The organism is Ruegeria atlantica, from assembly GCF_001458195.1.
GTDB classification, from domain to species: Bacteria; Pseudomonadota; Alphaproteobacteria; order Rhodobacterales; family Rhodobacteraceae; genus Ruegeria; species Ruegeria atlantica.
In genome coordinates, this window is record NZ_CYPU01000071.1 from 282,498 (window position 1) to 339,089 (window position 56,592).

The 56,592-nt window shown below is 57.5% G+C and carries 54 protein-coding genes and 1 tRNA gene (1 of these 55 cut by a window edge); 30 read left to right on the plus strand and 25 right to left on the minus strand.

Annotation, left to right across the window (positions count from 1 at the left end; genetic code table 11):
- Positions 1-404, plus strand: the 3' end of a protein-coding gene (locus RUA4292_RS20595; RefSeq protein ID WP_058279279.1) for an MFS transporter. It extends 838 nt beyond the left edge of the window; the window shows 404 of its 1,242 coding nt (coding positions 839-1,242); the start codon falls outside the window, past its left edge; the stop codon is at positions 402-404.
- On the opposite strand, the gene hslV is transcribed toward RUA4292_RS20595, so the two are convergent.
- Positions 401-952 (minus strand): ATP-dependent protease subunit HslV, encoded by a 552-nt coding sequence (hslV, locus tag RUA4292_RS20600; RefSeq protein WP_058279280.1) that lies wholly within the window; start codon positions 950-952, stop codon positions 401-403. The two genes, RUA4292_RS20595 and hslV, sit on opposite strands and share 4 nt — an antisense overlap.
- A 197-nt stretch (positions 953-1,149) precedes the next feature.
- Between hslV and RUA4292_RS20605 the strand changes: the two genes are divergently transcribed.
- Entirely contained in the window at positions 1,150-1,344 is a 195-nt protein-coding gene (locus RUA4292_RS20605) for a DUF1127 domain-containing protein (RefSeq protein WP_058279281.1), read from the plus strand.
- A gap of 61 nt (positions 1,345-1,405) precedes the next feature.
- Here the strand turns inward: RUA4292_RS20605 and RUA4292_RS20610 are convergent, their stop codons facing one another.
- Complete coding sequence (locus RUA4292_RS20610; protein ID WP_058279282.1) at positions 1,406-1,768, minus strand: Lin0512 family protein; 363 nt, start codon at positions 1,766-1,768, stop codon at positions 1,406-1,408.
- Positions 1,765-2,115 carry a Lin0512 family protein gene (locus RUA4292_RS20615; RefSeq protein WP_058275158.1) on the minus strand — a complete coding sequence of 117 codons (351 nt, stop codon included), beginning with the start codon at positions 2,113-2,115 and terminating at the stop codon, positions 1,765-1,767. Before RUA4292_RS20615 ends, RUA4292_RS20610 begins: the two co-directional genes overlap by 4 nt.
- A gap of 225 nt (positions 2,116-2,340) precedes the next feature.
- On the opposite strand from RUA4292_RS20615, the gene RUA4292_RS20620 reads away from it, so the two are divergent.
- The gene (locus RUA4292_RS20620) at positions 2,341-3,105 is read left to right on the plus strand and encodes an FkbM family methyltransferase (protein ID WP_058279283.1); all 765 of its coding nucleotides are present in this window, start codon (positions 2,341-2,343) and stop codon (positions 3,103-3,105) included.
- 56 nt (positions 3,106-3,161) lie between these two features.
- Here the strand turns inward: RUA4292_RS20620 and trxA are convergent, their stop codons facing one another.
- The 8 genes from trxA to regB form a co-directional block, all read right to left on the minus strand.
- Positions 3,162-3,482: a thioredoxin gene (gene trxA / locus RUA4292_RS20625; protein ID WP_058275159.1), complete on the minus strand. Its 321-nt coding sequence runs from the start codon at positions 3,480-3,482 to the stop codon at positions 3,162-3,164.
- A gap of 59 nt (positions 3,483-3,541) precedes the next feature.
- Complete coding sequence (gene addA, locus RUA4292_RS20630) at positions 3,542-6,901, minus strand: double-strand break repair helicase AddA (protein ID WP_058279284.1); 3,360 nt, start codon at positions 6,899-6,901, stop codon at positions 3,542-3,544.
- Complete coding sequence (gene addB / locus RUA4292_RS20635; RefSeq protein WP_058279285.1) at positions 6,898-9,825, minus strand: double-strand break repair protein AddB; 2,928 nt, start codon at positions 9,823-9,825, stop codon at positions 6,898-6,900. The genes addA and addB overlap by 4 nt, the downstream gene beginning before the upstream one ends.
- Positions 9,818-10,504 (minus strand): nucleotidyltransferase family protein, encoded by a 687-nt coding sequence (locus RUA4292_RS20640; protein WP_058279286.1) that lies wholly within the window; start codon positions 10,502-10,504, stop codon positions 9,818-9,820. Before RUA4292_RS20640 ends, addB begins: the two co-directional genes overlap by 8 nt.
- Before the next feature lie 2 nt (positions 10,505-10,506).
- Positions 10,507-11,505, minus strand: a complete 999-nt coding sequence (locus RUA4292_RS20645) for an aminoglycoside phosphotransferase family protein (protein ID WP_058279287.1) — start codon at positions 11,503-11,505, stop codon at positions 10,507-10,509.
- The gene (gene tsaE / locus RUA4292_RS20650; RefSeq protein ID WP_058279288.1) at positions 11,502-11,975 is read right to left on the minus strand and encodes a tRNA (adenosine(37)-N6)-threonylcarbamoyltransferase complex ATPase subunit type 1 TsaE; all 474 of its coding nucleotides are present in this window, start codon (positions 11,973-11,975) and stop codon (positions 11,502-11,504) included. Before tsaE ends, RUA4292_RS20645 begins: the two co-directional genes overlap by 4 nt.
- Before the next feature lie 41 nt (positions 11,976-12,016).
- A complete protein-coding gene (locus tag RUA4292_RS20655; protein ID WP_058279289.1) occupies positions 12,017-13,525 on the minus strand; it encodes a PAS-domain containing protein in 1,509 nt (502 codons plus the stop codon).
- An 85-nt stretch (positions 13,526-13,610) separates the two neighbouring features.
- The gene (regB, locus tag RUA4292_RS20660) at positions 13,611-15,008 is read right to left on the minus strand and encodes a sensor histidine kinase RegB (protein WP_058279290.1); all 1,398 of its coding nucleotides are present in this window, start codon (positions 15,006-15,008) and stop codon (positions 13,611-13,613) included.
- A 92-nt stretch (positions 15,009-15,100) separates the two neighbouring features.
- Between regB and RUA4292_RS20665 the strand changes: the two genes are divergently transcribed.
- The 5 genes from RUA4292_RS20665 (at position 15,101) to RUA4292_RS20685 (ending at position 18,131) form a co-directional block, all read left to right on the plus strand.
- Positions 15,101-15,721 (plus strand): SCO family protein, encoded by a 621-nt coding sequence (locus tag RUA4292_RS20665; protein ID WP_058279373.1) that lies wholly within the window; start codon positions 15,101-15,103, stop codon positions 15,719-15,721.
- 86 nt (positions 15,722-15,807) lie between these two features.
- Positions 15,808-16,362 carry an ActR/PrrA/RegA family redox response regulator transcription factor gene (locus RUA4292_RS20670; RefSeq protein ID WP_058275167.1) on the plus strand — a complete coding sequence of 185 codons (555 nt, stop codon included), beginning with the start codon at positions 15,808-15,810 and terminating at the stop codon, positions 16,360-16,362.
- 139 nt (positions 16,363-16,501) lie between these two features.
- A complete protein-coding gene (locus RUA4292_RS20675) occupies positions 16,502-16,996 on the plus strand; it encodes a lactoylglutathione lyase family protein (RefSeq protein WP_058279291.1) in 495 nt (164 codons plus the stop codon).
- 92 nt (positions 16,997-17,088) lie between these two features.
- A complete protein-coding gene (locus RUA4292_RS20680; protein ID WP_058279292.1) occupies positions 17,089-17,484 on the plus strand; it encodes a DUF805 domain-containing protein in 396 nt (131 codons plus the stop codon).
- 275 nt (positions 17,485-17,759) lie between these two features.
- Positions 17,760-18,131: a VOC family protein gene (locus RUA4292_RS20685; protein ID WP_058279293.1), complete on the plus strand. Its 372-nt coding sequence runs from the start codon at positions 17,760-17,762 to the stop codon at positions 18,129-18,131.
- Here the strand turns inward: RUA4292_RS20685 and RUA4292_RS20690 are convergent.
- Positions 18,128-18,721 (minus strand): HD domain-containing protein, encoded by a 594-nt coding sequence (locus tag RUA4292_RS20690; RefSeq protein WP_058279294.1) that lies wholly within the window; start codon positions 18,719-18,721, stop codon positions 18,128-18,130. The two genes, RUA4292_RS20685 and RUA4292_RS20690, sit on opposite strands and share 4 nt — an antisense overlap.
- A gap of 204 nt (positions 18,722-18,925) precedes the next feature.
- Between RUA4292_RS20690 and RUA4292_RS20695 the strand changes: the two genes are divergently transcribed.
- The 3 genes from RUA4292_RS20695 (at position 18,926) to RUA4292_RS20705 (ending at position 21,498) form a co-directional block, all read left to right on the plus strand.
- A complete protein-coding gene (locus RUA4292_RS20695; protein WP_058279295.1) occupies positions 18,926-19,240 on the plus strand; it encodes a hypothetical protein in 315 nt (104 codons plus the stop codon).
- Between the two features lie 105 nt (positions 19,241-19,345).
- The gene (gene ahcY / locus RUA4292_RS20700) at positions 19,346-20,734 is read left to right on the plus strand and encodes an adenosylhomocysteinase (RefSeq protein WP_058279374.1); all 1,389 of its coding nucleotides are present in this window, start codon (positions 19,346-19,348) and stop codon (positions 20,732-20,734) included.
- Positions 20,735-20,748: 14 nt separating this feature from the next.
- The gene (locus RUA4292_RS20705) at positions 20,749-21,498 is read left to right on the plus strand and encodes an extensin-like domain-containing protein (RefSeq protein WP_058279296.1); all 750 of its coding nucleotides are present in this window, start codon (positions 20,749-20,751) and stop codon (positions 21,496-21,498) included.
- A 17-nt stretch (positions 21,499-21,515) separates the two neighbouring features.
- Here RUA4292_RS20705 and RUA4292_RS20710 read toward each other — a convergent pair whose 3' ends face one another.
- The gene (locus tag RUA4292_RS20710) at positions 21,516-22,163 is read right to left on the minus strand and encodes a DUF899 family protein (protein WP_058275174.1); all 648 of its coding nucleotides are present in this window, start codon (positions 22,161-22,163) and stop codon (positions 21,516-21,518) included.
- Between the two features lie 198 nt (positions 22,164-22,361).
- Here RUA4292_RS20710 and RUA4292_RS20715 point away from each other — a divergent pair, with 198 nt between their 5' ends.
- Positions 22,362-22,703, plus strand: a complete 342-nt coding sequence (locus tag RUA4292_RS20715) for a DUF2853 family protein (RefSeq protein ID WP_058279375.1) — start codon at positions 22,362-22,364, stop codon at positions 22,701-22,703.
- Between the two features lie 210 nt (positions 22,704-22,913).
- Here RUA4292_RS20715 and RUA4292_RS20720 read toward each other — a convergent pair whose 3' ends face one another.
- Genes RUA4292_RS20720 through tsaD form a run of 4 tightly spaced genes read right to left on the minus strand, consistent with a single transcriptional unit; the run spans position 22,914 to position 25,666 of the window.
- Complete coding sequence (locus tag RUA4292_RS20720; RefSeq protein WP_058279297.1) at positions 22,914-23,339, minus strand: EVE domain-containing protein; 426 nt, start codon at positions 23,337-23,339, stop codon at positions 22,914-22,916.
- Positions 23,339-23,608 carry a YciI family protein gene (locus tag RUA4292_RS20725; protein ID WP_058279298.1) on the minus strand — a complete coding sequence of 90 codons (270 nt, stop codon included), beginning with the start codon at positions 23,606-23,608 and terminating at the stop codon, positions 23,339-23,341. The genes RUA4292_RS20720 and RUA4292_RS20725 overlap by 1 nt, the downstream gene beginning before the upstream one ends.
- A gap of 1 nt (position 23,609) precedes the next feature.
- A complete protein-coding gene (locus RUA4292_RS20730; RefSeq protein ID WP_058279299.1) occupies positions 23,610-24,572 on the minus strand; it encodes an NAD(P)H-dependent glycerol-3-phosphate dehydrogenase in 963 nt (320 codons plus the stop codon).
- The gene (tsaD, locus tag RUA4292_RS20735; protein ID WP_058279300.1) at positions 24,569-25,666 is read right to left on the minus strand and encodes a tRNA (adenosine(37)-N6)-threonylcarbamoyltransferase complex transferase subunit TsaD; all 1,098 of its coding nucleotides are present in this window, start codon (positions 25,664-25,666) and stop codon (positions 24,569-24,571) included. The genes RUA4292_RS20730 and tsaD overlap by 4 nt, the downstream gene beginning before the upstream one ends.
- Before the next feature lie 96 nt (positions 25,667-25,762).
- Here tsaD and RUA4292_RS20740 point away from each other — a divergent pair, with 96 nt between their 5' ends.
- The 3 genes from RUA4292_RS20740 to RUA4292_RS20750 are packed head-to-tail and all read left to right on the plus strand — an operon-like array spanning position 25,763 to position 29,318.
- On the plus strand, positions 25,763-26,476 hold the full coding sequence (locus tag RUA4292_RS20740) for a uroporphyrinogen-III synthase (RefSeq protein WP_058279301.1): 714 nt from the start codon (positions 25,763-25,765) through the stop codon (positions 26,474-26,476).
- 54 nt (positions 26,477-26,530) lie between these two features.
- The gene (locus RUA4292_RS20745) at positions 26,531-27,793 is read left to right on the plus strand and encodes a hypothetical protein (RefSeq protein ID WP_058279302.1); all 1,263 of its coding nucleotides are present in this window, start codon (positions 26,531-26,533) and stop codon (positions 27,791-27,793) included.
- Between the two features lie 10 nt (positions 27,794-27,803).
- Complete coding sequence (locus RUA4292_RS20750; protein WP_058279303.1) at positions 27,804-29,318, plus strand: heme biosynthesis protein HemY; 1,515 nt, start codon at positions 27,804-27,806, stop codon at positions 29,316-29,318.
- Positions 29,319-29,322: 4 nt separating this feature from the next.
- Here the strand turns inward: RUA4292_RS20750 and RUA4292_RS20755 are convergent, their stop codons facing one another.
- From RUA4292_RS20755 to RUA4292_RS20775, 5 genes are all read right to left on the minus strand, one after another.
- A complete protein-coding gene (locus tag RUA4292_RS20755) occupies positions 29,323-30,102 on the minus strand; it encodes a citryl-CoA lyase (protein WP_058279304.1) in 780 nt (259 codons plus the stop codon).
- The gene (locus tag RUA4292_RS20760) at positions 30,099-31,286 is read right to left on the minus strand and encodes a CaiB/BaiF CoA transferase family protein (protein WP_058279376.1); all 1,188 of its coding nucleotides are present in this window, start codon (positions 31,284-31,286) and stop codon (positions 30,099-30,101) included. The genes RUA4292_RS20755 and RUA4292_RS20760 overlap by 4 nt, the downstream gene beginning before the upstream one ends.
- Positions 31,276-32,787, minus strand: a complete 1,512-nt coding sequence (locus RUA4292_RS20765) for a tripartite tricarboxylate transporter permease (protein WP_058279305.1) — start codon at positions 32,785-32,787, stop codon at positions 31,276-31,278. The genes RUA4292_RS20760 and RUA4292_RS20765 overlap by 11 nt, the downstream gene beginning before the upstream one ends.
- A 1-nt stretch (position 32,788) precedes the next feature.
- Complete coding sequence (locus RUA4292_RS20770) at positions 32,789-33,271, minus strand: tripartite tricarboxylate transporter TctB family protein (protein WP_058279306.1); 483 nt, start codon at positions 33,269-33,271, stop codon at positions 32,789-32,791.
- A 69-nt stretch (positions 33,272-33,340) separates the two neighbouring features.
- On the minus strand, positions 33,341-34,318 hold the full coding sequence (locus RUA4292_RS20775; RefSeq protein WP_058275185.1) for a tripartite tricarboxylate transporter substrate binding protein: 978 nt from the start codon (positions 34,316-34,318) through the stop codon (positions 33,341-33,343).
- 108 nt (positions 34,319-34,426) lie between these two features.
- On the opposite strand from RUA4292_RS20775, the gene RUA4292_RS20780 reads away from it, so the two are divergent.
- The 11 genes from RUA4292_RS20780 (at position 34,427) to RUA4292_RS20830 (ending at position 46,113) form a co-directional block, all read left to right on the plus strand.
- Positions 34,427-35,095 carry a response regulator transcription factor gene (locus RUA4292_RS20780; RefSeq protein WP_058279307.1) on the plus strand — a complete coding sequence of 223 codons (669 nt, stop codon included), beginning with the start codon at positions 34,427-34,429 and terminating at the stop codon, positions 35,093-35,095.
- Entirely contained in the window at positions 35,085-36,452 is a 1,368-nt protein-coding gene (locus RUA4292_RS20785) for a sensor histidine kinase (RefSeq protein ID WP_058275187.1), read from the plus strand. Before RUA4292_RS20780 ends, RUA4292_RS20785 begins: the two co-directional genes overlap by 11 nt.
- Positions 36,431-37,435, plus strand: a complete 1,005-nt coding sequence (locus tag RUA4292_RS20790; protein WP_058279308.1) for an ABC transporter substrate-binding protein — start codon at positions 36,431-36,433, stop codon at positions 37,433-37,435. The genes RUA4292_RS20785 and RUA4292_RS20790 overlap by 22 nt, the downstream gene beginning before the upstream one ends.
- A gap of 142 nt (positions 37,436-37,577) precedes the next feature.
- Positions 37,578-38,675 carry an MHYT domain-containing protein gene (locus RUA4292_RS20795; RefSeq protein ID WP_058279309.1) on the plus strand — a complete coding sequence of 366 codons (1,098 nt, stop codon included), beginning with the start codon at positions 37,578-37,580 and terminating at the stop codon, positions 38,673-38,675.
- Between the two features lie 139 nt (positions 38,676-38,814).
- Positions 38,815-39,648, plus strand: a complete 834-nt coding sequence (locus tag RUA4292_RS20800) for an FAD binding domain-containing protein (protein ID WP_058279310.1) — start codon at positions 38,815-38,817, stop codon at positions 39,646-39,648.
- Between the two features lie 14 nt (positions 39,649-39,662).
- Complete coding sequence (locus tag RUA4292_RS20805) at positions 39,663-40,157, plus strand: (2Fe-2S)-binding protein (protein ID WP_058279311.1); 495 nt, start codon at positions 39,663-39,665, stop codon at positions 40,155-40,157.
- Entirely contained in the window at positions 40,154-42,571 is a 2,418-nt protein-coding gene (locus tag RUA4292_RS20810) for an aerobic carbon-monoxide dehydrogenase large subunit (RefSeq protein WP_058279312.1), read from the plus strand. Before RUA4292_RS20805 ends, RUA4292_RS20810 begins: the two co-directional genes overlap by 4 nt.
- A 105-nt stretch (positions 42,572-42,676) precedes the next feature.
- Positions 42,677-43,543, plus strand: a complete 867-nt coding sequence (locus RUA4292_RS20815) for an AAA family ATPase (RefSeq protein WP_058279313.1) — start codon at positions 42,677-42,679, stop codon at positions 43,541-43,543.
- Positions 43,543-44,730: a vWA domain-containing protein gene (locus RUA4292_RS20820; protein ID WP_058279314.1), complete on the plus strand. Its 1,188-nt coding sequence runs from the start codon at positions 43,543-43,545 to the stop codon at positions 44,728-44,730. Before RUA4292_RS20815 ends, RUA4292_RS20820 begins: the two co-directional genes overlap by 1 nt.
- An 11-nt stretch (positions 44,731-44,741) precedes the next feature.
- On the plus strand, positions 44,742-45,554 hold the full coding sequence (locus tag RUA4292_RS20825; protein WP_058279315.1) for an XdhC family protein: 813 nt from the start codon (positions 44,742-44,744) through the stop codon (positions 45,552-45,554).
- A 106-nt stretch (positions 45,555-45,660) separates the two neighbouring features.
- Positions 45,661-46,113, plus strand: a complete 453-nt coding sequence (locus tag RUA4292_RS20830; RefSeq protein ID WP_058279316.1) for an SRPBCC family protein — start codon at positions 45,661-45,663, stop codon at positions 46,111-46,113.
- A gap of 222 nt (positions 46,114-46,335) precedes the next feature.
- On the opposite strand, the gene RUA4292_RS20835 is transcribed toward RUA4292_RS20830, so the two are convergent.
- Together RUA4292_RS20835 and RUA4292_RS20840 are read right to left on the minus strand one after the other, a co-directional pair.
- Complete coding sequence (locus RUA4292_RS20835) at positions 46,336-47,481, minus strand: CAP domain-containing protein (protein ID WP_199520028.1); 1,146 nt, start codon at positions 47,479-47,481, stop codon at positions 46,336-46,338.
- 340 nt (positions 47,482-47,821) lie between these two features.
- Positions 47,822-47,908 (minus strand) — tRNA-Leu (locus tag RUA4292_RS20840).
- Between the two features lie 198 nt (positions 47,909-48,106).
- Between RUA4292_RS20840 and RUA4292_RS20845 the strand changes: the two genes are divergently transcribed.
- The gene (locus RUA4292_RS20845) at positions 48,107-49,090 is read left to right on the plus strand and encodes a complex I NDUFA9 subunit family protein (RefSeq protein WP_058279318.1); all 984 of its coding nucleotides are present in this window, start codon (positions 48,107-48,109) and stop codon (positions 49,088-49,090) included.
- Here the strand turns inward: RUA4292_RS20845 and RUA4292_RS20850 are convergent, their stop codons facing one another.
- Positions 49,091-49,894 carry an undecaprenyl-diphosphate phosphatase gene (locus RUA4292_RS20850; protein WP_058279319.1) on the minus strand — a complete coding sequence of 268 codons (804 nt, stop codon included), beginning with the start codon at positions 49,892-49,894 and terminating at the stop codon, positions 49,091-49,093.
- A 229-nt stretch (positions 49,895-50,123) separates the two neighbouring features.
- Between RUA4292_RS20850 and RUA4292_RS20855 the strand changes: the two genes are divergently transcribed.
- Genes RUA4292_RS20855 through gltB form a run of 3 tightly spaced genes read left to right on the plus strand, consistent with a single transcriptional unit; the run spans position 50,124 to position 56,547 of the window.
- Positions 50,124-51,557, plus strand: coding sequence for an NAD(P)-dependent oxidoreductase (locus RUA4292_RS20855; RefSeq protein ID WP_058279320.1), 1,434 nt, complete (start codon positions 50,124-50,126; stop codon positions 51,555-51,557).
- A 26-nt stretch (positions 51,558-51,583) separates the two neighbouring features.
- The gene (locus tag RUA4292_RS20860; protein ID WP_058279321.1) at positions 51,584-52,018 is read left to right on the plus strand and encodes a GFA family protein; all 435 of its coding nucleotides are present in this window, start codon (positions 51,584-51,586) and stop codon (positions 52,016-52,018) included.
- The gene (gene gltB, locus RUA4292_RS20865; RefSeq protein ID WP_058279322.1) at positions 52,015-56,547 is read left to right on the plus strand and encodes a glutamate synthase large subunit; all 4,533 of its coding nucleotides are present in this window, start codon (positions 52,015-52,017) and stop codon (positions 56,545-56,547) included. Before RUA4292_RS20860 ends, gltB begins: the two co-directional genes overlap by 4 nt.
- Positions 56,548-56,592: the final 45 nt, after the last annotated feature.

A 56,592-nucleotide genomic window follows, 5' to 3' on the forward strand; every position in this document is an offset into this window, starting at 1 on the left:
GCACATTCCTTGTCAAACCAGCGCAAGAGAGGTTCAGCAAGCATTCCATCATCCATACCTCATTGGTGGTGATGGTGATCTGCGGCTTTGGCTTCGCCTTCAGCCCCAGCGGCGTACTGAGCTATGTTCCGGTCTTCTTCTTCTATTTCTTCTTTGGCGTCGCCTACCCGACCCTGCTGGGTCTGTTTTCGTCCAGCGTTGGCGAAGCGGATCAAGGTTGGGTCATGGGCGTTACGACGGCGGTCTTCTGCCTTGCCGGTGGTGTCATGTCCCTGGTCGGCGGCGGATTGATGAGCATCGACATCCGCCTGCCCTATTACATCGTCATCGCAACCGCCCTGCTTGGGCTGGTCGGCATGTACCGACGCTGGAAGGGGAAAGAAATCTCGGCGCTGTTGGTCTAGATCGTCTCAACCGTCAGATTACCATTGGTATAGACGCAGATGTCGGCGGCAATCGCCATGGCTTCGCGCGCGACTTCTTCGGCGGGCTTATCGCTGCCCATCATTGCCCGCGCAGCGGCCAGGGCAAAGTTTCCACCTGATCCGATGGCGGCCACGTTGTGTTCGGGTTCCAGCACATCCCCCGCCCCGGTGATAACCAACAGGTCTTTGCCGTCGGTGACGATCAGCATTGCCTCAAGTTTTTGCAGGTACTTGTCGGTGCGCCAGTCCTTGGCCAGTTCAACGGACGCACGAGCGAGTTGGCCGGGTGTCGCTTCCAGTTTCGCCTCAAGCCGTTCCAGCAGAGTAAAAGCGTCAGCGGTCGAACCGGCAAATCCGGCGACAACTTCGAATCCGCCCGGTGACAGGCGGCGTACTTTACGCGCGGTCCCCTTGATCACGGTCTGGCCCAGGCTGACCTGTCCGTCCCCGGCAATAACGACTTGCCCGTCTTTTTTGACACCAATGATCGTGGTCCCGTGCCATCCGGGAAAATCGCTGTCCGCCATGAAAGCCTCCGTGTTCTCAGTCGCTATATATGGGCCGGGCGCGGGATCGGCGCAACCCGTTGCACAACTGCCCAAAAGATATGCACAAAACGCAAACCGGGGCTACCAGACCAGCAATTGTGATTCCTCGCGCTTGGGACTACATGAGGCTCACAACCGACAACGGGTCGGCTGTTTCAGATATAAGGACTGGGAACATGGCAACAACTGCAAACATCCATGCCCCACTCGGAGCAGCTACCATCCTGCACGTAGTGGAAGCATTCATCAATGTCTTCGAATCCGCTGTTGAGTGGAACGAAAGCCGCAAGACACGCAAGATCCTGTCGGGTCTGACCAACGCACAGTTGGAAGACATCGGTCTGGCGCGCGCGGAGATCGCAAAAATCTGATCCCGCAATCAGAACCAGTTTTTGAAGCAGCCGCCCGGGTATCCGAGCGGCTTTTTCGTTGTCAGCTTTGCACGTATTTACCAGCCTGATCCGGCAAAAACGCCTCGATCGCGGCAGTGGCGATGACATGGCGCGTGCCAGCGGCGTCATCCACAACATCCAACCCACCCTTGACGGCCCGCACTTCGGCGCGGCCCCTTGGCAGATCGGCGGCGATCTTGTCACAGTCAACTTCATCAGGTTGTTGAACGGCGATGGTCACCTGAACCCGCATCTCCGTGTGATCGATTCCAAACTTAGAAAACAGCGTGATCGACGAATGATGCAGCGCGTCCTGCACGGCGCGACAGGCGGCTTTGGTGTAATCCTGACCGTACAGATCGTTGCCGGTGCCCATTTCCAGAATAATACGCTTCTCGGTCATTGGGCGGGCTCCATATCGAATGAGACGATGACCGCCGCGTTGGCGATCACAGTGCGGCCATCGATGTGGGGCTTATCGATATCCAGACCACCCTGCGTTACTGTGATGTTAGGCTGGCCGTACGGAAAGATCGCCTTCAGCATATCGGTATCGACCTTGTCGGGCTGCTGCACACCCACCTCGGCGTCGATGATCATCGCCTCTTTCGGAAACCCGAACAGCTCGGCCATGTTCACCGAGTTATGCCACAGCGCATCCTTGATCGCCCGCAGGGCGGCCTCAGTGTAATCCTCGCGCCGCAGGGATGTGCCCATCCCGAATTCCACCAGAACCCGTGTTTTTGCCATTGATGCCCCATCTAATTTGGAGAGCTTGCACTTGCACGCCTAAGAAACCCGATATCCAGTTTGCGTTCAATTCAAATAGTTGACCTGAATATGACCATGGCATCACTTAGATACTTACGTATGTGGATCATCCGAACTGTGTCAAAAGCCAAACAAAGCTAGTATTTTACATTTTTGCGTGACAAGACAAAGTAACCTAAAGAATTCGGCTTCAGCGGAGTTCCAATGCCCGAACTTGATATGACAAATGCGGCCCGTCGGGCATTTTTTGCCGACGTGGTCAGACCTTATGATTTGGGTCACAAACTTATTCGTGTCGGGGATTTCGGGGATGGCGGCTATCTGCTGCCCAATGATCTGGAAGATATCGTCGCCTGTTTTTCACCGGGCGTTTCGCAGCAATCCAGTTTTGAGATGGACTTAGCGAAGCATGGGATTCCATCCTTTATGGCCGATGGTTCGGTCGACGAGCCGATGCTGAACATTCCAGATTCGGTCTTCATCAAAAAGCACCTCGCAGCCAGAACAGGACCGGAAGTCATCTCGCTTGAGGATTGGATAAAACAATTTGCCCCACCCGAAGGCGATATGATCCTGCAGATGGATATCGAAGGGGCGGAATACCCGGTTCTTTCGACCCTGTCCTCAGAGTTTCTAAGCCGGTTCAGGATTATCGTGCTCGAGCTTCACCGCATACCTTCCATCCTAATGAAACCCGGAGCTTTTAAACGGGCATACACAGCTCTGTACGCTTTGAAAGAAGGTTTTGTGTGCGCGCATATCCACCCCAACAACGCGTCAGGGACAGTGGAAGTCGAAGGCGAGACATTTCCTCGTGTGATCGAGGCGACCTTTGTGCGGCAAGATCGTGTGAAACAAAGTGTTCCTGCAACCGAGTTCCCTCATGCTTTGGACCGCCGTCATCGACCAAAAGGACCAGCGTTGAATTTGCCAAAGGAATGGGTCGGGCCCGCAGCCGGGGCAGATTGATCAAAGAAAAACGGACGTCGCTATGCGGCGCCCGCCGATCAGAATAAGTTTTTAGATCAGATGGATTCGTCGATCCAGCTTTGCAGAGCGGCTTTGGGGGCCGCACCGGCGCGGTTTGACACAACCTGACCGTCCTTGAAGATGAACAGAGCAGGAATGCCACGCACACCCATGGCGGCAGCGGCGTTCGGGTTACTGTCCACGTCTACCTTGGCAATTTTGATTTTGCCGCCGTATTCGTTGGCCAGCTCTTCCAGAGCGGGGCCGATTTGTTTACAGGGGCCACACCATTCGGCCCAGAAATCCACCACAACGGGGACATCAGAGTTTTTGACTTCGGCGTCAAAGGTATCGTCGGTAACGGCAACGGTCGACATATTCTGTCTCCTGAATGGGGTATCTCGGGAACAGAACGTAGGGGCCGGGCAATCCAAGGTCAAGATATCTGGGTGCGCGACAGGGCTCGCGTCACAAGATCGTGTGGCAGCCACATCAAATCTGCTGTCCTGGTCCATAGGATCGCAGTGCGGATTTCGTGGTCCGGATAGACCTGCGACAAGGCGTTGGCATACGCTCCCATCTGTCGCAAAAGCCCCTCAGGGCATGTCTCTACACTGTTGGGAGCCGTTGCATTTGTTTTGAAATCAATGACCTGAACCTCGGTATCGGTGACGATCAATCGGTCGATCACCCCGTGCATGCGGCGTCCGTTAAGGTCGGCTGTCACGGGCACCTCAGCCAAGGCGTCGGCGGCAAAGACAGGCCGGAGATGCGCCGCAGTCAAAACGTCGCATGCCTCGTCCAGCAGCTCTTGCCGTTCCGCGTCCAGCATATCGGGCAGAACCCGTGCGCAAAGCTGTGGCCAGTCTTCCCGCGCAATCGAGGGCAAGTGTTCCAGCAGCAGGTGCAATCGTGTGCCGCGCAGCTTTGCCGCCTCTTCGTCCTGACCTGCATCGCCGGGCAAAGCCTTGCCACCCCCCAGGTCGGAAGGGCTGAGTGTCTCGGGATCTGGTTCCGGTGGTGTGGCGGGAGACAGGAACGGGGCTGGCAGGTCTGTCACGGCAATTGAGGTCTCTGCGGATTCAATAATCGACGATGCGTTCCAATCACCATGTGACAATCGCAGCGTTTCTGAACCGGGCAGCGCCACCGCCCCTGCCCGTTCCATCACGGTTTGAACCATCTGATACCAGCTGGTCCCATCCTTACCGACATCGCCGGCAGCCGCCACGATTAACCACTTTTCAGCTCGTGTTAGAGCCACATAAAGCAACCGAAGCCGCTCATTTTCTTCCCGCGCTCGGGCTTCGTCGCGCGCACGCGCAATCAACGCCGGGGACGCGTCAGCCGGAACTTTCCAAAGCGGTGTGCCTTCGGCCACCATTATCTCGGCATCGCGCGGAGCTTGCCGTTTGCCCGTATCCGGCAGGATCACAATCGGAGCCTCCAACCCCTTGGAACCATGCACCGTCATCACCCTGATCATGTTTCCGACGCCGCTCATCTGCCGTTTGATTTCCAGATCATCGGTCTGCATCCACACCAGAAATCCAGTCAGGCTTGGGATATCCGTGCGCTCGTACGCCAATGCCTGCGACAACAGCGCGTTGATCCCGTCTTCCGCCTCGGCTCCCAGCCTGCCCAGCAGTTTACGACGGCCATTATGGCGGGTCAGGATGCGTTCTATCAGGTCGTAGGGGCGCAGAAAGTCGATCTGCCCGCGCAGGTCGTTCAGAACGGCCAGTGTTTCAGGGTATTCTTCGGCGCGTTGACGCAGAGCCGCCCAAAGGAACTGTTCTTTGCGCCGATGTGCCAGGTCGAACAATTGTTTTTCGCCCCACCCGAACAGCGGCGATTTCAGAACTGTGGCAAGCGACAGGCTATCCTCGGGCGTGGCCAGAAAGCTTAACAGCGCGGCCAGGTCTTTAACCGCCAATTCCGCGCCGACCTTAAGCCGGTCTGCCCCGGCGATCGGCAGTTCAGCGGCTTTGCAGGCGCGGATGATCTCGGCAAACAGGTCCGAGCGGCGCTGAACGAGGATCAGAAAATCCCCCGGTTGAACCTTCCGCCGCACAAATGTGCCGGGCGTTTCGCCATCCTCAGGGATCGTCTCACCCTGTTCGATCATTGCCTTGATCGACTGCGCCACCTTCTCGGCCAGAATGACGGTATGATGCCGTGCGCCGGGCCGATCTACCGGATCGGTCCATTCGGTATCGTCATCGTCTTCGACCTTTTCGACCACGGGCCACAGATCCACCTGGCCGGGCAGATCCGCCTTGAACGCACGGTGTTGGCTTTCCTTATGAAATCCGGCTTCCACTCGGTTTTCGAACAGGATGTCGACCAAGGACAAGATCGCGCTGGAGGATCGGAATGAGTATTCTAACGTGGAATCCCACAATTTAGAGCCTGATTCAGTGAGCTTCCGCCCAAACTCAGCCTGCATCAGATCGAATGCCTGCGGATCGGCGCCTTGGAAGGAATAGATCGACTGCTTTTTGTCACCGACCACGAAAATCGTGCGTTCAACCCCGGATCGGGCCCCTTCCCCGCTGGTAAATTCCTGCGCTAGTTTTTCGACCACATCCCACTGATCGGGACTAGTATCCTGCGCTTCGTCCACCAGTATGTGGTCGATGCCGCCATCCAATCGGTACAACACCCATTCGGCAACCGCCGGATCATTTAGCACCTGCCGCGCGCGTAGGATCAGGTCGTCAAAGTCCAACCAGCCGCGTAGTTGCTTGCGCCGCTCATACTCCGGCAAAAACGCCGCAGCGAAGCGGTGCAGCACCATTGTCTTGCGCGCGGCAACCAGGGCCAGCCGATGTTCGCGCGCGGCCTCGACCCGCAGCATCAACGCTTCGAGTTGGGGCATCTGGCCCACCAGCACGTCTTCTCGCAGAGCTTTGGTGGGGAAACTGTTGATTTTGGCCGTAAAGGGTTCTTTGGCGGATTTTCCGGTCAGAAATACACTTTCCAGAATTGGCAGGCTGCTGACGCGAGCCTCGGTAAACGCTGACAGCTTGTCGGCCGCCTTGGCATTATTGCCGCCGCTTTCAGAAAGCGCCGGCAGGATCGACCGGATCAATTCTACTTCGCCGCCCAGAAACACACGTGCTATCAAAGCGTTTTCATCGAACCCATAGGGTAGCTCAAACCGCTGTAGCACATCGGCCCATTCCAGCGGCTGCGCAAACAGGTTGCGTTTCTGGGTGATGGCCGCGGTTAGTTTGTCGAACCCTGTATCGGTGACAAATCGGGCGACGTCTTCGATCAAAGTGGCTTGGGGACCTGCGGCGAAATCTTCGACAATCTCTTCACGCAATAGGGCCGCCGCGCGGTCCTCCATCTCTGAAAATTGCGGGCTGACCCCGGCTTCAAGCGGGAAACGTCGCAGCAGTGAAGCGCAGAACGAGTGGATCGTCTGGATTTTCAGGCCACCGGGTGTTTCGATGGCGCGTGCAAACAACGTTCTGGCCTGTGCCAGCCGTTCGGGGTCGATAACACCCGGAACACCCAAATCGGTCAGTTGGGAAAGAAGGCCGACATCATCCTTCATTGCCCATTGTCCGAGGCGATCAAACAACCGGTTTTGCATCTCGCTGGCGGCGGCCTTGGTGTATGTCAGACAAAGGATATGCTGTGGCTGCACGCCGCCCAACAACAGACGCGCCACCCGATCAGTCAGAACCCGCGTTTTTCCAGAGCCTGCATTGGCCGCCAACCAGGTCGAGGCGTCGGGCCGCGCGGCCTGTACCTGCCGCTCGGTTGCGTCGTTGCGAGCGCTCATGTCAGGTCCTCAGGCGTTGTGTCATCAGTGCGGTCCCATTCCCCGAACCGGGCCAGTTGATCGTAGTCACCCACATCCGAATCCTTGTGCAACATTCGACGGGATGAAAACCCTTGATCAGGCTCTAAATACGCAGAAACCAACTCTTTTAGCTCGGCCAGAACCTTGTCCGGCGGCTCTTTCGCCAGAGGTGCGGGTACTTCTTTGTAAGTGCCCCCCATACCAATGAAAATCGCCTCGGCCACGGGTGAAGGGTCGAAACCGTCGATACCGCCCTCTTCGGCCATCGCGGCTTCGATTAGCAACTGTTTGTCGAACTTGGATTGCTGGCTTTCCGTTGGGGGCGCCCCTGTCTTGTAGTCAACTATCCGTAATGCACCGCGCTTGTTGCGATCTATCCTGTCGGCGCGCCCCACGATGGTGAAATCCAGAGGCGTTAGCAAAAGTTTCACCGCCGCCTCGAAGGCGACTGGTCCCCCGTCCCCTCGCCGCGCGATTTCAGCGGCCAGAAAATCATCCGCGATGCGTTCCAACCGCGCCAGCCACAGCTTACGCGCTGTGGGCCACGCAACATGTTGATCCAACAAGGTTTCCGCGCGTTTTAAAAAGTTTTCGCGGGTCAACAAGGCGGTGTCCAGAACACTGTCTTTGACGAAATGTTCCAGAATTTCGTGGATCACGATCCCGCGCAACAAGGCATCCGGCGCTTGCACCAAAGGGTCCAGCGGTTTCAGGCGCAGCACATGTTTGGCGTAAATCGCATAAGGATCGCGGATCAGACGTTTGATTTCCGTCACGCTCAGCCGATTTGGGCGCGATGCCACTGGCGGCCGCGGAGATGGGCGCGTTGCCGGTTCGATATGCGGCGCGATTTCAAGCTGTTCCGCCCATTGCAGCCATTGCCGGCCTTTGTTGCGCATTTCTGACAGAGCCTCACGCCCGCCCTGCCCTGGCAAGCCGTGCAGCAGGTTCGTCAGGCGGTTCAGCCAGCGTGATGGAACGGTTTCTGCGTCATCGGACCGCTTGGCACGGGTCAGCCAGACCTCGGGCGCGCCGATGGCTTGTTGAAAGTCATGTGCCGACAGGCCGATCCGCCGTTCGGGCAGCAAAAGTCCGGCCTTGTCGCGCATCTGGCGGTTCAGCCAGGGGTCTGGCGCGGCGGCCTCGGGCCAACTGCCTTCATTTAGGCCGCCCAAGATAAGCAAATCTGCGCCTTGCACGCGCGCCTCGAGCGTGCCCCAGATCATGATGTGTGGATGCGGGGCGTCGCGATCCCGGACCTCTTCGCCCGCGAGCAAAGCACCCAACAGGTCGGCGAAATCATGGGCGGTCATCGGGCCGCCGTGTTGCGCCTCTTTTTCCAGTGCGCTCAGGACGCCTTGCGCCTTTTGGCCTGCGTTCTTGTCCCAGAGCGTGCCTGTTTCCCCTGACGCGCCCGCCGAAATCGCCTCGGCCAAGATGCGCAGCCTGGCAACCCAATCCGTCAATGGGAGTTGGCCCGCGATCTGTTGATCGCAGAAATGGGAGTTTAGCCAACGCACCCAGTCCTCGGGCGCTTCTTTGCGGATTGCAAAAGCGGTCAGGCTGGCGCTGTCCGGGAAAGGCGGGCCATGTCGGCGCAAATCTAGTTCAAGGTCCCGCGTGTGCAACAAATGCGCGCCACGCTCGTCACCATCATGACACAGCGGGTGTTTCAGAAGGGTCAGCAATGCCTCGCCATCCAGACGCCGTGCGAAAAGCCCCGCCACGTGACGCAGAAACCGGCCGGGCGGCGATAGTTGCAGCGGTAGACCAGCGCTGTCATCGGGAAGGATGTTCCAGCGATCTAAAGCAGCGCTGACTTGGCGGGTCAGCATCCTGTCAGGTGTGATTAGCGCGGCAGTTTGGCCGGTTTCGGCTGCCTGGCGCAGGCGCAGCGCGATGGCCAGCGCCTCGGACCGGGGCGATTGCGCCTCGACCAGTGTCACGTCCTTTGTGGCGCCATCCAGATTGGTCAGTTGCGGGCCTTCGGACATCCAGGCATCCGTGATCGGCGCTGGGCGTAAAGCCAGCGAAACCAAACGGTTGCGAGCAGGCGAGGGTGATTGCTCACCCGTCCAAGGCATGATCTGATCTGGCTCCAAGTCAAGCTGTGACATCAGCTTGCGGAACCGGTACTGCGGGTGATCTTCCGATGTCAGCGCATCGTCCAACCCGCGCCAAACGCGGTCGGGCTGATCGAAATCGTAACCCGGCAGGATCAATGCGCCTTGCGGCAGGCGCGCGACCGCTTCCATCAGCATTAGGGTGGTTCCGCGTGATCCGGTCGATCCGGCAAGGATAACCGGATGCTGCGGCGGAGCGACTTGCCAGCGTTCAATCAGGTTTTCCACCACAAGCCGCTGCCGGGCCTGAACATCCAGCGCGTCATAGCCCGAGTCGATGAAGTGATCAGCAATCCCAATGAACGCCTGCGCGCGAGCCCAATGTCCGGACATATCACTGACGTCCAATTGCCGGATCGCGTCGGGCGAAACACCTTCGCCCTGCATCTCATCAATCAGCGCAGCTAGGCTGTCGGACAAGTCAAAAAGTGAAGACCGTGCAGCCAGGTCAGGCTGTTGTTCCAACAGCTTAGCGATCAACTGCGTCAACTCCAACCTGCGCCGCAGCGGTGGAATTGCTGGAGGTATCTGCGCAAGATCGACGCTTTCGCCCAAATCAGTGACCAGTGTCAGGCGCGGCAACAGGCAAGCCGGGCCATGATCAAACAGGTCGCGGACCCGGCGGGCCATACGCCTTGTATTGACCACCAGTTGAACGCGCGCCAGCATCTCGGGCGGATGCGCTGTACTGCGATCTTGCAGCCCCTGAACCAGCATTTTCGGGAAGTCCGAACCGGGCGGAACGGCAAAAACGCGCGGAGCTGGGCTGGGTTCAAACATCGGCAATCAGCCCCTCGGCGAGAGTAATCCCTTCGGGGTGGCCGACATCGCACCAGCGGCCGGGATAGGTGAGCGCAAACAGACGATCCTGCCGCTGCAACCGGTCCCATAGCACGTTTAGTGAGAACGCTTTCTCAGGGATATCCTTCAACCCTTCGGATTTCATGATCTGCGCGCCGCCATAGATCAATCTATCGCCACGCACGATCCGTCCGTTCTCATCTGCTGTGAAATCGCCTTTGCCCGTGTGCCCGACGGTCTGATCCACCGGTACACACATCAACAGCGCGTCCATGTGATCGGGATTCCACGCCTCGCGGAGCATCGTCAAAGGGTTCGGTCCTGACCAGATCGCGTCTGGGTTCAGGGTGTAAACCGGGTGCGATCCAAGCAGGGGCAAAGCGGCGCGTATTCCGCCGCCAGTCTCAAGAATTTCCGGCTTTTCATGGGAAAGCAGAACACCTTTTGGGCCCAGGTGTGCCTCAAGCTGATCTGGGAGGTAGTGCAGGTTGGCCACGATACGCTTGGGTTGCAGGTCATTCACCAGATCCAACGCGTGATCAATCAGGGGCCGGCCGGCGACCTCAATGAGCGGTTTGGGTCGGTTTTGGGTCAACGCGCCCATACGGGTGCCAAACCCGGCTGCAAACAGCATGACGGCTTCGGGGTCTTGGATCATTTCTATCGAAGCCTGTCCAGATTTTCAGGGGTGGGTGCGGGCAAGGCCTCGCGCAGCAGATCGGCTATGGTTACCAGCGCGGGATGTTCCAGGTCTCGCATCAGATTAGCCCAAGTCGCCGGAATCAAATCGACATAGCTGGGCTTGCCATATTCAGTTGCCAGCCGGGCAAAGACGCCCAGAATACGCAGGTTTCGCTGAGCACCCAACACGGCGTAGGCAGTGCGGAAGTCATGATCATTCACGCCGGTCGCGGTGATGTATCGGTTCACCATCCGCATTTCGGTTCCAGGTGACACATCGCGACGCACGTCTTGTAACAACGATACCAGATCATAGGCCGGGTGGCCCAGCATGGCGGTTTGAAAGTCCAACAGACCAGCGCGCTGAACCCCGTCGCGATCCGGCAACCAGATCAAGTTTTCGGCGTGGTAATCGCGCAGCACAACAACTTTGGACCCCGAAGTTTCCCGGTGCAGAATGTCCGAGAACCGGTTTTCGAAACGGTTACGCGCATCGGCGTCGTGCGTGCCCTGCACGGCCTGCGCGTATTTGGTAAAGGACAACGCGGCCAGTTCGGTCATCAAACTCGGATCATAGGATCGCAGAGACAGGCTTGGCGCCTTGTGTAGGTCAATCAGAACATCCGTTGCGACCTCATAAAGCGCACGCTCCATGCTGGGGGTCTGCGCAAGCACGCGCGCGAAGAGGTCGTCGCCGAGATCTTCGAGCAGCAGAAAGCCGTAATGCGTGTCCTCGGCATAAATCTCGGGCGCGCTCAGACCAAGGGACCGCAGGTATTCGGCCATGCGGGCAAAATCTTCGACATTTTCCGCCTTGCCCGGGGGTGAATCCATTAACACCGCCGTCTTGCCGGTTTCCGGATCGGTCAGCCGCTCGTACCGACGGTTCGAGGCATCCCCAGCCAGCGGCGCGTGCTTTGCATTTGACCATTTGGTCTGCGCGATCAACGCTTCGGCCAATACCGCGCGGTTTGTCATGCGGGAATCCTTAGTTTCACGGGCCATTTCGGATCTGACCAGCGAAGGGTCAGATGGCGTGCCTCTGTTATGTTAGGGTCTGTTTCGAAAGATATTCTCGCTGCAGACTCCGGCATCAGCGGGCCCAATTTATCCGGCCATTCAATCAGACAGATTGCGGTTTCGAAAGCCTCAGTCACGCCCAGTTCTTCGACCTCCTCAGCCGCGCTCAGGCGGTACAGGTCACAGTGCCAGATTTCCCCGGCTAGCGTGTCATAAGCCTGAACCAACGTGAAAGTCGGCGAAGGCACACCTTCGGGCTCGACCATCAGCGATTGGATCAGGCTGCGGGCAAAATGGGTCTTTCCGCTGCCGATCTCGCCCTCAAGCAGCAAGATGTCTCCAGATCTCAATTCTGCACCGAGGCGGGCAGCGAATTCTGCTGTTTCCTCGGGCGAATGCAAAGTGATCGTGCAGGGCGAATTGGTCATGGCGCCACAATGGCCTTGCGCCCGGTTGGCTGCAACCCGGTTCAGGCGCTGATTTGCTGCGCCTCTTGCCGCATCAGCGCATCCCGATCCGCCGAGAAACGAACAATGGTGGCCCCGTTCTGCATTGGGCTGACCGTGCACAACACCTGGATACCGTTTCGCAGATAGATCACGCCTGACCATTCCGCGCGATTTTCCCGCGCCTCTACAAAATCGCGAATTTCGTCAAGGATTGGTGTCGCGGTGCAATGTTCCTGCCAGCTTTTGGTCACCTCAAGAACGGAGTCCGCGTCAAAGCCTGCGTCGCCCGTATCACCCCAAAGCTGTTGGTAGGCGAAATTTGTAAAAGCCAGTGTACCATCGTCACTGAAGACGGCGATGGCATCGGCCAGTTTGTCCAGAATGGATTGCATCAGATCCATTTCTGACCGGAACCGGCGGGTCAGAGTGATCTCGGCAGTGATGTCCTCGAACAGAAAGGCAACCGCTCCGTCCGGGTGCGGGCGTCCACTGACCGAGTAAACCGAGCCCGAGGGCAGGGACCAAGTCTCTTGATAGTTCCCGTCTTCTGCCGCTTCGAGAAGGTCATTCATCTGACTGCGCCAGCTTCTATAATTCTTGGGTTCCGGCATCATATGCTGATCCCGCAGGCGATCGAAAAAGCTGGACAGGCTGGGGCGGCAGCTTAGGAAATCCGGGGGCAGGGTGGTCAGGTCGATCAGGGCTGGGTTGAACAACGCCAGCTGGCGGTTGCGGTCAAAAATAGCCAGCCCGATGGGCAATTGCGCGAAGGTCTTGGTCATGGTCTGAACGAATTTGCGCTGCGCCACCTCCGCCTCGACGATTGCTTTGATGTCCACGGCATAAGACAAGTGCCCTTCGGGGTGATCTACCAACGTCAGATCGAACCACAGCTTGTTTTCACTGAACTCGGAGGAAATTGAGACCCGCGCCTTTGCACTTAGACGTTGGTCGGCATCGGGGACCGGAAACAATGGTGCGGTCAGGTCCGTGTCCTGATCCCGTACTTTGCGCACCAGCGAAACATAAGCAGCATTGCACCAGCGCACATCGCCCTGATGATCCAACAGCCAGACAGGGTAGGGCGCTTTTTCCATGGCAAGGCGGTTTGGATCATTTGATGCGATTTGAGTTATCGAGGGGCAATCGGTACGGTCGCGCAGCTGAACGCGTACAATTCCGTCTATCCATTCGCACAGAACATCGCGTTCAACCGTGCAATCGATGGCCGGGATGACCAGGTTGCCTTCACGCCGGACCTGATCAGGTGTTTCGGGGAATGTTGGAAAATCCCTGTGCAGCAGCCGGCACAGATCGGCCCAATCACGGACCTGCTCGAACCCTTCCAACGCGATGTCCGAGTGACTGATAAGCCGGTCGCCATCAAACAGGAATGCCGCATCAAACAAGGAGGCAGGTGAGGACAGCCCAAAGTTGTCCCCCCGTTCCCGCCTGCGCGGCAACAGCCACTGAACGGCAAGACTTGCTGAAACAAGGCCGATGATGGCCAGAATGATCCAGTCGACCATGCGCCCTCCGGTGCGCGAAACCAAGAAGCGGTACTATGCGCCTTAATGGTTAACGGGGTCTTAACTAATGTTCGCCAGTGTCAGGTCAGGTTTGGAACCGTTGGTTTACACCTGAAGGCACAGGCGTATCGCCGGTTTGCGCATCCACAAGGTTACGCGGCCAGCTCACCTTGACGATCGCGCCCCGACGTTCGGGGTAATCCGACAGGGTTTGGTAAGGGTCCGATCCGTTGGCGAAATCCAGCTCTGCTCCGCTGCGTTCAAGCAGCGTTTTGGCAATGAAAAGACCCAGACCCATGCCTTCATATTCCGGACGGGTCCTTTTATCGGTCTCACTGCGGCGGCGGCGCATGAAGGGATCGCCGATACGGCCGATCATCTGCGACGGATATCCACGACCGTCATCCATGATGCTGACCGTGATCTGTTTGGTGGACCATTCCGCCTCGACCCAGACATTTCCGCGCGAAAAATCCACCGCGTTCTGGATCAGGTTGCGCAGGCCGTGAATGATCTCGGGCTTGCGCAGGATCGAGGGCTGCTGCACATCTCCATCCTCGGCCGGGCCTTCGAAGAAATGAACGGTCTTGCCTCGGTTGATATGCGGCTCGGCGGCTTCATGCACCACCGTCGAAAGCGGGGCTTGACGCAGATGCAGGTCGTCTTTGCCCGCCCGGCCCATGTCTCGCAGGATATCGCGGCAACGGTTAGCCTGTTCGCGAATCAGGGCGGCGTCCTCGATAAGGTCGGGCCGGTCATCCAATTCCTCAATCAACTCGGAGCTCGCCAGTTTGATCGTTGCCAGCGGAGTGCCCAACTCATGCGCGGCGGCGGCGACCACGCCGCCTAGATCGGTCAGCTTCTGTTCGCGTGCAAGCGCCATATGGGTGGCGGCCAGCGCTTCGGACATAGATTGTACCTCTGAGCTGACGCGATGCGAATACGCGCCCAGAAAGACAATTGCGATGACGATTGCGGCCCAGTTTCCGAACAGTAGAATATCTGGGATGTCCAGTTCCGCCCCAAGTGCGGTGCGCAAAGGCAGGTGGAATTCAGCCAGAAGCGTTGTCAGGGCAATGGCAACGCCGCCGATTATCAGGGTTGACCGGGTGCTCATGACGCTCGCGGAAATCGTGACAGGCCCCACCAGCAACAGCGCAAACGGGTTGTTCAGCCCGCCTGTAAGGTACAGCAAAATGGTCAGCTGCAGCAGGTCGAACAGCACCATCAGGAAGTTCTCGAACTCGGACAGGCGCTTGTTGCGGGGAAACAGCAGAATTGCAGTCAGATTCCCCATAACCGAGACGCCAATCGCCAGATAGCAAAGCGTTGCATCCAACTGGATGTCATAGGTCTGCTGCGCGACGGTGATCGCCGTGATCTGGCCGAAGATAGCCACCCAGCGCAACAGGATCAGGGTGCGCAGCCGAATCCAGCTGCTGCGTTCCTGACCGCGCCATAATGTGATGTTGGAATGTGCCATCGGTCGATTATGTCCTGTTGCATCGGCTGAACTTCTTGATAGGTGTCCCGGCCGAAACGATCAACAACCCCTCTTATGTCAGGATTGATGTCATGGTCCGTCTTTATGCCATCCTCGCAACCGTTGTTCTTGCCGTGGGCCTGGGGGCCATGTGGCTGCTGACGCGCAGTGCCGGATCAGATGACAAGTTCGCACAATGCCGGACCAGTCAGATTGCTGGCGGGACGGCGGCCATCGGCGGGCCTTTTGAACTGCTCAACGGTAAGGGCGAAACAGTCACCGACACCGATGTGATCACCGAGCCGACGCTGGTCTATTTCGGCTATACCTTCTGCCCCGACGTCTGCCCGTTCGATATGTCCCGCAATGCCGAAGCCGTGGACATTCTGGCCGAGCGTGGCCAATCCGTGACGCCTTTATTTATCTCAATCGACCCGGATCGCGACACGATCGAAGTGGTGGCGGACTATGCTTTTAACTTGGGTGGCAAAACCATCGCGCTGACCGGCACGCCTGAGCAGGTCAAGGCCGCCAGCAAGGCCTACAAAACCTACTACAAGGCCCATGACAAAAGCGATGAGTACTATCTTGTCGACCACTCGACCTTTACTTATCTTGTCACACCCGAGGATGGGTTCATCGAATTCTTCAACCGCGATGACACCGCCGAGCAGATGGCCGACAAGGTTGGGTGTTTCCTCGACAAAATCTAGAAAACGACGGGTTGTTTGACCTTTGGGATGGCGCTGCTATTACTCATGGTTAAGCCAAAGGCGTGAATTAGCGGAAAGAACAGAATATGGCGGACAGCTCTGACCTCGACATCGGCCCCGATAAAACGCTGCTTTTGGTGGACGATGACGAACCGTTTCTGAGACGTCTGGCAAAAGCGATGGAGAAACGCGGGTTCGAGGTTGAAACCGCAGGTTCCGTCGCCGCAGGCCGCGCCATTTCCACCGCCCGCCCGCCCGCCTATGCGGTCGTTGACCTGCGACTCGAAGATGGCAACGGTCTGGATGTCGTTGAAGTGCTGCGCGAAAAACGTCCTGACAGCCGGGTTGTAGTTCTAACCGGTTACGGGGCCATCGCCACTGCCGTCGCAGCGGTCAAAATCGGAGCAACCGACTATCTGTCCAAACCCGCCGACGCCACCGATATCACCAACGCGCTGCTGGCCAAGGGCGATGAACTGCCCCCACCACCAGAAAACCCCATGAGTGCGGACCGCGTCCGTTGGGAGCATATCCAGCGGGTCTATGAGCTGTGCGACCGGAACGTTTCCGAGACCGCACGGCGCCTGAACATGCACCGTCGGACATTGCAGCGGATATTGGCGAAGCGCAGTCCGCGTTGAATCTCTTCTGGTCGGACCAAGGCGGATCTTTGCTTCGCTCTGGACGTGGAGACAGAAACAAGCGCACTATTTCGGGGGTATCGGCAAGGGTTGCTGATGCCCTTTCTTTTGTTTGCTGCGGAACGAGGAGTCTCTAAAAATGCCTGCACTAACCTTTTCACACATCGGAGTAACCGTTCCAGACCTGGAAAAAGCGGTAGAATTCTATTCTAAGGCATTTGGACTCTATGTGCTTATGGAGCCCACCGAAGTGCTGCATGACGATAGTGCCATAGGTCAGATGTGTGACGATGTTTTTGGAGAAGGCTGGGGTTCATTTCGGATTGCTCATCTTTCGATGGGGGATGGTATAGGTATTGAACTCTTCGAGTTTCCAAACACGATCGAAGAAGAGAGGCCGTTCGAATATTGGCGTCGCGGGCTGTTCCATTTTTGTGTTCAGGACGACAACCTTGAAGAACGGGTCAAGATCATCGAAGAGCTTGGTGGAAAACAGCGAATGAAGCAGGTTCGCAAATACTACCCTGGCGATAAACCCTATCGAATGGTCTACATGGAAGATCCGTTTGGAAACGTATTTGAGCTATACAGTCATTCTTATGAACTAACCTATTCGGCCGGGGCATACGCGTGACTTGTTTGTTGACAGACCACCAATCTGGTAGTTTTCGTGTTAAATAATTTGAAATAGTGATATGTGAATGCCGTCCAATTGAGGAGGATGGCATGAACAATCTCACGACGGCGTTTCGAAGGGCTCTGTCAAACTACGCCAAATTCGATGGGCGTTCTTCGCGCCCGACGTTTTGGTGGTGGGTTCTGGCCGTTCTTCTCGTTCTTCTGGTGACGCGAATAATTGATGGCGCTCTGATCGCTCCGATGCTCGGATTTGGGGTGTTTGAGCCGAACGCCGGACAACCGCTTTCCGTTTTGGTTTCGCTTGGGCTTTTGCTTCCTAATCTGGCGATTGGAGCCAGACGTTTGCACGACATCGGACGAACTGGTTGGTGGCTGTTGATTGGCTTGATTCCGATAATCGGCACTCTGGTCTTGTTGTACTTCTACATTCAGCCAAGTGAGAGTGGTTCAAACCAGTTTGGAGAACCCGACGTCTTCCCCTGATTTGAGGGGTGAAAGTCGTCGTTTCAGGCTACAGTTTCAACATTAGTTCTTCGTGCCGTTCAGTGTATGCCTGCCACACCTCTGTCGGCGGGCGCAACGTGATCCCCAACCCCTCCATCAGCGCTTTGTCCGGCCGCCCAAAATCCTTGAATGCCCTGGCCCAGGAAAAGTCTGCAATAGTGCGCCGGTCCTGACAGTTTAGTGACTTGATACCAGTTCCACTTTGCCCGAGGTTCGGGCAGGGAATTCATCTTTCGTCACAATGGAGTAAATCAATGATCGGCTATGTGACCATCGGCGTTTCAGATTTGGAGCGTGCCAAAAGTTTTTATACGACACTGTTTGCCGACAAGGGCGCAAAGGTTGTAATCGACGCTGGGCGCATCGCTTTCATCGGCAATGACCCTTCAGCGCCAATGCTAGCCGTTTGCACACCCTACGATGGCGAAGCCTGCGAGACCGGTAATGGCGGAATGGTTGCTTTTGCAGCTGACTCCAAGGATGAGGCTAAGACGCTCTACGAGAAGGCAATCAGCCTTGGTGCTACAGATGAAGGAGAACCTGGCCAGCGCGTCCCTGATCGGTTCTACGGCGCTTATGCTCGCGATCTGGACGGCAATAAGCTGTGTTTTTACGTCTTTGGTTAAAGCTGCGTCAGCAGAGCCATATGACGTTCCATATACGCCCGCCGCACTTCAATCGGCGGGCGTAACGTGATCGCCAACCCCTCCATCACTGCTTTATCTGGCCGACCAAAGAATTTGGTCGCCTCAGCCTCAGAAAACCCAGCAATCTGTGTCGCCTCCATCCAGGCGCTGATCTTGTCGGCTTTTTTGATCTGCCGTTTCACTGTTTTCGGCACCTCCGCCGGCAGGCCGAACCGAATGTGGATGGCCGCAGCCAGCCGATCATCCAGCGCGCCGTAATCCGGGCCGACGGCGGATTTAACGGGCGAGATCATATCTCCGATCACATATTCCGGCGCATCGTGTAACAGCGCGGTCAATCGCCATTTTACCGGGGCTTTGGGGACAATCCGGCCGAAAAGCTCTTCAACCAAAAGGGAGTGCTCGGCCACGGAATAGGCAAAATCACCTGCTGTCTGACCGTTCCAGCGGGCCACAAAGGCCAGACCGTGCGCGATATCTTCGATCTCGATATCCACGGGCGTCGGGTCCAGCAAATCCAGTCTGCGACCGGATAGCATTCGCTGCCATGCTCTGGGTTGTGTTGCCATTCTGCCATGCCTTGTGAAGTAGGACACGTTAACTTCGCGCTTTTGTGCTATGATGTACCTGTCTGGATCACAGGCTGCCAACAATTTATTGAGCTTTCGTGCTTTGAACCTGCACGTTTTGATCCCGACATATGGACTGAGGGGGGCGTACTCCTTTCAGTTGTGCCCCTCTCGTACTGAAACGCGTATCGAAAGGAGCATATTATGTTCAAACGTCTATTTGCTATAACCCTGACGTTCGGCATGGCCGCCACAGCGCCGCCTGCCTTCGCCAAAAGCTGTGCTCAGCGCGAACATGTGATCGCCAAACTGCAGGACAGTTATTCAGAAGAACTGGTCTTTGGCGGATTGCAGAAAACGCGGGGCGCACGGGCTGTTATGGAGGTTTGGACCTCAAAGACAACCGGAAGCTATACGGTTCTGGTGACCCAGCCGAACGGCATTAGTTGTATTGTCGCCGTTGGCACAGATTTCTTTGAAGCAATACCAAAGATAGAGCTAAAGGGTGAACCAAGTTGATTTGAGTCACAGGTTCGCCCAGTTTTCGGCCATTCGCGTTGCCACCTGCCCCAAGGAATGCTAGGGGCTGCCCGGACTGAAATTTACCGGAAAATGGAGCACCTGATGGCCGGGGACTATATCGTTAAAGACATTTCATTGGCTGGGTTTGGCCGCAAAGAGCTGGACATCGCCGAAACCGAGATGCCGGGCCTGATGTCCCTGCGTTCAGAATATGGCGAAAGCAAACCTCTGGCGGGTGCGCGTATCGTCGGTTCGCTGCACATGACCATTCAGACAGCTGTTCTGATCGAAACTCTGGCCGCGCTGGGCGCGGATGTGCGCTGGGCATCGTGCAATATCTTCTCGACTCAGGACCACGCGGCGGCAGCAATTGCCGAGGCTGGCATTCCGGTTTTCGCCATCAAGGGTCAGACGCTGGAAGAGCATTGGGATTATCTGGACAAATCCTTCCTGTTCAACGATGGCCCAAACATGATCCTGGACGATGGCGGCGACGCGACATTGTACATTCTGCTGGGCGCACGTGCCGAAGCGGGTGAGGACATCATTGCTGTTCCGACGTCCGAAGAAGAAGAAGTCATCAAAGCGCAGATTGCCAAACGCATGGCAGCATCCCCGGGCTGGTTCACCAAGATGCGCGACCAGATTCAGGGCGTGTCCGAGGAAACCACCACCGGCGTGAACCGCCTGTATCAACTGGTGAAAGACGGCCAACTGCCGTTCCCGGCGATCAATGTGAACGACTCGGTCACCAAGTCGAAGTTTGACAACAAATACGGCTGCAAGGAATCGCTGGTTGACGGCATCCGCCGCGCCACTGACACCATGATGGCCGGCAAGGTTGCCGTGGTTTGCGGTTACGGTGACGTTGGCAAAGGCTCGGCCGCGTCGCTGCGCGGTGCTGGTGCCCGTGTGAAAGTGACCGAAGTTGACCCGATTTGCGCCCTGCAGGCCGCGATGGACGGTTTCGAAGTCACGTTGCTGGAAGACGAAGTCGCTTCTGCCGACATCTTCATCACCACCACCGGCAACAAGGACGTGATCCGCATCGAGCATATGCGCGAGATGAAGGACATGGCGATCGTCGGCAACATTGGCCACTTCGACAACGAGATTCAGGTGGCCAGCCTGAAGAACCACAAGTGGACCAATATCAAGGAACAGGTGGACATGATCGAACTGCCCTCGGGCAATCGCATCATCCTGCTGTCCGAAGGTCGCCTGCTGAACCTCGGCAATGCGACCGGTCACCCATCTTTCGTGATGTCAGCCTCGTTCACCAACCAGGTTCTGGCGCAGATCGAGCTGTTCACCAAGGGCGACCAGTATAACAACGACGTCTACATCCTGCCCAAGCATCTGGATGAGAAGGTCGCGCGTTTGCATCTGGATCGCATCGGCGTCAAGCTGACCCAGATGGACAACGAGCAGGCGTCTTACATTGGCGTGAAGCCCGAAGGCCCCTACAAGCCGGAACATTACCGTTATTGAGTGCGAAAAAACGCATGAACAAACACTCCGGACGCCGCCGATTCCTGTTATCGGCGGCGTCTTTTGTTTTTAGTATCGCCGTTGTCGCCATCCTGTTCGGAGGGGGCGGATGGTGGTTGTTGGCGCACCCGGAATCACCCGTGCCATCGCATTGGAACCCTTTGCGAGAGCTGAAAATCACCGCGCCGGTCACGCCAATTACCCGGTTTCAGCTTAATCGCGCGCTGGCGAATGAAGTACAGTGCCGCGCCGCCTTGGCCGACGCCGGCGCAAACTTTGAAACGATGGATGATCTGATCGTGGATGAGAATTGCGGCATCACCGGGCGCGGTCTGTTGTCCGCGCTGGTGACATCGGGTGTAAATGCGGTTGAAACCAGTTGCGCGACCACTTTGCGGCTGGCCATGTGGGAACATCATGTCGTTCAACCCACTGCGAGAGATCTTTTGGGCACGCAGGTCGGCCGATTGCGGCATGTGGGCAGTTACAATTGCCGCCAGATGCGCACCGCTCAGGGTCAGAGCAGCGGTTGGAGCAGCCATGCCAAGGCGGAGTCCATTGATATTGTTGGTTTGCAATTTGCTGATAGGCGCAGTCTGACCTTGCTATCCGATTGGGGCGCCGACGGACCTGAGGGTCAATTTTTGCGTCAGATCTGGCGCGGCGCATGTGATTGGTTTCGTGTGGTATTGGGTCCTGATTTCAATCACTTGCACGCGGACCACTTTCATCTGCAGGGTCCCGGTTGGGGTTATTGCCAATAGGTCACCTTGACGGGTATTTAACGCAGGGACGGAAAGAAATCTCCGCGTCCTTGTGGTGTGAAATCCAGAATATTCCACAGGGGCCACGCCGCATCCACGTGCCGCGGATGCCAGTCACTGGGTTCGAAGAACAGCTCGGAACTCCAGAAATGGCTTATGCCGTCCGCATCGCGCTGAAAGATGTTCAGGATCGGCAGTTGGCTTCCATCCTCGGCCTCGGCCAGATAGTCGCGCTGATAGTCTGTGCCCAATGCAGAATAAAGCGGCAGATCATCCCAAGACATTTCCGCTTTCAGCGCTGCCAGCCTTTCACAGGTGTTTTGCGCCACGACCGCAAAGGCGATTTTCTGCGATATATGGGCGATCTGCCCATTCAACCCGTCCAGAAAGGCAGAACACATCGGGCAAGGTGCCTCTGCATCCGGACCGTACATAAGCGAGTATATAGCCAAGGTGTCATGTGATCCGAACAAAGACGACAGCGGTGTCGGCGCACCCTTGTCTGACCGGAATGCATAGTCCCGCGGAACTGCCCCACCTTTGGGCAAACCGCGGCGCAGTTTTGCAACATTTTCAATCTGAGCCCGCAGTTCGGCTTCAGCCGACAGCAAGGTGTTTCGTGCGGTTCTGTATTGCGAAGTTTCGTTGGGTAGCGACACAGGCATTGTAGCCTCCTGGTTCTGGAACAAGTAACATATTTAACCTTATTGTTAAATAAAGGGCCATCAAAATCAAGCCTCAGATCAGACCGGCAGGGTTTAGGGGGAATGCCGCTAATTTTTCCCTTTGTGCAAATTCCCGCTCCCGTTACCGTGTCTGCGGCGCTGGTATGGCCAAAAACGAGTTTCAACCGGGAGATAACCATGGGAAAACGCGACGACCTGATCGCTAAATATGCCGAGGACCTGAAGTCCAAATGCGGTATGGACGCAGATATGGATCTGCTGACCAAAGTCACAATCGGCTGTGGCCCTGCAATTTATGACGCCGATGCATCGACTGTCGCGGCAACTCAGGAAGGTGAGTTGGAAACGGTCAAGAACAACTTCCTCATCAAAAAGCTGGGCCTGTCGGACGGACCGGAATTGATGGAAGCGATCAACAAAGCACTGGAAACCTATGGCATGTCCGAGCGTAACAAATACCGCGCCGTCGTGTATTACATGCTGACCAAGCACTTCGACAAAGAGGCTGTTTACGGCTGATCCCGCCACACCTTTTTTGCAGCGCCCGTCAGATCCCTGGCGGGCGTTTCCAATTTTAAGTACTTGCCGTTTGAACCGCGCCGCATGGATCGGTTAGTGTCAGGACGTGACCAGGACGGTCAGAGCCAAAATTTCCATACGCGTGTGGTGAGACGGGAGCACGCGGGGTAGGGAAGGTTCTGCATCTGTCAGGGCCTTCCCTTTAATCTGTTACTGAGTAGCCTGCGTGCCGCCTAGATCGCAGATCACCTGCCATTCCGCCTCGCTGACCGGCTGAACGGACAGGCGAGAGTTTTTGACCAACACCATTTCCCCCAAACGTTCGTCAGCCTTGATCTGGTCCAGCGTGACGGGGGTTGCAAACGGGCGAACGGCCTTGATGTCCACACATTCCCAACGCTCGTCATCCGTGGTGCTGTCGGGATGCGCCTCGGCGCAGACCTCGACAATTCCGACAATCGCCTTGTCCTTTTGCGAGTGGTAAAAGAACCCGCGATCGCCAACTGCCATCTGACGCATGAAATTGCGCGCCTGATAGTTGCGCACGCCGTCCCATTCTTCGCCCGCATCCCCTTTTGCAACCTGCTGGTCCCAGCCCCAGGTCGATGGTTCGGATTTGAACAGCCAGTACGCCATCAGCCTATGACCTTTTTCCACGTAATCAGGTCAACCGATTGGAACAACCCGGCTTTTGCATAAGGATCGTTGTCCGCCCAATTTTGCGCCGCGGCCATGTCTTCGACCTCCAGAATGATCAACGAGCCGATCATTGCGTCGCCGTCCAGCAGCGGACCCGCCTGCGCAACGACACCCGTTTCCTCAATATAGGCCAGGTGGGCAGCGCGATTATCCAGCCGGGTTTGCAGCGCGCCGTCTTTGTCACGGGCGATGAGAGCGATCAGCATATTATTCCTCCTTCAGGGGTCGGTTGAGCAGGGCTCGGATAGCTTCGGTCACACTGTAGGCGCCACTGCTAAGGTCTGCCACCGTTGTACTGATTGGCATGTCCAGCCCTTCGGCGGCGGCAATTTCCGTCATGGCCCGCGCGGTGGCGACCCCTTCAACGGTGGTGTGGGTATCGAACTGGATATTCCGACCCAATGACAGGCCAAAGCGATAGTTTCGGGACAGTTCAGACGAACAAGTCAGGACCAGATCCCCCAATCCAGACAATCCCATCAGAGTGTCAGGTCGCGCCCCGCGCATCAGCGCAAAGCGCTGCATTTCTGCAAACCCGCGTGTCATTAAAGCGGCGCGTGCGCTGTCGCCCAACCCGGCCCCGATTGCAGCGCCGCATCCGATGGCCATTACGTTCTTCAAGGCGCCGCCAAGTTCCGCCCCAACCATGTCGGTGGTTCGATAAAGGCGCAGGTTGGCAGTGGTCAGGTCGTGTTGCAGCGTCAGACTCAGCGAGTCATCTGCGCAGGCCAAGGTTAGGGCCGTTGGCAGTCCGCGTGCAATGTCGTCGGCAAAGCTGGGCCCGGTCAGCAGGGCGGGTCGCGCATCCGGGATCGTTTGCTGGATCACTGAAATCGGCCCAAGCCCGGACGATAGCTCGATACCCTTGCAACACGCCATCAGGGTTTTTCCGGCCAGATTAGAGGCCTGCGCTTGCAAGGCATCGCGCAACTTTTGCATGGGGACAGCTATCAGCAGAACATCAGCCTTGGTCGCCTGATCGATGTTCGATGTCACCGTGATATCAGCAGGCAAAGCCACGCCAGGCAAACGCTGAGTGTTTTCACGTTCTGTCTGCATGTGCCAGGCATGATCCGGATCCCGTGACCACAGCGTAACCGGCCCGTTCCCGGCCAGTGAAATGGCCAGGCTCGTGCCGAATGCGCCAGATCCCAGAACCGAAACGCTCATGCCTTGGCGCCTTTCTTGCCGCCGCCCAGCATCGCGGGGCTGGTTTTATCCAGCGGCCAGCGTGGACGGGCCGTCAGGTCCAGCCCGTCGCGTGCGCCCATGCGAAACCGTTCCATCCCGGCATAGGCGATCATGGCGGCATTGTCGGTGCAAAGGTTGAGTGGTGGTGCGGTAAAGCGCGCGCCTTTTTCTGCGCAAACAGTCTCTAATGCGGACCGAATGGCGGTATTGGCGGCCACACCACCTGCGACGGCAATAACCGGCTCTGTAGGGTTTTCCTCAAGATACCTGTCAATCGCACGGCGGGTTTTCTCGGCCAGAGTATCGACGATGGCTTGCTGAAATCCGGCACACAGATCAGCGCGGTCCTGACGGGTCAGGCCGCCCTTTTCGGCAACAATCTGATCCCGCATCCGCATCAACGCGGTTTTCAGCCCCGAAAAGGAGAGATCACATCCCGGCCGATCCAGCAGAGGTCGGGGAAAACGATACTGTTTGGGATCACCCGCCCGGGCCTCGGCCTCAACCGAAGGGCCGCCAGGTTGAGGCAAGCCCAGCAGGCGGGCGGTTTTGTCGAACGCCTCGCCGGGGGCATCGTCGATTGTGCCGCCAAGGCGGGTAAATTGCTCGGGCCCGTGCGCGATAAGGTACTGGCAATGCCCGCCTGAAACCAACAGCATCAGGTAGGGAAAGGCGATGCCATCCGTTAATCGGGGCGTCAGCGCATGACCCGCCAGATGGTTTACGCCGATCAGGGGAAGCCCGGTCGCGGCACTCAGCCCTTTGGCGCACATGACGCCGGACATGACCCCGCCGATCAGGCCGGGACCCGCAGTGACGGCGATCGCATCCATATCAGCCAGTGTCAGTCCTGCAGCCTCTAACGCCTGCACCACGCAAATATCCAGCTTTTCGGCATGGGCCCGCGCTGCAATTTCGGGCACGACCCCGCCAAATGCGCTGTGCAGCTCGGTTTGACCGTGAACGATAGACGACAGAACCTCGGCACCCGCACCATCGGATTGGCGCACAACAGCGGCGGCCGTGTCATCACAGCTGCTTTCCAATCCAAGAACGGTAAGTGTTTGCACCATAGGCCTGATCCGTTGCATCATGACACTCAAGCGGGGTATCACCCTGCGCGGACGCAAACAATCCCAAGGCCGAAGGCCCCGCCATTGTATTTGTTGATGACCCGCCCTCGCGCCGCCTCTGAAAGGTTTGTGGCACAGCTGTCGGACCGCGTCAGGTCGCGGGTGGATGTCATCTATTCTCCGATCCTGGAAATCCGACCCCTGAGGGTTGCGGTCGAAACGGACGGAATTCGCGGATTGATCTTTACTTCGGCCAACTCGGTCAATGCCGCCGCGTCGTTGGGCGTTAAACCCGATCTGCCCGCCTATTGTGTTGGTCCGGCGACCACTGGAACAGCCAAAGGGGCTGGATGGGATGCATTGGTGGTGGGTAATACCGCCGAAGAGCTGGTGGCCTACCTTTTGAAGCACCGGCCTGAAAGCCCGTTGCTGCATCTCAGGGGTGAACATACGCGGGGAAATGTTGCCGGGCGTCTGACCGAATCGGGGCTGACGGTTCACGAACAGATTGTTTATCAACAGCGTTTGTTACCGCTGACATCCGAAGCGGCTGCGGCCACATCCGGTGACAGACCTGTTCTCGCACCGCTGTTTTCGCCCCGAACGGCGCGACAATTTGCCGAAATTTGGACCGGAACCGCGCCCTTGTGGCTGGTTGCCATTAGCGAAGCCACGGCCGAGCCCCTTTATTCCTTGGACTATGAGCGCCTGAAGATCGCCAAAGAGCCGACACCCAAGAAAATGCGGAAAGCCGTGAAAAAGCTTGTCAAACACGCGATGCGGGTTGAGCGTGGAGAGACCACTGATTAACTTAGAGCGGTCTGTTATTCATATGAAATTGGATTCGATAAGGGGAACGTCGCGGTGGCTCGTAAGAAAAAAACCGATCAAAAGCCGGTGGAAGACCCCAAGTCGGACGAAACAGTTGAATTCACCTCGCAGCGTGATGAGACAGTCGTTGACGCGGATGAGCCGCTAGAAAAGGCCCTTTCCGAAGCCGAAGCCGAAGCCGAAGCCGAAGCCGAAGCCGAAGCCGAAGCCGAAGCCGAAGCCGAAGCCGAAGCCGAAGCCGAAGCCGAAGCCGAAGCCGAAGCGGCTGTGGAACTGACCCAGGAAGAGAACTCCGCGCCGCCGGAAAAATCGCATCGTGAAGAGTCGCAGCAGGAAGAAAAACGCAGTGGATTCGTCCCCGCTTTGCTAGGCGGTGTTATCGTGGCGGGAATCGGGTTTGCAGCCGGCAGCGCGGGCTTGTTCGGATCTGGTGATACAGATGCGCTTACGACGCTCGAGGCGAAGCTCAACGATCAGTCCACTCAGATCGAGGCGCTGACCAAATCCCTGTCCGACACATCTGGCGTCGACAGTAAGATTTCAGCGCTGACCGATCAGGTGACACCGATCACCTCCGATCTGGATACGCTCAAATCCAGTGTCGATGAGCTGGCGGGCAAGATTGATCCTTTGGCCAGCCGCCTAAGTAAAATCGAAAGCGAGGCTCTGACCCAAGGCGCGTCCCCCGAAGCGTCGGCAGCCTTTGAGGCCGAGCTGAAGAAATTACAGGACTCACTGGCGGCGCAGCGGGCCGAAGTGGAAAAAATGGTGTCGGACGCACAAACGCTTGAGGCGAAAGCCTCGGCAGAGGCTCTGGCAGCGACCAACGCGGCCATCCTGTCGCGCCTGCATGGTCAACTGGATGCTGGTCAGCCTTACGCAGACCTTGTCGCCGAACTGAAGGCAGGCGGCGTTGATGTGCCTGAGGCGCTATCCGGCCCCGCCGATAAGGGTGTTGCAAGCGTGTCGACCTTGCGGGCATCGTTCTCACCCGCTGCGCGAACCGCGTTGGCGGAAGCACGGGATGCGGACAAAGCCACTGGTCTGGTGGCGTTCCTGCAGCGACAGACCGGGGCGCGTTCGGTCACCCCACAAGATGGCGATGGCCCGGATGCGATCCTGTCGCGCGCCGAGTCGGCCCTGTCCAGTGGCGATGTCGCAACGGCGCTGACCGAACTTAAATCCCTGCCCGAAGCGGCGCAGGCAGCTATGGCTGATTGGCAGCAGGCAGCCCAGGCGCGGGTTTCCGCGGTGGATGCCGCCAATGCGCTTCAGCCTAGCGTGAACTCGAACTGAAGGACCTGCCATGCTGTGGTCACTGTTTAAGATTCTAGTTTTTGTTGCGATTATCGGTCTTCTGGCCGTGGGTGCGGGTTCCCTCATGGAAACCAGCGGTGGTGTACAGATCACAGCCGGCGGGACGGAGTACACTTTGGGGCCGTTGCAATCGGTCATCGCGCTGGGCGTTCTGGTTTTTGCAGTTTGGCTTTTGTTCAAGTTGCTGACCCTGTTGATCGCCACGCTGAAGTTCCTCAACGGAGACGAAACCGCCCTGTCGCGCTATTTCGACCGCAGTCGCGAGCAGCGTGGGTATCAAGCGTTGTCCGATGGTCTGATGGCGCTGGCATCGGGCGAGGGGCGCGTGGCTTTGAACAAGGCCACCAAGGCAGAGCGGCTTTTGAACAAACCCGAGTTGACCAACCTGCTGGTGGCTCAGGCTGCCGAGATGAACGGTGACACCCAAAAGGCGGCTGACACCTACAAAAAGCTGGTGACGGACAATGCAACCCGCTTTGTCGGTGTGCGCGGTATCATGAAACAGAAACTGGCCGAAGGGGATGACGAAACCGCCCGCAAACTGGCCGAAAAAGCCTTGGCCATGAAGCCGCGCCATCTGGAAACACAGGACATTCTGCTGGGTCTTCAGACCAAGGCACAAGATTGGGCAGGCGCGCGGTCGACATTGACTGCCAAGTTGAAATCCGGCCACCTGCCGCGCGACGTGTTCAAGCGCCGCGATGCTGTGCTGGCCCTGTCCGAGGCCAAGGGGATTCTGGACGAGAACGCCACGGTCGAACAGCAAGAGCGCGCGATTGAGGCGAACCGCCTGTCTCCTGATCTGGTGCCTGCGGCCGCAATGGCAGCGCGTGCTTACATCGAAAAAGGCAAACCGCGCAATGCGACCAAAATCGTGAAAAAAGCGTGGGAGGTGCAGCCGCACCCCGACCTCGCCCATGTCTTTGCCGAGATTGCGCCGGATGAAACGCCACATGAACGGATCAAACGCTTTACTGCGCTGACCCGCATTCACCCTGAGAATATGGAAACCCGTCTGATTTTGGCGGAGCTGAACATCGTGGCCGAAGACTTCCCCGAGGCGCGTCGCGCGCTGGGCGATGTGGTCGGAAAGCAGGCGGATGCGCGCGGTTACACGTTGATGGCCGCTATTGAACGGGGCGAGGGGTCCTCGGACGCGGTAGTACAGGGTTGGCTGGCCAAGGCGCTGACTGCACCGCGAGGGCCACAATGGGTCTGCGACAATTGTCATGACATCCAGCCCGAGTGGGCTCCGGTCTGTCAGAACTGCAGCAGCTTTGACACGCTCAGCTGGCAAACACCGCAAACGCCGGAAATCACTAGCGCGACGGGTGTCCATATGCTGCCTCTGATCGTTGGTGCGTTGGAAGACAGCAGTGAGCCGGAAGCTGAGGTCGAGGTCGAAGTGGAGGACGTCGAGGAACCGGTTGATCCCGAGATCATCGAATTGGATGTGGAACCGGTCCGCCCTGACGTCGAGCCCGTGGTCGAGAAACAGGCCTGACGTGCTATTCCTCAGGCGAGTTCCTAACATAAGTCCAGCGGTACGTCGGAGGTGTGGGGCCTTTGTTGCGGCCGCCTTGCTGCATTTGCTCCCACGCATGTGCCAGTATGCCGACTGACCGGGAGAGGCAAAACAAACCACGCGCAAGCGGTGCTTCGAACCCAAGCTCTGCGTAGATGACAGCCGTGGCCCCGTCGATGTTCATCGGGACGGGTTTGCCTTTGCGACGTGCAAGCTCTGCCTCGATATCCAACGCGATTTTTCGGAAACGTCCGTCACACGCGCCGCGTTCTACTGCCTCAGAGACCAGGGCCATCAACCGCGGCGCGCGTGGATCGGCCGGTGTGTGAAACCGGTGGCCGAAACCTGGCAGTATCTTTCCGTGGTCGTCGATCCAGTCGTCAATCGCTGCACCGATCCCGCCCGAATGCGACCCGACAAAGTGATACAGCTCAACCGCCTGCTCACCGGCGCCGCCGTGGATGTCGCCCAGCATGTTCACCGCGCTGGCCATTGCGTTGTTCAAAGGCAAACCGCAGGTTACAGCCATCCGAGCCGTTGCAATGGACGGTGCCTGTGGTCCGTGATCCACGGCGGCAACCAGTGCCGCCTCGAAAAGATTGGCCTGAGCGGGTGAGGGGCGGTCGCCGCGGACCAAAAACCAGATCATTTCGGCAAAGCTCAGGTTGCCGATCAGCCCCTCAATAGGTTCACCCCGCAAGGCAATGCGTCCGGGTTCCATATCGATGATGGAGGTGCGCCACCAGTCGGAAACATCACTCATATCACTCCATCCTTAGCCAATTCTTCGATCTCGTCTGCAGACAAGCCAAGTTCGGACCAGATCACAGCATTGTCTGCGCCCAGTTTTGGCGGCGCGGCCTGTGGCATGTTTCGGTGCCCGTCCATCACAACAGGGCTGCCGGCCAACTGCATGTCTTCTCCGTGAACGTGCAGAGATCCAATCAACCCCCGGTCAGAGAGTTGTTTGTCCGCCAACGCTTCAGGGACTGTCAGAACTTGCCCTGTGGGTACGCCGAGGCCGTTTAACGCGCTGACCCACTCGCTTGCGGGACGCACTTTAAGGGATTTCTCCAACTCATCCCTTAAAACGTGGCGGTTTCTTTTGCGATCTTCGCGCGTTGCAAAATCCGGGTGATCCAGCAGGTCCTCGCGACCAAGGTACCGGGCGAGGGCCTGCCATTGCTCATCGCGATTGGCTGCGATGTTGATCGGGCTGTCGGATGTGGCGAAGGTACCGGACGGTGCCGAGGTTGTGTTTTCATTGCCATGCGCGCCGGGCATCACACCGCCGACAAGGTAGTTGGACACAACCCATCCCATGGTCGAGATCACGGCCTCGGACATGGCAATATCCAGAAACGCGCCACGGGGATCAGCGTTCAATGCGGCACTCACCGCAAAGGCGGCCGTCAACCCCCCGACCGTATCAGCCAGCGGATAGCCAACGCGGTAGGGCGCGGTGTCTGGTGCGCCGGTGATCGACATGACCCCGCTGATGCCCTGAACGATCTGGTCATAGGCCGGGTCGTCGCGGCGCGGCCCGTTCTGCCCGAACCCGCTTATTGCACAGTAGATCAAGGCAGGGTTTTCGGTACGAAGAACGTCATACCCCAGACCCAACCGATCCATCACGCCGGGCCGGAAGTTTTCAACCAGAACATCCGCCGTTTTAACAAGCTGCTTTAGCAGAGCCTTGCCCCGACTGGATTTCATATCCAGCGTGACCGATTTCTTCTGAGCGTTCTGCGCCAGAAAACTGACCCCCATACCAGCTTTGTTCCGGTCAGGATCAGCCCCAAGCACACGCGCCAGATCACCGCTATTGGGGCGTTCGGCCTTGATCACCTCGGCCCCCATCAGAGCCAGTTGGTAACAACAATACGGGCCAGCAAGCACGTTTGTCAGATCAAGAACCCGAACACCCCTGAGCGGTTCAGTCCCCATCAGCCACACCAGCGGCCCGTGCGCGTGCACGACGTGCGCGGTAGCTGGGTAGCAGAACCAGCAGGACGGCAATGGCAAGCAGTCCCAAGGTCATCGGACGTTCCCAGATAAACGCGATGCCATCATACAGCTGCATCGAGCGCGAAAAGTTATCCTCCATCATGCCGCCAAGGATGAACCCGATCAGCAGGGGTGCCAGCGGATAGTCAGCGAACTTCAAGGCCGTTGCGCATACGCCGAAACCCACCAGGATCAGTAATTCGGTGGCATTGTTCTGCCCGATATAGGCGCCCATCAGTGTGAAGAACAAAATGAACGGGATCAAATAGTTGCGCGGAACGGCCAGCACCTTGGCGATGTAGGGGATCAGCGGCAGGTTCAGGATCAGCAGGACGAGGTTGCCAATGAACATCGACATGATCACCGACCAGAAGATCTGAGGTTCATCCAGCATAAGACGCGGGCCCGGGGTGACGTTCAGGGCAATCAAGGCACCCAGCAGGATCGCGGTCGTTCCGGAACCGGGAATGCCCAATGTCAGCAACGGCACGAAAGATCCGGTGCAAGCCGCATTATTCGCCGATTCAGGCGCGGCCAGACCTTTGATCGAGCCTTTGCCGAATTCCTCCTGCTCATCCTTGGGGGCAATGTTCCGTTCCACCGCATAGCCGAGGAAACTGGCAATTGTCGCGCCCGCGCCGGGCAGGACGCCAATAAAGAAGCCCTGCACCGATTGGCGACCGATGACCGGGGTGATTGCCTTTGCCTCGGCCTTGGTTATGCGCAGATCCTTGATCTTGCCGTCATCCCCTTTCAGGTCTTTGGGTTTAAGCACCAGGAACAACGCTTCGGGCAAGGCGAACATTGCCATGGCCAGAGTGATGAAGCCAAACCCGGATTGCAGGTCCATGATGCCCATTGTGAAACGCGGAAGATTGAACAGCGCCCCCTCTCCGACGGTGGCCATGATCAATCCCATGGTCGTCATGATGACGGCCTTTGCCACTTGCCCCGAACCGGCAAAGGCTGCGATGGCCGAAAGGCCTACCACCATCAGCGCGAAGTATTCGGCGGAATGGAACAGCAGAGCGACCGAAGACAGTGCCGGAGCAAAGACCATCAGCAAAATGGCTCCGATCGTGCCGCCTGCGAAACTGGCGATTGCTGCGATGGTCAGGGCCTTGCCCGCCTTGCCCTGCCGGGCCATTGGGTAACCGTCAAAGCTTGAGGCCACGGTGCCCGCGACCCCCGGCGCATTCAGCAGAATGGACGACGTCGAGCCGCCGAAGATCGCGCCATAGTAAACGCCTGCCAACAGGATCAGTGCGGCGGATGGATCGCCCATCGAAATAGCAACCGGGATCATGATTGCGATGATCGACATTGGGCCCAGACCCGGAAGCATGCCGATAAACGTGCCGATCAGACAGCCCGCGACAACCATCAGCAGGTTTTGAATTGAGAATGCCGTTTGCAGGCCGATCAGAAGTCCTTCAAGCATGTCAGCCTCCGAACACGCCCGGCAGGGGGCGCATATAAATTCCAAGAACTTCCTGAACCAGATACCAGACGGATCCGGTTGCCACGAACGCGACAGGCAGCATGATGTGCCACTTGCGTTCACCCAGAATGAAAGACCCGAGGATCAGGAAGCTGGATGTCGCGATCAGAAAACCGACCGGGCGCAGGCACAGGGCATAGACAACCATGAGCACCAAAAGAGAAATTGCCTGACCCAGATGATATTCCCCAAGTCTGCGGTAATCGATATCGGCCTCTTTGACCTCGCTCTTTTCAAAGCCAAGCAGGATGATCGAACACGCGCCCACGCCTAGAATAGACAGCACCTTTGGAAATGTGCTGGGCCAGATCGGATTTCTCTGCATGAAAGGAGGAAGACTTCCGTCCATCGTGAACCAGGCGGTGTACCCATATGTCAGGCAAACACCCAGCAAAATAAGCGCGATCCAGCGATCCAGCGCCATAACGTCCCCTCCCGTGTATCTTGGTTCTTTGGGACGGCAGAGCGACCAAACGCTCTGCCGTAGATTGCTTTAGAGGAAGCCCAGCTTCTTCATCAGGTCGCTGATCTGCTGTTCCTGACCTTCCAGAAACGCTTCGAAATCGGCACCCGAGTTGTGGATGTTGACCCAACCGTTACGGGCACGAACCTCTTCCCATTCGGGCGTGTCGTACATCTTGGCGATGGCTTGCTGATAGGCGGCCAGCTTGTCCTCGGGCAGGCCGGGGGCAGCAAAGAATCCACGCCAGTTCACGAAAGTGGTGTCGATGCCCTGTTCCTTCATGGTCTGTGCGTCAGGTGCTGCATCAACGCGTTCCTCTGCGGTCACACCGATGATTTTAACCTCACCCGCGTTGGCCAGATCGACGGCTTCCGAGAAACCGGTCGACAGTGCGGCGATCTCACCCGACAACAGGGCAGCCATAGCTTTTCCGCCCGCATCATAAGGGATGTATTTTACGCCTAGCGCGTCCTTGCCTGCAGCTTCCATGACCATTGCGGCGACCAGATGGTCCATGCCGCCAGGTACCGAGCCGCCACCAATCGCGGTTGCGCCCGGGTCAGCGTCATAGGCGGCCAGCAGGTCCGCCATCGAGTTGATCGGGCTATCTTTGCCTACAACAATCGCTGCGTAGTCGCCGATTGTGCCCGAGACCAGTGTCAGGTCACGGAAGTTATGCGGGAACACACCGGTCAGCGAGCGGATCACGATGGGGGTCGAGTTGACCATCAGCGTGCCGTGGTTGCTGTCCGCGTTTTCAATCAGGAAGCCGATGGCTTTACCGCCGCCGCCGCCCGACATGTTCTCATAAGATGCTGTGCCGACCAGACCAGCATTGGTCAGGGCCTCGCCAGTTCCGCGGGCGGTACCGTCCCAGCCACCGCCGGCGCCGCCGGGGATCAGAAAGTGGATGCTGTCGACGACTTCTTCGGATGCGGCAGGTCCAACCAGACCAATTGCTGCAACAGCTGCGATCAGGGCCCGACGGCCCAGGTTAAATGTTGTCATTATGTCCTCCCATTTGACAACTGGCCGCTCAGCGGCACAGATTATCCTGCACCTAAACACGCCAACCTGACATCAACCTGTCATGCAAAAAGAAACTGATTTTCGCCCATGAAATTTCTGCTTGTCGAAGACAATCTCGACCTCGCGAACGCGATCAGTTCCCGCATGCAGCTGGATGGTCATGTTGTTGATCACGCAGCAAATTTAGAGGATGCGCGCGCCTTTGTTGCGACCGAAGAATACGACCTTATCCTGCTGGATATCATGTTACCCGATGGGGATGGCCGCGAGTTTCTAAGGCAGCACCGCGCAAGCCGTTTGGACACGCCGGTGATCGTTCTGACTGCGCGCAGTCAGGTTTCGGATCGAATCGGTTCGCTTGATCTGGGGGCGGATGACTACATCACCAAGCCTTTCGATCATGCGGAACTTGAGGCCCGCTGCCGCGCTGTTCTGCGTCGGAAGTCCGGAAGCTCAAAGTCGACGATTGAAGTTGGCGGAATTATCTTTGATCCGGTTGCTGGTCATTTGACCGTCGATGGTGTCACGCTCTCCCTACGCAATCGCGAGTTGAGAATGATCGAGCTGTTCATAAACGCGCCGGGTCAGGTGTTTTCCAAGCAGAAGCTGGCGGACAGGTTGTTTTCTTATGATGACAACGTGTCGGACAACGCGATTGAGGTCTATGTCGGACGCCTGCGCAAGCATCTTGAAAAATCCGGCATGAAAATCACTACGTTGCGCGGGCTGGGATACAGGTTGGATCATGACGACTAGCCCAACCGTTTCGGGATCACTAAGAAATCGGCTGGTGTTGACGCTGATCGGCGGAGCGGCGGTCCTGGCGATCCTATTGTTCCTGACGGTGCGCAGTTATGCCGCAAAAGTCGCCCAACAGGGACAGGACGATATATTGGGGGCGTCCGTCTCGTCGATCCTTGATGCCGCAGCGCTTAGGGATGGTCACCTAGAGGTGGACATCCCCTATGCCGCGTTTTCCATGCTCAGCACGCCGTCGGATGACCGGGTGTTCTATGCCATCTATCAGGATGGAGAATTCTTGTCCGGATATGAGGATCTGAGCCTCGCAGACGGCCCGATTGAAGGCAGGTGGGCCTTTCAAACCGGTCAGGTCCGCGGCGAGCGTGTCCGACAGGTCAGCGCCAGCCGAACGCTGGTCGGTTTGGGCCGCCAGACCGAGATTGAGGTCGCGTTGGGGCAAACGCAGGACGCGTTATCCGACACGCTGGATCAGATTTCACGCAATGCAGCGTATTTGGGGATCGGGTTCTTTCTGCTGACCGCCGCGCTGTCATTCTGGGTGACATCATCAACGATCGGCCAGTTGAACAAACTGACGACCTCGGTCACACGCAGAGGTCCGCAGGATCTAAGCCCGTTCAAGAAACCCGTGCCAAAAGAGATGGCGCCGCTGGTGACGTCGCTGAATTCGCTCATGGGTCGTCTGGACCAATCGCTTAGCCAATCCGAGGACTTTATCGCCGAAGCCGCGCACCGGGTGCGAACGCCGCTTGCCACCGTCAGGTCTTATGCCGAGGCGACCCTTCACCGCGTGGAACGGGAAGACAACCGCGAAGCCTTGAAGGCCATGGTACGTGCCATCGACGAAAGCTCGCGCGCGGCAGGGCAGTTGCTGGATCACGCGATGATCACCTTCCGAGCGGATCATCTGGAACGGGAAGAGATTGATTTGGTCGTACTGATCCGCGATCTGGTGCAGCGCCTGATCCCGATTGCCGAAATGAAGGAGCTGACGCTTTCATTGTCGGGTGAGCCCTCGGTTCCTTACTCGGGCGACTCGATCCTGATCCAAAATGCTGTGCGAAATATGGTCGATAACGCGATGAAATACGCACCATCTGACAGCGCTGTTGAGATCACGATCATTGCACATCCCGAACCCCAGATTCAGGTGCGCGACTCGGGTCCAGGCTTTCCGCCTGATGAAATCGACACGCTGACGCGACGGTTCGAACGCGGACAGAACGCGGTTGGGACCATCGGGTCCGGTCTGGGGTTGACGATCGCACAGGATGTGGCAACGGCGCATGGGGGCGCATTGATCCTAAAGAACCGGTCAAAGGGGGGCGCATGCGTTATCTTATCGCTCTAGTTTTGTTGGTGGCTCCCTGCCTCGGATGGGCCGACGATTGGGAAGACCGTCTGGTCTTTAATGAAAGCGCCGAAGGTCCGCGCCTTCGGGTGATTTCCAGCACCGATACTGTTTTGTTCGCGCCGGTGATCGAGGGGTTTGTTGCGGAGAACTCCCGGATTAGTGTCGAATACCTCGTTTCCGGAACCGCCGACATCAACCGTCGAGTCCGCGCAACGCCCGATGCCTTCGATGTGATCATCTCGAGCGCGATGGACCTGCAGTTGAAACTGGCAAATGACGGCTTTGCCCTGTCTATCGACGATGTGCCCGTCCCGCACTGGGCGCAATGGCACCACAGCCTTTTCGCATTCACCTCGGAACCCGCGACAATCGTGATAAACCGAACCGCGTTTGAAGGGCAGCCCATCCCCCAGACCCGGCAAAGCCTGATCGAGGCATTGCGGAAACGACCCGAAGAATTTCGGGGCAAAGTTGGCACCTATGACGTTCGCCAATCTGGTCTGGGATATCTGTTTGCAACCCAAGATGCGCGCGCGTCTGAGACGTATTGGCGCTTGATGGAGGTTATGGGCGGCCTGGATGTACGTCTCTATTGCTGCTCGGGCGAAATGATCAATGACCTAGCGGATGGCTCGATCCTGGTTGCTTACAATGTTCTGGGCAGTTACGCCGCTGTCCGAGCCGAGGGCAAAGACGCCCTTGAGGTCGTGTTACCGTCTGATTTTCAAACAATTATGATGCGCACAGCGATGGTTTCGAAAGCCACGCCAGAACCCAAAGCAGCCGAGTTGCTGCTGCGTTACCTCGTAACTGAGCGGCCAGCAGTGGCCGAAGAGGCCAGCCCGCTTCCTCTTTTGCAGCCGAGTGATGGTTCTGAGGGGCGTGAGACAATCGGCCTTGATCCCGCGTTACTGACCTTTCTTGACGGGTTGAAACGAACAAAGTTTCTTTCTGCATGGGAAGATGCCGTTATTCAGTAATAAGACCGCCACCTACGCCCGACGGGTCGGTAAAAACTGAAACCGGCGCCAATGCTGTTGGAATTCCTTTCCAACATCAATTGTCGCAATCAATTCCGTTTGCTAACGTCACCCACGCGTCGGGGAGGGCGTGTAAATCCAAATGTTGGACTATTCTCATAACGCTTGGCTTGTGGCGGCGTCTCTGGCTGTTGCGATGATGGCTGGATTCACCGGGCTTTATCTGACGCATGGGGCCTCAAAACTGGACGATCAGAAACGCAAACTGGTCGTGGCGTTGGCTGCGATCATTCTGGGCGGTGGCATCTGGTCGATGCATTTCGTGGCCATGCTGGGCCTGCAACTGCCGATCCTGTTTTACTACGATGCTTTGATCACCCTGATCTCAGCCCTGGTCGCGATCCTGATGGTTGGCCTTGCGCTGCTGATCCTGCATTTCCGTCCCCGCACGATGGGAACGATAGTCGGTGCGGGCGTGATCGTGGGTCTGGGGATTGTTGTCATGCACTACGTCGGCATGGCCGGGATGGAGCTGTGCCGCCCCGTTTACAATGTTTGGGACGTGGTGATTTCGACCCTGGCCTCGGTCGTTTTGTCGGTGCTGGCGATCTGGGTTGCCTATGACAACCGAACGCAGCGCAACATTCTGCTGGGAACGGTGTGTTTCGGGTTGGCGGTCTTCACCATGCATTTCGTCGCCACCGGCCTGACTGACTTTGTCGCAAGCGATACCGCCGGTCGCGCCGGACCTGCGTTAAACAATCAGGTGCTGGCGATGGGGGTCACGGTTTCCGTGTTCCTGATCTGTGGTGCATTCCTGCTAACGGGCATCACCTTCATCGAACCTGCGGCAGCAGAGGTATCGCCCAGCGCGCCGGAACCTGCCCCGGAACCAGAGCCCACATTGCGGGCCGGGGTTCCATTTGAGCGGGAAGGACAAACCTTTTTCGCCCAGCCTTCCAATATCGCAGCCATCCGGGCCGAAGGGCATTACACCGTTCTTTATATAAACGCCGAGAAACTGTTTTGCCCGTGGTCCATTACCGAAGCTGAATCGCGCTTGGCGCCTGACGGGTTTTTGCGGGCTCATCGCAGTTATCTGGTGAACCCCAAACAGGTCTCGCGTTTCGAGAGGCACAAGGATAACGGTACCTGCTATTTCGATGGAGTCGATGCGCTAGCCAAGGTGCCGGTCAGCCGATCCCGCCTGACGGACATTCGCGAGGCGCTGGGCCTTTGATCGCAGCTCGTGCAGCGCATTCGCATTTCGTGAAATAAGCCGCGCTCTCCGTTTCCACTGGCTGGAACGGATGGCTTCAGCGTCCTTTCCTTACCGCAGGTCCCCCAAGGCATACCGCTTGGACCCAGGGAGGAAAAACATGATACCAGCCGGATTTGAGTATCACCGGCCAGGCGATATCGCCTCGGCCATTGGCATTTTGCAGGAACACGGAGATGAAGCTCGCGTGATCGCGGGCGGGCACAGTCTGATCCCGATGATGAAGCTGCGCATGGCCGAAATGGGCCATCTGGTCGATCTGCAAGCGATCGAGGAGCTAAAAGGCATCGAGATTGGTGCCGACACGGTTTCGCTTGGCGCAATGGTGACCCAGCACGAGCTGATCACTCATGACGGCTTGGCTACAGCCATTCCGTTGATCCGAGAGGCCGCGCTGCAGGTTGCGGATCCTCAGGTGCGATATGTGGGAACTGTTGGTGGGAACGTCGCCAATGGTGATCCGGGCAATGATATGCCGGGGTTGATGCAATGCCTGAACGCGACGTTCGAACTGTCTGGCCCCGATGGTCGCCGCAGTGTCGCTGCGCGTGAGTTTTATGAGGCCGCTTACTTCACTGCGCGTGACGATGAGGAAATCCTGACCCGGATTTCGATCCCGGTGCCGGGCGCGGGTGTGGGTCAGGCCTACGAAAAGCAGAAACGCAAGATCGGTGATTATGCAACAGCGGCAGCTGCGGTGATGGTTGGCAATGGTCAGGCCTCGGTCGCGATGACCAATCTGGCGGACACACCCGTCTGGTCTGAAAGCGCAAGCAATGCGCTGGCGGATGGGGATGTCAGCGGTTGTGTCGCAGCGATGCTCGATGCGATCGACCCGGTGGCCGACAATCGCGGCCCGGTCGAATTCAAGAAACACGTGGCCGCTGTGATGCTGCGCCGCGCCATCGAACGCGCGCAAAGCCGCGCGGATTGAGGGGAGGAACAACGATGTCAAAAATGCACGTAAAACTCACCGTGAACGGCAAGCAGGTCGAAGGTCTGGCCGAGCCGCGCACGCTGTTGATCCATTTTCTGCGAGAAGATTTGAAAATCACAGGCCCGCATATCGGATGCGAAACAAGCCATTGCGGGGCCTGCACCGTGGATATTGATGGCAAGTCCGTCAAGTCCTGTACAACCTTTGTGGCGCAGGTGAACGGCGCCGACGTCACCACCGTTGAGGGGTTGACCAACGACGATGGCAGCCTTGGGGTTCTGCAAGAGATGTTCCGCGAACATCACGGGCTGCAATGCGGCTTTTGCACGCCGGGCATGATCACCCGCGCGCATCGTCTTCTGCAAGAAAACCCGAACCCGACCGAGGAAGACATCCGCTTTGGCATGTCCGGTAACCTGTGCCGCTGCACCGGATATCAGAACATCGTCAAGGCGATCGCTGCATCTGCCGACATGCTAAACGCTCAGAAGGAGGCTGCGGAATGAACGACCAGACTCTGACCCCCGAAGAACGCGCCGCCAACCTCAAAGGGATGGGCAGTTCGCGCAAGCGCGTCGAAGATGTGCGCTTTACCCAAGGCAAGGGCAACTACGTCGATGACATCAAGCTGGACGGGATGCTGTTTGGCGCCTTTGTCCGCTCTCCCTATGCCCATGCCCGCGTCGTCAGCGTAAACAAAGAGGCTGCGCTGGCGATACCTGGCGTTGTTGCGGTTCTGACCGCCGAAGACCTTGCGCCATTGGGATTGCATTGGATGCCGACGTTGGCGGGCGACAAGCAAATGGTGCTGGCCGATGGCAAGGTTCTGTTCCAGGGCCAGGAAGTTGCTTATGTCGTCGCTGAAAATCGGTATATCGCAGCAGATGCGGCAGAGTTGGTCGAGGTTGACTATGAAGAGCTGCCCGTTCTGACCGACCCGTTCGAGGCGCTAAAATCAGATGTCGTCCTGCGCGAAGACCTTGCGGGTCAGACAGACGGCGCACATGGGCCGCGCAAGCACCACAACCACATCTTCACCTGGGAACAGGGTGACAAAGACGCGACCGAGGCTGTTCTGGGTGAGGCAGATGTCGTGGCTGAGGAGATGGTCTATTATCATCGGACCCACCCTTGCCCGCTGGAGACATGCGGCTGTGTCGCTTCTATGGATAAGGTCACCGGCAAGCTGACGCTCTATGGCACGTTCCAGGCCCCGCACGCGATCCGCACCGTTGTATCGCTGATCTCGGGTCTGGCTGAGCACAATATCCGGGTGATCAGTCCTGATATCGGTGGTGGCTTTGGCAATAAGGTTGGCGCCTATGCGGGCTATGTCTGCTCGGTTGTCGCCTCGATTGTCACCGGCCAGCCAGTGAAATGGGTCGAGAACCGGATGGAAAATTTGATGTCCACCGCCTTTGCACGGGACTACTGGATGCAAGGTAAGATCGCGGCCACTAAAGACGGCAAGATCACCGGCCTGTGGTGTCATACCACGGCGGATCATGGTGGATTTGACGCCTGTGCCGACCCGACCAAATTCCCGGCTGGTTTCATGAACATCTGCACCGGGTCGTATGACATTCCCACCGCTTATCTGGCTGTGGATGGGGTTTACACCAACAAGGCTCCGGGCGGTGTCGCCTATCGTTGTTCGTTCCGGGTGACCGAGGCTGCCTATTTCATCGAACGGATGATTGAGGTTTTGGCCATAAAGCTGAACATGGACGCGGCCGAGCTGCGCCGGATCAACTTCATCAAGGCCGATCAGTTCCCGTATCAGTCCGCGCTGGGCTGGGAGTATGACTCGGGCGATTACCACACCGCCTGGGACAAGGCGCTGAAGGCCGTGGGCTATGAAGGTCTGAGGGCGGAACAGGCGCAACGGATCGAGGACTTCAGAGCCGGAAAGACCCGCAAACTGCTAGGCATCGGCCTGACGCATTTCACCGAAATCGTCGGGGCCGGACCGGTGAAGAACTGTGATATCCTCGGGCTGGGCATGTTCGACTCGTGCGAAATCCGGATTCACCCGACGGGTTCCGCCATCGCCCGGCTGGGGACAATCAGCCAGGGTCAGGGCCACGCCACAACCTTTGCCCAGATCATCGCCAGTGAGATCGGCCTGCCAGCCGATGACATCACGCTGGAGGAAGGCGACACCGACACCGCGCCTTATGGCCTTGGGACCTACGGGTCTCGGTCCACACCGGTTGCCGGTGCTGCGACAGCCATGGCCGCGCGCAAAATCCGCGCCAAGGCGCAGATGATCGCGGCCTATCTGCTCGAGGTGCATGACAATGATGTCGAATGGGATGTCGATCGGTTTGCCGTCAAAGGCGCGCCTGAGCGGTTCAAGACCATGAAAGAGATCGCTTTTGCCGCTTACAACCAGGCTATTCCGGGGCTGGAACCCGGTCTGGAGGCCGTCAGCTACTATGACCCCCCAAATATGACTTACCCTTTCGGGGCCTATATCTGTGTCATGGAGATCGACGTGGATACTGGCGAATGGGATGTTCGGCAGTTCTATGCGCTGGACGATTGCGGCACGCGGATCAACCCGATGATCATCGAAGGGCAGGTCCATGGCGGTGTGACCGAAGCGCTGGCCATCGCGATGGGGCAGGAGATTGCCTATGACGAGATGGGCAACGTCAAGACCGCGACGCTGATGGACTTCTTCCTGCCTACGGCATGGGAGACGCCGAACTACACCACCGATCACACGGTCACGCCATCTCCGCACCACCCGATCGGTGCCAAGGGCGTGGGCGAGAGTCCGAATGTCGGCGGCGTGCCTGCGTTCTCGAACGCGGTGCATGATGCGTTCCGGCCCTTTGGGTTGGTGCAAAGCCATATGCCGCATGATCATTGGCGGATCTGGAAGATCGCCAACGGGTTGGGGATGCACGGGTAAACGGTTTCGAACCGGCTGTTGCCGGCCCAACCGAACGGAGGGGGTAGAACCCCCTCCTAACCTCCCCCGGGATATTTTTGGCCAGATGAAGATTGGATCCTGGTTTTGACTTTGAGTGATGTTCAGAACGGATTGGCCGCGCAGGGCTATGTTTCCGATGACCGGTTGGCGATGGCGCTGCATTTGGCACAGCAACTTGGGCGGCCATTGTTGTTGGAAGGTCCTGCTGGCGTTGGAAAGACCGAAGTGGCAAAGGCCCTGGCCGCGTGGCAGGACGCCCGGCTGATCCGGCTGCAATGTTATGAAGGGCTCGATGCCAGTCATGCCATTTATGAATGGAACTATCAGCGTCAGCTTCTGGCGATCCGAGCGAGCGAGGCACAGGGTGGAACGAGCGAAGCACAGCTTTTCTCAGATGAATATCTGCTAAAACGACCTTTGTTGGAGGCTATTTCACAAGATGCCCCTCCGGTTCTGCTAATTGATGAAATTGACCGGGCCGACGAAGAATTCGAAGCGTATCTGTTGGAAATCCTCTCGGATTTTCAAATCACAATTCCCGAACTGGGTACAATCCCGGCGCGTTCAAAACCCATCGTTATTTTGACGGCGAATGGCACGCGGGACTTGTCCGATGCATTGCGCCGCCGGTGTCTGTACAGTTTCCTCGACTACCCATCGCGTGAAACCGAAATGGCGATCCTGAAAGCCCGCATGCCCCATGTGGAAGGGCAGTTGGCGCGCCAGATTGTTGGCGTTGTGCAGGCTTTGCGCAAAGAAGACTTGGAGAAGACTCCGGGCATTGCCGAGATGCTGGACTGGGCGGCAGCCCTTTCCGGATTGGGTGTTAACGACATGGCGCAGTCCCGCGAAGAGGTTCAGGCGACTCTTGTCTGTCTTCTGAAAACCGCAGCCGATTATGACGCGGCCCCGCCTGAAGTGATGGATCGCCTGATTGGAAAGGTGGCGTGATGCAGGTCACCCGGTTCCCTTCTCGTGCCTCTGGTCTGGCGGATCGCATGTCTGGCTTCATTGCACATTTGCGGATGAACGGGATGCGCGTCGGACCGGCTGAGACTGGGGATGCATTGGCAGTGCTGGCGGAAGTAGAGGCGACGGATTTGCCGCAGGCCAGACAAGCGCTGTGTGTCTTGCTGGCCGGTGACGCGGAAGACTGGCGACGGTTTGACGATCTTTTCGATGCATATTGGCTAAATGCAGGGAAACAACGGACCGGAGTGGCGCAAACCGCGCATGTTCGGGTGCAATCCGCCAAGCCGATGATCTGGCAGCAAGAAAGCCATGACATTCAGGAGTCCAGTTCCGATTCGGATCAGGACGCAACCCCTGATCCCGGCGACGGGGAGGCCGTGGGGAGAGACGGTAAGCTGATTGCGACCCGAACGGCCAACCTGTCGCGTCGGGATTTGCGTGAACTGATGGATGAAGACGCACTGAAGCAGGCCGAACAAGCGGCGACAGCGCTGGCGCGCGCCATCCGCGACCGCCGCTCGCGCCGGCGGAAAAAAGCGCTAAGGGGGCCTGCTCTGGACATGCGCCGAATACAGCGCGCCAGCCTCGCACGAGGCGGCGAGCCGATGGACCTGTATCGTCGCGCCCGCCCACCGCGTCCGATGCGGATCGTTGCACTGTGCGATGTAAGCGGTTCGATGACGGTATATTCGCGCGTCTTTCTGGCTTTCCTGAAAGGCTTGATTGGCACTGGAACCGAAGCGGACGCATATCTGTTCCATACGCGCTTGATGCGCGTCACGGATGCGTTGCGCGACCACGATTCGCTGCGCGCAGCAGGGCGGCTGTCGCTGATGGCCGAAGGGTTTGGCGGAGGCACGGATATCTCAGGCAGTCTTGAGCATTTTCTAAATGGATATGGCGCGCGCGCACTGAATGGTCGAACCATCGTACTGATCCTGTCTGACGGGTATTGCAGCTCGGACCCGCAAGCGTTGGGCGATGTATTGGCCCGGATTCGACGCAAGGCCCGGCGGATCGTGTGGCTGAACCCGTTGAAAGGCTGGCGTGACTACCAGCCCATTGCCGCCGCAATGCAGGCAGCTGAGCCGTATCTGGACGCGCACCTGCCCGCAAACACGCTTGAGGCGCTGGCGGCGCTGGAGCCGCAATTCCGTAAGCTGTGAAAGGAGCCCAAATGGCAAGCTTCGACATATTCGACACGATTGAGCAGCTGCGCAAAACTGATGAAGCCTTTTGCGTTGCCACGGTGTTGCGGACTGCGGATGCAACTTCGGCGAAAGCCGGGGGCAAGGCTGCGATTACAAAAGATGGACGGATCCTGGGCCATTTGGGCGGGGGCTGCGTTCAACGTGCGGTTCGATCCTCGGCCCAGCAGGCGTTGGCCAGTGGTTCGCCGCAAATGATCCGGGTCAAACCTTCGGAAAAGGTGGTGAACATGGCCGATCCTGATGGCATTCAGACGTTCAAAAGCGGTTGCCCATCCGGCGGCACTGTCGATCTGCTTGTCGAGCCGTATCAGCACGCACCGCGATTGGTGATTTTTGGCGAGTCGCTGATTGCAGTGGCACTGGCAGCCCATGGGGCACTGGCTGGGTTTCGCGTGTGTCTCAGTGACGCGTCAGAGACAGAAGGTGACTTTCAACGGTTCACTCTGGACTCCGTCCAAAACCTAGGGGTCGAGCCGCGGGATTTCGTTGTCGTGGCCTCGCAAGGACAGGGCGATGCCGCGGCCCTGGCCGCCGCTCTGCAAACGGACGCAAAGCGGGTGTCGATGGTGGCCAGCCATCGCAAGGCCGAAACGCTGGTGGCCAAGCTGATATCGCAAGGTTTGGACCCGATACGAGCTGCGCGGCTGAAGTCACCGGCAGGTCTGAACATCCACGCGATCGACCCGCATGAGATCGCCGTGTCGATTCTAGCTGAAATTGTGCTTTGGCGAAACAGTGACAAATCCAAAACGGAGTCCCATGATGAGAAACGTGCTTAAACGCCTGAGGTCCCTGTGGCCCGCGCGTCCCGAACAAACTCCGGAAGAGGCGACAGAGACCGCGCTTCTGGTTTATCCAAGATGCTGTTGAACAAAGGAAAGTTGAATGGAACTGAGTGACGAAGTCCGCATCTCTGCGCCGCGGGATGTGGTATACAAGGCTCTGAATAATCCCGAAATCCTGCAGGAATGCATCCCAGGGTGCGAAGAGCTGATCCAAAATTCACCCGAAGATCTGGAAGCCAAGGTGGTCTTGAAAATCGGCCCCGTCAAAGCCCGGTTTGCGGGCGCTGTGACGCTGGACACTGCCAATGCACCGGACGAGTTTTCCTTGACCGGGGAAGGCAAGGGCGGTGCCGCCGGATTTGCCAAGGGTGGTGCAGACGTGACGCTGACCGAAGATGGGGACGAAACCGTTCTGGCTTATACAGCCAAGGTCGAGGTTGGTGGAAAAATCGCCCAACTGGGTAGCCGCCTGATCGCTGGAACGGCAAAAAAGCTGTCGGGCAAGTTCTTTACCCGTTTTGGCGAAGTTGTTTCAGAACAATCCGTTACTTGAAGCTAAGCGAAGCTCTACGCTGATGCTCTTTTTGGTATAAACCGACAACATGCGCCAAGCTACCGCGACAGGGATAAACTCCTGTCGCGCTTTTCTTTCGGGGGTAAACTATGGCTGGCTTACAAAGTTAAACTAAATTCCATAAAGAAATATGTTTCGCAATTCTCAATTGGCTCTGCTGTCTTAGTTGCGGTACTTATTTGCGTCAGTTTTTTGCTGCGGCTAGAACAGAAAATCGTCCGATCGGCCTTCAAAGTAGCCATGGTTTATGAAATGCTCGGTTGCAGCTTGATGGTCATTACCGAATGCAGCCTGTAGGTCCGCATAGTTCGCCAGGTAAGTTTCAGCGTCAAAGGTGTCTTTGCTTCGTCCCTCATGTACACCATATGCAATAAAATGTGTCGACCCTGCATCTGAATCAGCCCCAAACGCATTGATCAAATCGACGTGTGAAGCAATGTACTCTAACCCGTCAAAGGTCTGTTCGCGTCCCTCATTGCGGCCGTGGAAAATAAAGTGATTAGCACCTGCTTCAGCATCGGCCCCGAATGCTTGAATGAGATCATTGTGTGAGGCGATGTATTCCAGCCCGTCGAACGTCTGTTTTCTTCCTTCGATGTGCCCCCAGGAGATAAAGTGGCGGGCACCAGCCTCACTATTTGCCCCAAATGCTTGGATGAGATCATTGTGTGATGCGATGTATTCTAGCCCGTCAAAAGTGATTTTGCGTTGTTCAAAATATCCATGATCCGCGTAGTGCCGCAAACCCTCATCGGCGTTGGTTCCGAATACCGCTATTAAGTCGGAGTGAGACGCAATATACTCCAGCGCTTCGATGCCATCGGCGAGATTGCGTGGATGATCATGTGGCGCGGCAAATGGTAGATTTGAAGGAGAGGGTGTCTCGCCGCTGCCTCCGGAGGCTGGGGCACCCCCACCAGTGTCCAAATCAACGGATCCTCCGGTTCGGGCAAAATTCTGGGTTACAAATGCCCAAGTGCGCCCCTGATACTCTCCGATCTCGATACCGATTCCAATGTAGTCAAAATCAGGGTTCAGCAAGTTGGCCCTGTGGCCATCGCTGTTCATCAGTTGATTGTGAAGCCCGATAACCTCGTCATCGAAACCGTTAGGAGCTCGGACGGACCTTCCTGCTATGTTTTCTGCCCAGCTGTAACTTCCGCTAAAATTGAACCCGGCGTTATCCATCCGTGCCCCGGGATTCGTGTTGTTCACGCCGGTGTGAGAAAAAATGTCCTTCACAATCATCCACTTACTGTGATCTTCAGACGCTTCGTTGAGATTGAGTTCCAGAACAAGCGGAGGCGCGCCAACTTTCGCTCTCTCCGCGTTGATCAAATCCAACATATCTCGTTCTAGAGAGTCTGCCTGTGACATCGACTTACCTAAAGTGTTTCGCGTTTTTCTGTATTGTCGGTTGGGATAGCGGCAGAACTGTGGCACTAATAATCTGGATAGAGATGTAGGAGAAGAACAGCGGGTCTCTGCTAAATTTCCTTTGCAGTTAGGCGGAAAACCGCAAGAAAACCTATGTGCCAGATTGGAATTGATATTCCGCGACTTGCCACAGGTTTGAAGAGGATTCTCAAAGGTTCAAGGAATGCGCTAACAACGATCAAGCGCAAGTAAACTCGAGTTAATAAAACAGCATGCCGTGGCCTGCTTTTCTATTAAGTGTAGGGGGTTTTGGTGCCCAGGAGAGGACTCGAACCTCCACGTCCATACGGACACTAGCACCTGAAGCTAGCGCGTCTACCAATTCCGCCACCTGGGCAGGTGTCGTGGAGGGGCGTTTAAGCCCACTGGCTGGAAGGGTCAACCAGATTCGGGAAGATTTTTGAAAGTTTTTTTCGCACATCCAAATTCAGTTTGAATTGGTTGGTCTTTTCACTGACGCGCGGCGTTATTGCGCCTTGTTTGACAAGCCTCAGAGCGCTAGATCGATAGAGGACCCACAAGCAGGAGCCCTCTCATGTCTAAAATGGTCACGATTTATGGCGGATCGGGATTTGTCGGCCGGTATATTACGCGGCGCATGGCAAATGAAGGGTGGCGTGTCCGGGTGGCGGTGCGGCGCCCGAATGAGGCGATGTTTGTCAGGCCCTATGGTGTGGTCGGCCAGGTCGAACCCATTTTGTGCAACATCCGTGATGATGCCTCTGTCGCGGCGGCGATGCATGGGGCAGATGCGGTGGTGAATTGCGTCGGTGTTCTGAACGAGCTGGGCAAGAACGCCTTTGACGCGGTGCAAGCTGATGGGGCCGAGCGGATCGCGCGTTTGGCGGCCGATCAGGGCATTTCCCAAATGGTTCATATCTCGGCCATCGGAGCGGACGCTGAGTCCGACAGCGAATATTCACGAACCAAGGCGCATGGTGAGGCCGGTGTGCTGACCCATATGCCAGATGCAGTTATTTTGCGGCCGTCTGTGATTTTCGGAACCGAAGATCAGTTCTTTAATCGTTTTGCCGGGATGACCCGGATGGGGCCTTTCCTGCCGCTAGTCGGAGCCGAAACCAAATTCCAGCCGGTCTATGTGGATGATGTGGCCAAGGCGGCTGTTCAGGGTGTCCTGGACCAAGCTGAAGCCGGTGTTTATGAGCTGGGCGGGCCAGAGGTGAAAACCTTCCGTGCGTTGATGCAACAGATGCTTGATGTGATCTACCGACGCCGAGTGATCATCGGAATGCCCTTCTTTGTGGCCCGGATCATGGCGGGCGTTCTGGACATTGTGAAATTCGTCAGCTTCCAACTGTTCCCGAACCACATCCTGACGCGCGATCAGCTGAAGAACCTCCGCCGCAACAACGTCGTGTCCGAAGGGGCCAAGGGGTTCGCGGATCTTGGGATTGAGCCAGAGACGCTGGAATCGGTGCTGCCAGATTACCTTTGGAAGTTTCGCCCATCGGGTCAGTACGACGATATTCAGAACTCGGCCAACAATCTGCGGACCTGATCAGCTATAGGCGATTACAAGCAGGATGGCGCCCAGGATCACGCGGTAGATGACATAAGGTGTAAAGCTGACACTGCGCAACAGGCGCATCATCAGGGCCAGGGCCAGCAGAGCTGAAATAAAGGCAAAAAATGCCGCGATTGCCCCATCTCGGGCCAATTGGGCGTCTGCTTCGCGGATCACGTCTACCGACAACAAAACGCCTGAGGCAATAATGGTCGGGATCGACATCAACATCGCGATCCGCGCGCCATCCTCTCGCGTATAGCCCAGTTGGCGCGCGCCGGTGATCGTAATGCCTGATCGGGATGTTCCGGGTATCAGGGCGAGAACCTGCCACAGCCCCATGATCAACGCATCGCGCAGACCCCATTCGCTTGCTTCTTTGGTCTGCGGCCCATTTTGATCGGCCCAATACAGGACAAGGCCAAAAACCAGCATGGTCCAGCCAATGACCGCCATTGACCGAAACGCCTCGATCAGGCCGGTTTTGAACAGGATAGCCCCGACAATCACGGTGGGAATCGTGGCGATGATCAGACCCATGGCCAGCTGCGCCTGTGGTGTGTCGACCCGGCCGGTCAACGCTCGGGGAAGACCGGAGACGGCCTGTTTCACATCGGACCAGAAATACAGAACCACGGCGCCCAAAGTGCCCACATGCACGGCCACGTCGATGGCCAGACCTTGATCGTCCAGCCCGGTCAGGCTGGGCAGCAGTATCAAGTGACCAGATGAAGAGATCGGCAAAAACTCAGTGATACCCTGAATAATCGCCGCGAGAATCAATTGAAAAAGACCCATCTGCCCCGCCGTGTTGTGGTCACGTCTTTATTTGCCCAATGGGTATAAGTGCGCTGTGGAAAAGGAAAGCGTGCATATAGGTCCGAATCGGAACTAAAAATCGCATTTAAATTCAAATGACCGCTAAATTTCTCCCCAGTTTTCGAAATTAGGTCAGTATAGTTGACTTTTCATCTGATCTCGCATCTCTTAAAGAGACGTGACCAAGCCAATTCATGGAGTTTGACCCGTGGCCAAGCAACCGATGCTGAAATTTGTGCAGATCGACCGCGTCATGCCCGAAAAGCGTGCCGCCGATGACCGCAGAGAAGATTTTGATGAAATCTACGCCGAATTCGCAGCAGAAAAAGCCAAGGAACAAGCCAGCCGATGCAGTCAGTGTGGTGTTCCATACTGCCAGTCGCATTGCCCGCTGCACAACAATATCCCTGACTGGCTGCACCTGACCGCGACGGGGCGTCTGGAAGAGGCCTATCAAACCAGCCAAGCCACCAACACATTCCCCGAGATCTGTGGCCGAATCTGCCCGCAGGACCGTCTGTGCGAAGGCAACTGCGTGATCGAGCAATCGGGCCACGGCACGGTCACTATTGGCACGATTGAGAAGTACATTACCGACACCGCCTGGGACAAAGGCTGGGTGAAACCCACCACTCCTGGTGCCGAGCGCAGCGAAAGCGTTGGCATCATCGGTGGCGGCCCCGGCGGCCTGGCTGCCGCGGACATGCTGCGACGGGCGGGCATTCAGGTCACCGTCTATGATCGTTATGATCGCGCAGGTGGTCTGCTGATGTACGGCATTCCGGGGTTCAAGCTGGAAAAAGACATCGTGCAGCGCCGCAATGACCTGCTGGCCGATGGCGGAGTCGAGTTTGTGCTGAACTGCGATGTGGACGCCGCCAAGTTCGAAGAAATCCACACCAAGCATGATGCGGTGATCATTGCGACAGGCGTGTACAAATCGCGCGATCTGTCCATGCCCGGCAGCGGTCTGGCTGGAATCGAAAAAGCCATCGATTTCCTGACCGCCTCGAACCGCAAAAGTTTTGGCGATGACGTCGAAGATTTCGACAATGGCCGCTTGAATGCCGTAGGCAAGAAGGTGGTCGTTATTGGTGGCGGTGATACCGCGATGGATTGTGTGCGGACCGCGATCCGGCAAGGCGCCACGTCGGTCAAATGCCTCTATCGCCGTGACCGGGCGAACATGCCGGGTTCGCAGCGCGAAACCCAAAACGCCGAGGAAGAAGGCGTGGTGTTCGAATGGCTGAGCGCGCCAAAGGGCTTTACCGGCGACGGCACCGTTGCAGGCGTGATGGTGCAGAAGATGCGTCTGGGTCAGCCCGATGCGACCGGCCGTCAGGCACCAGAGGTGATCGAAGGCGCGGATTATGTCGAAGATGCCGATCTGGTGATTAAGGCGCTGGGCTTTGAGCCCGAGGATCTGCCCGCCCTGTTCGGCCAGCCCGACCTGCCCGTTACCCGTTGGGGCACCGTCAAGGCAGCGTTCGAGACTGGCGCGACCGAGATGGACGGCGTCTATGCCATTGGTGACATCGTGCGTGGTGCCTCTTTGGTGGTCTGGGCCATTCGTGATGGTCGCGACTGCACCGATGCGATTATTGATCGCTTCAACGCCAAGGCTGCCATTGCAGCCGAATAACCCTAGCCCAGCGACAGGAGGGTCTGATGCCCGAATTGCAAGGTCAATGCATGTGCGGCGCGGTCACGGTGACCGCAACCCCGGCGCGGGATTCGCTGGGTGCCTGCCATTGTGATCAATGCCGTCGCTGGACCAGTTCGATGCTGGTAACCTTCGCGGCTGAGCCCGGCTATGCCGCCTTGGGACCGGTCAAGACCTACACCTCGTCGGACTGGGCCGAACGGGCGTTTTGCTCGGACTGCGGCTCGGCGCTGTGGTATCGGATCACTTTGCCGGGCGAGATGCACGGACAAACCCAAATGGCTGCCGGTCTTTTCGACGACACCGGCAACCCGCTGAAACTTGAACTTTACATAGATAAAAAGCTCGAGGGCTACGCGTTCGCAGGAGAGCGCCGGCAGATGACCAAAGCCGAGGTCGAAGCCATGTATGCCCTGCCGGAAGAAGGAGACAGCCAATGACCAAATATGATGCCGATTGGGTGCGGGCCGAAGAAGCCAAGCGCAAATGGATGGCCGAAAATGGTCTCTATTCCGAGGATGAAGAGCATTCTTCATGCGGTGTAGGTCTTGTGGTTTCGATTGACGGCAAAGCGTCGCGTAAGGTGGTGGATGCCGGGATCGACGCGCTTAAGGCAATCTGGCACCGCGGCGCGGTGGACGCAGACGGCAAAACGGGTGATGGCGCGGGTATCCACGTGCAGATCCCGGTTCCGTTTTTTTATGACCAGATCCGCCGCACCGGGCATGAGCCGCGACTGGATCAACTGATTGCGGTTGGTCAGGTCTTTTTGCCGCGCACCGATTTCGGTGCGCAGGAGCAGTGCCGGACCATCGTGGAAACCGAAGTTCTACGCATGGGCTATTACATTTATGGTTGGCGTCATGTGCCGGTCGATGTGACCTGCTTGGGTGAAAAAGCCAACGCCACTCGCCCTGAGATCGAGCAGATCCTGATCTCGAACTCAAAAGGTGTGGATGAAGACACGTTCGAGCGTGAGCTTTATGTAATACGTCGCCGCATCGAAAAGGCGGCACTGGCTGCCGGGATTTCTGATCTGTATCTGGCCTCGCTCAGTTGCCGGTCGATCATCTATAAGGGCATGATGCTGGCCGAGCAGGTCGCGGTGTTCTACCCCGATTTGATGGACGAGCGCTTTGAAAGTGCCTTTGCCATCTACCACCAGCGATATTCGACCAATACGTTCCCGCAGTGGTGGCTGGCACAGCCTTTCCGCATGCTGGCCCATAACGGCGAGATCAACACGCTGAAGGGTAACATCAACTGGATGAAAAGCCATGAGATCCGGATGGCGAGCGGCACCTTTGGTGACTATGCCGAGGACATCAAGCCGATCATCGCAGGTGGTTCGTCGGATTCGGCGGCTCTGGACTCGGTATTCGAAGTTCTAGTGCGTGCGGGTCGTTCGGCACCAATGGCGAAAACCATGCTGGTGCCGGAAAGCTGGTCCAAGCAGGCGGTCGAACTGCCGCAGGCATGGCGCGATATGTATTCTTACTGCAACTCGGTGATGGAGCCGTGGGATGGCCCTGCCGCACTGGCGATGACGGATGGCCGCTGGGTCTGTGCGGGTCTGGACCGGAACGGTCTGCGTCCGATGCGTTACGTCGTAACTGGCGATGGTCTGGTCATTGCAGGGTCCGAGGCCGGGATGGTGCCGATTGATGAGGCCACCGTGACCGAGAAGGGCGCCCTTGGTCCGGGTCAAATGCTGGCCGTCGACATGAAGAAGGGCAAGTTGTTCCGCGACACGCAGATCAAGAACAAACTGGCCCGTGCGCTGCCATTTGGCGAATGGGTCGGCAAGATTCACGATTTGGATGCCACGCTGGCGGGCGTGACCGAAGCTCCGATCTTTTCAGGTGAAGAACTGCGCAAGCGCCAGATCGCAGCGGGGTATTCAGTCGAAGAATTGGAGCAGATTCTCGCCCCGATGGCGGAAGATGGTAAAGAGGCGCTGGCCTCGATGGGTGACGATACGCCCTCGGCGGTTCTGTCCAAACAATACCGCCCGCTCAGCCACTTCTTTAGGCAAAATTTCAGCCAGGTGACCAACCCGCCGATCGATTCGTTGCGCGAATATCGCGTGATGTCGTTGAAAACGCGGTTTGCGAACCTCAAGAACGTGCTGGATGAGGACAGCAGCCAGACCGAGATTGTGGTTCTGGAAAGCCCCTTTGTCGGCAACGCGCAATGGGACAAGCTGGTTGAAAGCTTTGATGCACCGCTGGCAGAGATCGATTGTAGCTTTGAGCCCGGCCAAGGCGCACTAAGCGACGCACTAGCCCGTGTTAGAGCCGAAGCAGAAGAGGCCGTACGGTCCGGCGCTGGGCATCTGGTTCTGTCCGACATGAACTCGCGCGAAGGTCGTGTGGCGATGCCCATGATCCTGGCCACAAGCGCGGTGCACTCGCACCTGACCCGTCAGGGCCTGCGGACGTTCTGTTCGTTGAACGTACGCTCGGCGGAATGTGTCGACCCGCATTACTTTGCCGTTCTGATCGGTTGTGGTGCGACAGTGGTGAACGCCTATCTGGCCGAGGATTCGCTGGCCGACCGTATTGATCGCGGCCTTTTGGACGGGACCCTGACCGAAAATGTCGCCCGCTTCCGCGAAGCGATCGATCAGGGCTTGTTGAAGATCATGGCCAAGATGGGAATCTCGGTAATATCGTCCTATCGCGGCGGCCTGAATTTTGAGGCCGTTGGCCTGAGCCGTGCGATGGTGGCCGAATACTTCCCTGGAATGACCAGCCGGATTTCCGGCATCGGCGTCACCGGTATTCAGACCAAGGCCGAGGAGATCCACGCCAAGGCATGGGTCAATGGTCTGGACGTGCTGCCCATCGGTGGATTCTACAAAGCACGGAAATCGGGTGAGACCCACGCATGGGAAGCGACCTCGATGCATATGATGCAGATGGCCTGTAACCGGGCGTCCTATGAGCTGTGGAAGCAGTATTCGGCCAAGATGCAGTCGAACCCGCCGATCCACCTGCGCGATCTGATGGATTTCAAACCACTAGGCAAACCGATCCCGATTGAAGAGGTCGAGTCGATCACTTCGATCCGCAAGCGGTTCGTTACGCCAGGTATGTCGCTGGGCGCGCTGTCGCCCGAGGCGCACAAGACTCTGAACGTTGCGATGAACCGGATCGGTGCGAAATCCGACTCGGGTGAAGGGGGTGAAGACCCGGCGCATTTCGTGCCGGAACCCAACGGCGACAACCCGTCGGCCAAGATCAAACAGGTGGCCTCGGGCCGGTTCGGTGTGACTGCCGAATACCTAAACCAGTGTGAAGAGCTTGAGATCAAGGTCGCCCAGGGTGCAAAACCCGGTGAAGGCGGTCAGCTGCCGGGCATGAAGGTCACCGACCTGATTGCGCGTCTTCGTCATTCGACCAAGGGCGTGACCCTGATCTCGCCACCACCGCACCACGATATCTACTCGATCGAGGATCTGGCGCAGCTGATCTATGACCTGAAACAGATCAACCCGCGCTGCAAAGTGACGGTAAAACTGGTGGCGTCCTCGGGCGTTGGCACGATTGCCGCCGGTGTGGCCAAGGCCAAAGCGGACGTGATCCTGATCTCGGGGCACAATGGCGGCACCGGTGCGTCGCCCGCGACCAGCATCAAATACGCCGGTCTGCCGTGGGAAATGGGCCTGACCGAGGCGCATCAGGTTCTGGCGATGAACAACCTGCGCGACCGCGTGACCCTGCGAACCGATGGTGGCTTGCGCACCGGTCGTGATATCGTCATGGCTGCGATGATGGGAGCCGAGGAATACGGTATCGGCACCGCGGCGCTGATCGCGATGGGCTGTATCATGGTGCGTCAGTGCCAGTCGAACACCTGCCCGGTCGGTGTGTGTACTCAGGACGAATCCCTGCGGGCAAAGTTCACCGGTAATGCCGATAAGGTCGTCAACCTGATCACCTTCTACGCACAGGAAGTGCGCGAGCTGCTGGCCAGCCTTGGTGCGCGGTCGATTGACGACATCATCGGTCGGGCCGATCTGCTGGCGCAGGTCAGCCGCGGTTCGGCACATCTGGATGATCTGGACCTCAACCCGCTGCTGATCACCGTCGATGGTGCCCATAACATCGTCTACAACCGCGACAGAGACCGGAACGCGGTGCCTGATACGCTGGATGCTGAAATCGTGCGCGATGCCGCCCGTTTCCTGAAAGACGGCGAGAAAATGCAGCTGTCTTATGCGGTTCAGAACACGCATCGGACCGTGGGCACGCGAGTGTCCAGCCATATCGTGCAGAATTTCGGGATGCGGAACACGTTCCAGCCGGACCATTTACACGTGAAACTGCAAGGCTCGGCCGGTCAGTCGCTGGGGGCCTTCGCGGCCCCGGGTCTAAAGCTCGAGGTGTCGGGTGATGCCAACGACTATGTCGGAAAGGGCCTGTCCGGGGGCACAATCGTCGTGCGTCCGCCGCAGGTCAGCCCCCTGAAAGCGGACGAGAACACCATTATCGGCAACACCGTTCTTTACGGCGCAACCGATGGACACCTGTTTGCGGCTGGCCGCGCTGGTGAGCGGTTCGCGGTTCGGAACTCGGGCGCCACTGTGGTGATCGAGGGCTGTGGCTCGAACGGCTGTGAATACATGACCGGTGGTATCGCGGTGATCCTGGGTGGTATTGGTGCCAACTTTGGCGCAGGTATGACGGGCGGTATAGCTTATCTGTACGACCCCGAAGGAAAGGCCCAGCAGCTGATGAACATGGAAACGCTGGTGACCTGTCCGGTGACCGTCGACCATTGGGAAGATCAGCTGAAATCGCTGATCGAAACACATCAGGCTGAAACCAATAGTCGCAAGGCCGCCGACATCCTGCAGCATTGGGAGGTCGAAAAGACCAACTTCCTTCAGGTTTGCCCGAAAGAGATGCTGAACAAGCTCAGCCATCCTCTGACAACCGAGGCAACTGATGTTCCCGCCGAGTAAACGGAAATTGTTAGACCAAATCAGAACCCCGCGTGTCACCAAGGA

Coding starts and splice junctions, on each gene's coding strand:
- hslV (WP_058279280.1), bottom strand. CDS start 952: ATGGCGGACAGCGATTTTCCCGGATGGCACGGGACCACGATCATTGGT.
- RUA4292_RS20605 (WP_058279281.1), top strand. CDS start 1,150: ATGGCAACAACTGCAAACATCCATGCCCCACTCGGAGCAGCTACCATC.
- RUA4292_RS20610 (WP_058279282.1), bottom strand. CDS start 1,768: ATGACCGAGAAGCGTATTATTCTGGAAATGGGCACCGGCAACGATCTG.
- RUA4292_RS20615 (WP_058275158.1), bottom strand. CDS start 2,115: ATGGCAAAAACACGGGTTCTGGTGGAATTCGGGATGGGCACATCCCTG.
- RUA4292_RS20620 (WP_058279283.1), top strand. CDS start 2,341: ATGCCCGAACTTGATATGACAAATGCGGCCCGTCGGGCATTTTTTGCC.
- trxA (WP_058275159.1), bottom strand. CDS start 3,482: ATGTCGACCGTTGCCGTTACCGACGATACCTTTGACGCCGAAGTCAAA.
- addA (WP_058279284.1), bottom strand. CDS start 6,901: ATGAGCGCTCGCAACGACGCAACCGAGCGGCAGGTACAGGCCGCGCGG.
- addB (WP_058279285.1), bottom strand. CDS start 9,825: ATGTTTGAACCCAGCCCAGCTCCGCGCGTTTTTGCCGTTCCGCCCGGT.
- RUA4292_RS20640 (WP_058279286.1), bottom strand. CDS start 10,504: ATGATCCAAGACCCCGAAGCCGTCATGCTGTTTGCAGCCGGGTTTGGC.
- RUA4292_RS20645 (WP_058279287.1), bottom strand. CDS start 11,505: ATGACAAACCGCGCGGTATTGGCCGAAGCGTTGATCGCGCAGACCAAA.
- tsaE (WP_058279288.1), bottom strand. CDS start 11,975: ATGACCAATTCGCCCTGCACGATCACTTTGCATTCGCCCGAGGAAACA.
- RUA4292_RS20655 (WP_058279289.1), bottom strand. CDS start 13,525: ATGGTCGACTGGATCATTCTGGCCATCATCGGCCTTGTTTCAGCAAGT.
- regB (WP_058279290.1), bottom strand. CDS start 15,008: ATGGCACATTCCAACATCACATTATGGCGCGGTCAGGAACGCAGCAGC.
- RUA4292_RS20665 (WP_058279373.1), top strand. CDS start 15,101: ATGGTCCGTCTTTATGCCATCCTCGCAACCGTTGTTCTTGCCGTGGGC.
- RUA4292_RS20670 (WP_058275167.1), top strand. CDS start 15,808: ATGGCGGACAGCTCTGACCTCGACATCGGCCCCGATAAAACGCTGCTT.
- RUA4292_RS20675 (WP_058279291.1), top strand. CDS start 16,502: ATGCCTGCACTAACCTTTTCACACATCGGAGTAACCGTTCCAGACCTG.
- RUA4292_RS20680 (WP_058279292.1), top strand. CDS start 17,089: ATGAACAATCTCACGACGGCGTTTCGAAGGGCTCTGTCAAACTACGCC.
- RUA4292_RS20685 (WP_058279293.1), top strand. CDS start 17,760: ATGATCGGCTATGTGACCATCGGCGTTTCAGATTTGGAGCGTGCCAAA.
- RUA4292_RS20690 (WP_058279294.1), bottom strand. CDS start 18,721: ATGGCAACACAACCCAGAGCATGGCAGCGAATGCTATCCGGTCGCAGA.
- RUA4292_RS20695 (WP_058279295.1), top strand. CDS start 18,926: ATGTTCAAACGTCTATTTGCTATAACCCTGACGTTCGGCATGGCCGCC.
- ahcY (WP_058279374.1), top strand. CDS start 19,346: ATGGCCGGGGACTATATCGTTAAAGACATTTCATTGGCTGGGTTTGGC.
- RUA4292_RS20705 (WP_058279296.1), top strand. CDS start 20,749: ATGAACAAACACTCCGGACGCCGCCGATTCCTGTTATCGGCGGCGTCT.
- RUA4292_RS20710 (WP_058275174.1), bottom strand. CDS start 22,163: ATGCCTGTGTCGCTACCCAACGAAACTTCGCAATACAGAACCGCACGA.
- RUA4292_RS20715 (WP_058279375.1), top strand. CDS start 22,362: ATGGGAAAACGCGACGACCTGATCGCTAAATATGCCGAGGACCTGAAG.
- RUA4292_RS20720 (WP_058279297.1), bottom strand. CDS start 23,339: ATGGCGTACTGGCTGTTCAAATCCGAACCATCGACCTGGGGCTGGGAC.
- RUA4292_RS20725 (WP_058279298.1), bottom strand. CDS start 23,608: ATGCTGATCGCTCTCATCGCCCGTGACAAAGACGGCGCGCTGCAAACC.
- RUA4292_RS20730 (WP_058279299.1), bottom strand. CDS start 24,572: ATGAGCGTTTCGGTTCTGGGATCTGGCGCATTCGGCACGAGCCTGGCC.
- tsaD (WP_058279300.1), bottom strand. CDS start 25,666: ATGGTGCAAACACTTACCGTTCTTGGATTGGAAAGCAGCTGTGATGAC.
- RUA4292_RS20740 (WP_058279301.1), top strand. CDS start 25,763: ATGACCCGCCCTCGCGCCGCCTCTGAAAGGTTTGTGGCACAGCTGTCG.
- RUA4292_RS20750 (WP_058279303.1), top strand. CDS start 27,804: ATGCTGTGGTCACTGTTTAAGATTCTAGTTTTTGTTGCGATTATCGGT.
- RUA4292_RS20755 (WP_058279304.1), bottom strand. CDS start 30,102: ATGAGTGATGTTTCCGACTGGTGGCGCACCTCCATCATCGATATGGAA.
- RUA4292_RS20760 (WP_058279376.1), bottom strand. CDS start 31,286: ATGGGGACTGAACCGCTCAGGGGTGTTCGGGTTCTTGATCTGACAAAC.
- RUA4292_RS20765 (WP_058279305.1), bottom strand. CDS start 32,787: ATGCTTGAAGGACTTCTGATCGGCCTGCAAACGGCATTCTCAATTCAA.
- RUA4292_RS20770 (WP_058279306.1), bottom strand. CDS start 33,271: ATGGCGCTGGATCGCTGGATCGCGCTTATTTTGCTGGGTGTTTGCCTG.
- RUA4292_RS20775 (WP_058275185.1), bottom strand. CDS start 34,318: ATGACAACATTTAACCTGGGCCGTCGGGCCCTGATCGCAGCTGTTGCA.
- RUA4292_RS20780 (WP_058279307.1), top strand. CDS start 34,427: ATGAAATTTCTGCTTGTCGAAGACAATCTCGACCTCGCGAACGCGATC.
- RUA4292_RS20785 (WP_058275187.1), top strand. CDS start 35,085: ATGACGACTAGCCCAACCGTTTCGGGATCACTAAGAAATCGGCTGGTG.
- RUA4292_RS20790 (WP_058279308.1), top strand. CDS start 36,431: ATGCGTTATCTTATCGCTCTAGTTTTGTTGGTGGCTCCCTGCCTCGGA.
- RUA4292_RS20795 (WP_058279309.1), top strand. CDS start 37,578: ATGTTGGACTATTCTCATAACGCTTGGCTTGTGGCGGCGTCTCTGGCT.
- RUA4292_RS20800 (WP_058279310.1), top strand. CDS start 38,815: ATGATACCAGCCGGATTTGAGTATCACCGGCCAGGCGATATCGCCTCG.
- RUA4292_RS20805 (WP_058279311.1), top strand. CDS start 39,663: ATGTCAAAAATGCACGTAAAACTCACCGTGAACGGCAAGCAGGTCGAA.
- RUA4292_RS20810 (WP_058279312.1), top strand. CDS start 40,154: ATGAACGACCAGACTCTGACCCCCGAAGAACGCGCCGCCAACCTCAAA.
- RUA4292_RS20820 (WP_058279314.1), top strand. CDS start 43,543: ATGCAGGTCACCCGGTTCCCTTCTCGTGCCTCTGGTCTGGCGGATCGC.
- RUA4292_RS20825 (WP_058279315.1), top strand. CDS start 44,742: ATGGCAAGCTTCGACATATTCGACACGATTGAGCAGCTGCGCAAAACT.
- RUA4292_RS20830 (WP_058279316.1), top strand. CDS start 45,661: ATGGAACTGAGTGACGAAGTCCGCATCTCTGCGCCGCGGGATGTGGTA.
- RUA4292_RS20835 (WP_199520028.1), bottom strand. CDS start 47,481: ATGTTGGATTTGATCAACGCGGAGAGAGCGAAAGTTGGCGCGCCTCCG.
- RUA4292_RS20845 (WP_058279318.1), top strand. CDS start 48,107: ATGTCTAAAATGGTCACGATTTATGGCGGATCGGGATTTGTCGGCCGG.
- RUA4292_RS20850 (WP_058279319.1), bottom strand. CDS start 49,894: ATGGGTCTTTTTCAATTGATTCTCGCGGCGATTATTCAGGGTATCACT.
- RUA4292_RS20860 (WP_058279321.1), top strand. CDS start 51,584: ATGCCCGAATTGCAAGGTCAATGCATGTGCGGCGCGGTCACGGTGACC.
- gltB (WP_058279322.1), top strand. CDS start 52,015: ATGACCAAATATGATGCCGATTGGGTGCGGGCCGAAGAAGCCAAGCGC.